This is a genomic window from Actibacterium naphthalenivorans (assembly GCF_014196965.1).
GTDB classification, from domain to species: Bacteria; Pseudomonadota; Alphaproteobacteria; order Rhodobacterales; family Rhodobacteraceae; genus Actibacterium_A; species Actibacterium_A naphthalenivorans.
Genome location: NZ_JACIEQ010000005.1, coordinates 1 through 55057, shown reverse-complemented (window position 1 = coordinate 55057; position 55057 = coordinate 1). Strand labels below are relative to the sequence as shown.

The window sequence follows — 55057 nt, the reverse complement described above, 5'->3', positions numbered from 1 at the left end:
TGCGCCATGGCCCAGGGGCTTTCCAGCCCCTCTGTCGGCACGGTGAAATCCGAGGTGACGGCCGGTTTCCCCTCGATATCCACGAGCGGCCAGTTCGGCAGGTTTTCGGCCCAGGGGCCGAACAGCAGCCCGGCCTCTTTCATCGCCGCGAAATTGGCGCCGTTGATCCAGATCAGATCGACCGCGCCGCCTGCATCCTTTCCGGCGGTCTTTTCGGCCAGAACCCGGCTGACGGCATCGGCGGTATCGGAAAGTTTCACATGCTCCACGACAACCCCGTGACGCTGTTGCACCTGATCGCCGGCCCAGCGGATGAAATCATTGGTCGCCGTCGATCCGCCCCAGGCGTTCCAGTAAACGGTCTGGCCCCTTGCGTCCTGCAGGACGGCATCCCAGTCAGCGGGGTCGGGATCGGCTGCCGCGCCCTGCGCGAAGACGGCGAGGGCGAAGGCGGAAAAAAGGCGGTTCATCAAGGGCGTCTCCGGTATCGTGGCCACACAGGTATGGCCAAGACGCGATCACGCCGCCACACAAAAAACTGTGTGAACCGCGCCGGATTTCGTAACAATTGGCATGGGTTGCGCCGCCAGACATGCGCCGGCGCCGAGAATGTGGGCGGGCAGGGCCTTGCAGCCACCCGGGCGCGGGCCTAAGACTCTGTCAGGTTTCTCGGGCTTAGGATGCCCAAATCAACAGGCAGGCCGATATGAACGATCCATATGACATCTACATGAATACCCTTGTTCCCATGGTGGTCGAGCAGACCTCGCGCGGGGAACGGGCCTATGACATTTTCTCGCGCCTGCTCAAAGAGCGGATCATCTTCGTATCCGGCCCGGTGCATGACGGCATGTCGTCGCTTATCGTGGCGCAGCTTCTGCATCTGGAGGCTGAAAACCCGGCCAAGGAAATCTCGATGTACATCAACAGCCCCGGTGGTGTGGTAACCAGCGGCCTGTCGATCTATGACACGATGCAGTATATCAAGCCCAAGGTTTCCACGCTGGTGATCGGGCAGGCGGCCTCGATGGGGTCGCTGCTTCTGGCGGCGGGCGAAAACGGGATGCGTTTCTCTCTGCCCAACAGCCGGATCATGGTGCATCAGCCGTCGGGCGGCTATCAGGGCCAGGCGACGGATATCATGATCCATGCGCAGGAAACCCAGAAGCTGAAGGACCGGCTGAACCAGATCTACGTCAAGCATACCGGCCAGAAACTGAAAACGGTCGTGGATGCGCTGGAGCGGGACAATTTCATGTCGCCGGAAGACGCCAAGGACTGGGGTCTGATCGACGAGATCGTCGAAAACCGCGCCAAGGGCGAGCCCGAAGCCGAATAGGCAGGGTGCAACATAGGGGCGCAGTGCCGAATTTGGCGTTGTGCCCGGAAAATCTCTGGCCTAGGCTATCGGGAATATCGAAAGCCCAGGCCACTCCGCGGAACCGCCGCACAGACGATCAAGCCTCAGAGGATGAACATGGCGAACAACTCCGGCAGCGACTCCAAGAACACGCTTTACTGCTCGTTCTGCGGCAAAAGCCAGCATGAGGTGCGCAAACTTATTGCCGGTCCGACTGTATTCATCTGCGACGAATGCGTCGAATTGTGCATGGATATCATCCGCGAAGAGACCAAGGCCGCTGGTCTGAAATCTTCGGACGGGGTGCCGACACCCAAGGAAATCTGCGAGGTGCTGGATGATTACGTGATCGGCCAGTCCCATGCAAAGCGGGTGCTTTCGGTGGCGGTTCACAACCACTACAAGCGGCTGAATCACGCGGCCAAATCGGGTGGCGATATCGAGCTGGCCAAATCCAACATCCTGCTGATCGGCCCCACCGGCTGCGGCAAAACGCTGCTGGCGCAGACGCTGGCGCGGATTCTGGATGTGCCCTTTACCATGGCCGATGCCACCACGCTTACCGAAGCGGGCTATGTGGGCGAGGATGTGGAAAACATCATTCTCAAGCTGTTGCAGGCGTCGGAATACAATGTGGAGCGTGCGCAGCGCGGCATCGTCTATATCGACGAGGTCGACAAGATCACCCGCAAATCCGACAATCCCAGCATTACCCGCGATGTGTCGGGCGAAGGCGTGCAGCAGGCCCTGCTGAAGATCATGGAAGGCACCGTGGCTTCTGTTCCGCCGCAGGGCGGGCGCAAGCATCCGCAGCAGGAATTCCTGCAGGTGGATACCACGAACATCCTGTTCATCTGCGGCGGTGCCTTCGCGGGGCTCGAAAAGATCATCGCGCAACGTGGCAAGGGCTCTGCCATCGGCTTCGGCGCCGATGTGAAAGAGAATGACAGCCGCGGCGTGGGCGAGATGTTCGGCGAGCTGGAGCCGGAGGATCTGCTGAAATTCGGGCTGATCCCGGAATTCGTCGGCCGCCTGCCGGTGATCGCCACGCTGACCGATCTGGACGAAGACGCGCTGGTGACAATCCTGACCCAGCCCAAGAACGCGCTGGTCAAGCAGTATCAGCGCCTGTTCGAGCTGGAAGACACCCAGCTGACCTTCACCGAAGATGCGCTGAGCGCTATCGCCAAGCGCGCCATCGAGCGCAAGACAGGGGCCCGCGGCCTGCGTTCGATCATGGAAGACATCCTTCTGAACACGATGTTCGACCTGCCGGGGATGGACGATGTTGAAGAAGTGGTGGTGAACGAAGAGGCCGTAACCTCTGATGCCGCGCCGCTGATGATCTATGCCGATCACAAGAAAGAGGGCGCCAGCGCGGGCTAGGATACCGCGCTGCCGAAGAGACAGGAAAGCGGGCCCTCGTGCCCGCTTTTTCATTTGCGGATCATGGCGCGGCCCTTGCCCCTAGACCTCGCCGGTGACATGGTCCATATGTTCCAGAGCGACTGCCGGAGGGTTTCATGGGCATCTTCAACACTGTTCTTCGACTCTTCACCTGGTGGAACGGCCAGACGCTGGGCACCCAGCTTTTCACCATGCGCAAGGGCGTGAAGGTGGGCGAAGACGCACAGGGCAACCAGTTTTACGAAACCCGCGACGGCAAGCGGCGCTGGGTGATCTACAACGGCGAGGTCGAGGCCAGCCGCATCAGCCCCGATTGGCACGGCTGGCTGCATCACACGTTCGACGAGCGCCCGGGCGACGCCCCGCTGGTTCACAAACCCTGGGAAAAGCCGCATCACGAAAACCTGACCGGCACTGCGCTGGCCTATGCGCCCGCCGGTTCCATTCGCCGCACGATCCCTGCCGCCCGCAGTGATTACGAAGCATGGCAGCCGGAATAGAGCAGATGTCCGAAAACAAGATAGAAGTACTGGTCGGGGCCGTCGTTCTTGCAGTGGCGGCGGGGTTTCTGGCCTATATGATGAATGCAACGGGGATCGGCGGTTCCACCACCGGAAGCTATGAGCTGCGCGCCTCTTTCCGGTCGGTCGAGGGGATCGCCGTCGGTACCGACGTCAAGATGGCCGGGGTCAAGGTGGGCACGATCACGTCGCTCGCGCTCAATCCGCAAACCTTCCGGGCCGACGCGCGCTTTACGGTAAAGGATGGCATCGTGCTGCCCGACGACAGCGCGATCCTGATCTCGTCGGAGGGATTGCTGGGCGGCAACTATATCGAGATCGTGCCGGGCGGCTCGCCCGTCGATCTGGAGCCGGGCGAAGAGATCGAGGATACCCAGGGCTCCGTCAGCCTGATCTCGTTGCTGATGAAATTCGTGACTTCCTCGGGTTCGAGCGAGGAGACGCCGCAGTGAGGCTCGCGCTTGCGCTAAGCCTTCTGGCAATACCCGCATTGGCGCAGGATCTCATGGAAACCGCGCCGGGCGGTGTGGTCCGTGTGCTCGACCGGGTGTCGGGGGCGGTTTCGGATATCGAACTGGCCAACGGGCAGACCGCCACATACGGACGGATCGAAATCTCGCTGGGCGAATGCCGCTTTCCGGCCGACAACCCCTCCAGCGACGCTTACGCCTTGTTGACGATCCGCAACACGGGGGCCGACGCGCCGGTGTTCGAAGGCTGGATGATCGCCTCCAGCCCGGCGCTCAGCGCGCTGGATCATCCGCGCTACGATGTCTGGGTGTTGCGCTGCACGAGCAACTGAGCGTCAGGCGTGGCTGGCGCGTTGAAGTCGGCGGTCTGGTGCAGAGCCCTGTTCAGCAGCATGTGATATTCGGCCCGGCTGATTTCGATCGCCCCGAGGCTTTTCAGGTGCGGGGTCAGGAACTGTGTGTCGAACAGGCTGAACCCGCCTTGGCGCAGCCGGTCCACCAGATAAGCCAGCGCGATTTTCGAGGCGTCGGTGCGGCGTGAAAACATGCTTTCGCCAAAGAACGCCCCGCCCAGCGTAACACCGTAAACCCCGCCCGACAGCGCGCCGTCCTGCCACACTTCGAGCGACTGCGCAAAGCCGGCGCGGTGAAGCTGGGTGTAGAGGTCGAAGATGATGTCGTTGATCCAGGTCTCGTCACGCTCGGCACAGCCGCACAGAACGCCGGCGAAATCGGTATTTGTTCGAATACTGTATTCTTCTTTGAGAATTCTGCGGCGGAGCGATCTGGAAATGTGGAAATTGTCCAAGGGGAAGATCCCCCTCCGGCGGGGATCGACCCAGAAAACCTCTGGGTCGTCCCGGCTTTCGGCCATGGGGAACACGCCTGCGGCATAGGCGTTCAGCAAGACTTCGGGGGTCAGGTTCTGACGGCCCATCCGGTCAGGTGTTCAGGTTGCTTTCCAGCCACCGCTCCAGCCAGTGGATGTCATAGTTGCCGCTTTGGATGTCGGGCTCCTGCAGCAGGGCGTGGAACAGCGGCACGGTGGTGTCCACCCCGTCGACGATCAGCTCGCCCAGGGCGCGGGCAAGACGGGCCAGCGCCTCTTGGCGGTCGCGGCCATGCACGATCAGCTTGCCGATCAGGCTGTCGTAATAGGGGGGGATCGAATAGCCATCGTACAGCGCCGAATCCATCCGCACGCCAAGCCCGCCGGGGGCGTGGAAGGCGGTGATCTTGCCGGGGCAGGGCGCGAAATTCGGCAGTTTTTCCGCGTTGATCCGCACCTCGATGGCATGGCCGTTCAGCGCAAGCTCGGCTTGCGTGAAAGACAGCGGCAGGCCTTCGGCCACGCGGATCTGTTCGCGCACCAGATCGACGCCAAAGATCGCCTCCGTCACCGGGTGCTCCACCTGCAGGCGGGTGTTCATCTCGATGAAATAGAACTCGCCGTTCTCATACAGGAATTCGATCGTGCCAGCGCCGATATAGTCGATGCTGGCCACGGCGTCGGCGCAGGTCTTGCCGATACGGGCGCGGGTTTCGGCGTCGATGGCGGGGCCGGGGGCCTCTTCGAACACTTTCTGGTGGCGGCGCTGCAGTGAACAGTCACGCTCGCCCAGATGCACGGCGTTGCCCTTGCCGTCGCCGAACACCTGAATTTCGATATGCCGGGGCGCGCCGAGGTATTTCTCGATATAGACCTCGTCGTTGCCAAAGGCGCTTTTGGCTTCTGAACGCGCGGTCTGGAAGGCGGTGTCGAGGTCTTTGGCGGTCTTGGCCAGTTTCATGCCGCGCCCGCCGCCGCCGGCGGTGGCCTTGATGATCACCGGGTAACCGATTTCGGCCGCCACCTTGCGCGCGGTCTCCAGATCCGGCACGCCACCGTCAGAGCCGGGGACGCAAGGTACGCCCAGGGCCTTCATGGTTTCCTTGGCGGTGATCTTGTCACCCATCATGCGGATGTGTTCGGCCGTGGGGCCGATGAAGGCGATGTCGTGATCTTCGACGATCTGCACGAAATTCGCGTTTTCCGACAGGAAGCCATAGCCGGGATGAATCGCGTCGGCGCCCGTGATCTCGCAGGCCGAGACGATGGCCGGGATCGACAGATAGCTCTGGTTGCCGGGCGGCGGGCCGATGCACACGGTTTCGTCGGCCATGCGCACATGCATCGCGTCGGAATCGGCGGTGGAGTGCACCGCGACCGAGCGGATGCCCATCTCGCGGCAGGCGCGGATCACGCGCAGCGCGATCTCCCCCCGGTTGGCGATCAGGATTTTTTCGAACATGCGGCTCTGGCCTTACTCGATGATCATCAGCGGCGCGCCGAACTCGACCGGCGCGCCGTCTTCGACGAAGATACGCTTGACGGTGCCCGCATGCGGCGCCGGAATCTGGTTCATCGTTTTCATGGCTTCGATGATCAGCACGGTCTGCCCTTCGGCGACCTGATCGCCGACCGACACAAAGGGTTTGGCGCCCGGTTCGGGCTGCAGATACGCCGTGCCGACCATGGGCGAGGTGACAGCGCCGGGCAATTGCGCCGGATCTTCGCTCGGCGCCGGGGCGGGGGCTAGGGCCGGGGCGGCGGCCGCCGGTGCCACGGCCACGGGCGCGGCCGCCGGTGCCACGGCCGGGCCGGCGCGCGAAACGCGGACATCCAGGCTGTCGGCTTCGGCATATTCGCGTTTGACCTGAAGCTCCGTCAGGTCGTTTTCACGCAATAGTTCGGCCAGGGCCTGGATAAAGGCCACATCCGCGTCATGGGAATGTTTCGTCATACCATCCTCGATCGGTGTTCCTGCGCCCGCTCCCGGCGGGTCTGCGCCTCGTGTTTGCGCCGCTTATACGCGAGCGATTGGCCAGAGAAAAGCGCCTGTTGCCCATTGATGTTGGGTCTGGCCCACGGGATTGCCCGCCATGCTGCCTGTTTTTCGGGCAGGCGCGGCGGATTTCGGGGCGGATTTGACCAGCGCGACGCTTAAGTCTCGCGTTTAAAATTTACCGTTTGATCAAAATAATCGCCCGTGGCACGGTTTGACAAATGCAGGACTATCAGGGAGATTTCGATTGGCAAACAGTCATCTGACCCCGGGTGTGGCGCCCGGACGTTTGCAGGCCGACGCGTATCGCGACAATTTCGCAGACAAGATGCCGCCGTTCAATGCGCATGAGGCCGCAGTGGCCGCCGACCGGTGCTATTTCTGTCATGACGCACCCTGCGTGACGGCCTGCCCGACCTCCATCGATATCCCGATGTTCATCCGCGAGATCCAGACCGGAACCCCCGAGGCCGCGGCCAAGACGATTTTCGAGCAGAATATCCTGGGCGGCATGTGCGCCCGAGTCTGCCCGACCGAGCAGCTGTGCGAAGAGGTTTGCGTGCGCGAGGTGGCCGAGGGCAAACCGGTGGAGATTGGCCGGCTGCAGCGCTTCGCGACCGATACGCTGATGGCGGCGGGCGTGCATCCGTTCACCCGCGCCGCGCCTACAGGCAAACGCGTTGCCGTGGTCGGGGCCGGGCCGTCGGGGCTTGCCTGCGCGCACCGGCTGGCGATGCGGGGGCATGACGTGGTGCTGTTCGACGCGCGGGCCAAGCCCGGCGGGCTGAACGAATACGGCATCGCGGCCTACAAGACGGTGAATGACTATGCGCAGAAAGAGGTGGCGTGGCTGACGCAGATCGGCGGCATCACCATCGAAACCGGCAAATCGCTGGGGCGCGAACTGTCGCTTGAGGGGCTGAGCGCGCAATATGACGCGGTGTTCCTCGGCATCGGTCTGTCGGGCGTGAACGCGCTGCGGACGGAGGGCGAAGAGAAATCCCATGTGCAGGATGCAGTTGATTTCATCGCGCAACTGCGGCAGGCGGCGACACTTGCCAATATTGAGGTCGGGCGCGACGTGGTGGTGATCGGCGGCGGGATGACGGCGGTTGATGCCGCTGTTCAGTCCAAGCTGCTGGGGGCGGAACATGTGACGATGGTCTATCGCCGCGATCGCGACCACATGAGTGCCAGCGAGCATGAGCAGGATCACGCGGCCTCCAAGGGGGTGCGCATCATCACCGGGGCCGCGCCGGTGAGGTTCATCGGCAATGGCGCCGTCAGGGCGGTGGAGTTTGCCTATACCCAGGAAACCGAGGAAGGGCTGCGCCTGACCGAAGAGACGTTCCGGCTGAAGGCCGATCAGGTGTTCAAGGCGATCGGCCAGACACTGGAGGGCACGCCCGAGGGGCTGCAGCTTTCGGGGCGCAAGATCGCTGTGACAGGCGCGGGCCGGACCAACCTGCCCGGCATCTGGGCCGGGGGCGATTGCGCGACGGGCGGCGACGACCTGACGGTGACGGCGGTGGCCGAAGGCCGCGACGCCGCAGAAGACATTCATGCCAGCCTGATGGGCTGAGAAGAAGGAGAACGCAGATGGCTGATCTCTCGACCGACTTCGTGGGCATCAAATCGCCCAACCCGTTCTGGCTGGCGTCGGCGCCGCCGACGGACAAGGAATATAACGTCCGCCGCGCCTATGAGGCCGGCTGGGGTGGCGTGGTCTGGAAGACCCTGGGCGAAGAGGGCCCGCCGGTGGTCAACGTCAACGGCCCGCGCTATGGCGCGGTCTGGGGCGCGGACCGGCGGTTGCTGGGGCTGAGCAATATCGAACTGATCACCGATCGCCCGCTGGAGGTGAACCTGCGCGAGATCAAATCGGTCAAGCGTGACTATCCCGACCGGGCGCTTGTGGTGTCGCTGATGGTGCCGTGCGAGGAACAGGCCTGGAAGGCCATCCTGCCCCATGTCGAGGAGACCGGCGCCGACGGGATCGAGCTGAACTTCGGCTGCCCGCATGGCATGGCAGAGCGCGGCATGGGCAGCGCCGTGGGCCAGGTGCCCGAATATATCGAGATGGTCACCCGCTGGTGCAAGCAGAACACCCGGATGCCGGTAATCGTGAAGCTGACGCCGAACATCACCAACATCCTCTATCCTGCCGAGGCGGCGAAACGGGGCGGTGCGGATGCTGTGAGCCTGATCAACACGATCAACTCGATCACCGCGGTCAATCTGGATACGATGGCGCCCGAACCGATGATCGACGGCAAGGGCACCCATGGCGGCTATTGCGGCCCGGCGGTCAAGCCGATCGCGCTGAACATGGTGGCGGAGATCGCGCGCAACCCCGAAACCGCCGGCCTGCCGATTTCGGGCATAGGCGGCGTGACAACCTGGCGCGACGCGGCGGAGTTTCTGAGCCTTGGCGCGGGCAATGTGCAGGTCTGCACTGCGGCCATGACCTACGGGTTCCGTGTGGTGCAGGAAATGATCTCCGGCCTGTCTGAGTGGATGGATGAAAAGGGCTATACTTCGGTCGAGCAGGTGGTCGGCCGCGCGGTGCCCAATGTCACCGACTGGCAGTATCTGAACCTGAACTACGTCACCAAGGCGCGCATCGATCAAGAGGCCTGCATCAGCTGCGGCCGCTGTTTCGCGGCCTGCGAAGATACCTCGCATCAGGCGATTTCGATGTCCGAAGACCGGGTGTTCGAGGTGCAGGATGACGAATGCGTGGCCTGCAACCTGTGCGTCAATGTCTGCCCGGTCGAGGGGTGCATCACGATGGAACAGGTGGCACCGGGGCAGGTGGACCCGCGCACCGGCCAGACCGTGACAGAGAAATACGCCAACTGGACGAGCCATCCCAACAACCCGGCGGCGCGCGCCGCCGAATAGCGCTCAGGGTGTCAGAAGCCGGGTGAAGAGGGTTACCAGATAACGCTCGGCTTCTGCGAAGGGCGCTTCGCTGTCCTCGCCCAGCACGGCGTGCACCTGCACGTCGAAATCCGCATAGTGCTGGGTCAGCGACCAGATCGAGAAGATCAGGTGATGCGGGTTCACCGTGATGATGCGGCCTTCGGCGGACCATCGCGCGATGAGCACGGATTTCTCGTCGACGAGGTTTTTCAATTCCCCCTCGAGCGCATCTTTGATGCGTGGTGCGCCTTGCAGGATTTCATTGGCGAACAGCCGGCTTTCGCGCGGAAAATCCCGGCTCATTTCCAGTTTTCGGCGGACATAGGCCAGGATTTCCTCAACCGGCTCGCCCGTGGGATCCATGGCGCGCAGCGGGTCGAGCCACGTATCCAGAAGGCCGGCCAGAAGCGTTGCGTGGATCGCCTCTTTCGAGGGGAAATAATACAAAAGGTTGGGTTTCGACAGTTCGGCGGCCTGTGCGATCTGGTCCAGCGTGGAGCCCCGGAAACCATATTGGGAAAAAACATCCAGCGCGGCCTCCAGGATGGCCTCTGTATTTTTCTGCTGAATTCGGGTGCGCGGTTTCGGGTGGTTCATATCATTGATCTTTAAGGTCCGCCGGCTGTGCCTGTCCAGTTCCGATTTTTCCGCCATCCCGTTCACATTCCGCCCAAATTTCAGTCGCTTTGCTCTGTCGCCTGGGCGCCGGCGCTGTGCATTCCGGCTTACCTGAATCCGCCGGAAGTGCTACGTCTTGACTGCCCTTAATGCTCTGCTAGCGTGTCTCTGACCAATTGGTCAAACTCTGATTGGTCAGCCGTTGTCGCCACCCCCGGCGCAGAGCGGGGCCACAATTCATGGGAAGCCGCCATGGCGCTTGATCGCAAAACCGTACCGAATGACCTTTCAGCCTTCTGGATGCCCTTCACCGCGAACCGTCAGTTCAAGAAGGCGCCGCGGATGTTCGTCTCCGCCGACGGCATGTTCTACAAAGCCGCCGACGGGCGCGAGGTGCTGGATGGCACCGCCGGTCTGTGGTGCTGCAACGCGGGCCACAACCGCCCCAAGATCGTCGAGGCGATCCGGGCCCAGGCGGGCGAGCTGGACTATGCCCCGGCGTTCCAGATGGGCCACCCCAAGGCGTTCGAGCTGGCCACCGCCCTGCGTGACATGGCGCCCGAGGGGATGGACCATGTGTTCTTCACCAATTCCGGTTCCGAAAGCGTCGAGACCGCGCTGAAGATCGCCATCGCCTATCACCGGGCGCGGGGCGAGGGCGCGCGCACCCGTCTGATCGGGCGCGAGCGGGGCTATCACGGCGTCAACTTCGGGGGCATTTCGGTGGGCGGCATCGTTACCAACCGCAAGGTTTTCGGCAGCCTGCTGACCGGGGTCGATCACCTGCCGCACACCCATCTGCCCGGCGAGAACAGTTTCACCAAGGGCCAGCCCGAACACGGCGCCCATCTGGCCGATGAACTGGAGCGCATCGTCGCGCTGCATGGCGCCGAAACCATCGCCGCCGTGATCGTCGAGCCGATGGCCGGCTCCACCGGCGTGCTGCTGCCGCCCAAGGGCTATCTGGAACGGCTGCGTGCGATCTGCACCAAACACGGCATCCTGCTGATCTTCGACGAGGTGATCACCGGCTTCGGGCGGCTCGGCTCGTCCTTCGCGGCCGAGCATTTCGGCGTGATGCCCGACCTGATGACCACCGCCAAGGGGCTCACCAACGGGGTGATCCCGATGGGGGCGGTGCTGGCCACCGGCGCGATCCACGATGCCTTCATGCAGGGCCCCGAACATATGATCGAGCTGTTCCACGGCTATACCTATTCGGGCAACCCGATGGCCTCTGCCGCCGGGCTGGCGACGCTGGAAACCTACCGCGAAGAGGGGCTGTTCGCGCGCGCCGCCGAGATGGCCCCCTATTGGCAGGAGGCGCTGCATTCGCTGAAGGACGCGCGCCATGTGATCGACATCCGCAACATGGGCCTGATCGGCGCGGTCGAACTGGAGCCGATCGCGGGCGAACCCACCAAGCGGGCGTTTCAGGCGTTTCTTGACGCCTATGAAAAGGGCATCCTGATCCGCACCACGGGCGATATCATCGCCATGTCGCCGCCGCTGATCATTGAAAAGGCGCATGTCGATCAGCTGATCGGAACATTGCGCGACGTGCTCGAGGCACTAGACTGACCTCAGGCCGAAGACGAAACCACAACGGAGAAGCATATGGCAGCCCCCGGTGAAAACCTGAAGATCAACGGCGCCCGTCTTTGGGACAGTCTGATGGAGATGGCCAAGATCGGGCCGGGGGTGGCCGGAGGCAACAACCGCCAGACGCTGACCGACGCCGACGCGGAAGGCCGCGCGCTGTTTCGCAAGTGGTGCGAGGATGCGGGCTGCACCATGGGTGTCGATACGATGGGCAACATGTTCGCCCGCCGCGAAGGCACCGACCCCGACGCGCTGCCGGTTTACATGGGCAGCCATCTGGATACCCAGCCGACCGGCGGAAAATATGACGGTGTGCTGGGTGTTCTGGGCGGGCTGGAGGCGATCCGCAGCCTGAACGATCTGGGCATCAAGACCAAACACCCGATCGTGCTGACCAACTGGACCAACGAAGAGGGCACGCGTTTTGCCCCCGCCATGCTGGCCTCGGGCGTCTTCGCGGGCGTGCATACGCAGGATTGGGCCTACGGGCGCGAGGATGCCGAGGGCAAAACCTTTGGCGATGAACTGGCGCGCATCGGCTGGGTCGGGGATGAAGAGGTCGGCGCGCGCAAGATGCACGCGATGTTCGAGCTGCATATCGAGCAGGGCCCGATCCTGGAGGCCGAAGGCAAGGACATCGGCGTCGTCACCCACGGGCAGGGCCTGTGGTGGCTCGAGGTAACGCTGACCGGCAAGGACGCGCATACCGGCTCGACCCCGATGGACATGCGGGTGAACGCGGGCCTGGGCATGGCCCGGATCACCGAACTGGTGCACAGCATCGCGATGGACAATCAGCCGGACGCGGTGGGCGCGATCGGTCAGGCCAATGTCTATCCGAATTCGCGCAACGTGATCCCCGGCAAGGCAGTGTTCACCATCGACTTTCGCACGCCCGATCAGGGCAAGCTGGACGCGATGAAGGCGCGGCTCGAGGCCGAGGCACCCAAGATCGCTGCCGAACTGGGTCTTGGCATCACCATCGAACCGACCGGCCATTTCGATCCGGTAACCTTCGATCCGGGCTGTGTGGCGGCGGTGCGGAATGCGGCCGAACGGCTGGGCTACAGCCATATGAACATCATCTCGGGCGCGGGGCATGACGCGTGCTGGATCAACAAGGTTGCGCCCACCGCGATGATCATGTGCCCCTGCGTGGACGGGCTGAGCCATAACGAGGCCGAGGAAATCACCCCCGAATGGGCGGCGGCGGGCACGGATGTTCTGTTCCATGCGGTGCTTGAAACAGCGGAGATCGTGGAATGATCCGGCCGGCGGGAAAGACGCTCGCCCTTGTCGCGCTTGCCGCCTGCGCGCCCGAGCCGGAGCCGCTTCCCTATATTTCGGAAAAGGCGCTGGCCGCGTTGCCGCCACGCACCGATCTGCGCACCGTCCAGCGCCGTTACAACGGCTGCTATGTGATCCAGACCGAAGACGAGCTGACCGGCTATCTGAAACAGGTGACCGACGCGAACGGCAATCTTGTCTGCGATGATGTCTAGGGCGCGCCGCGTCCGCAGGAACAGGGGAAACCAACAATGACCAAAGTCATCAAGGGCGGCACGATCGTCACCGCCGACCTGAGCTATGAGGCCGATGTGCTGATCGACGGCGGCGTGATCGTCGAGATCGGGCCCGACCTGAAGGGCGACGAGGTGCTGGACGCCACCGGCTGCTACATCATGCCCGGCGGAATCGATCCCCACACCCATCTGGAGATGCCTTTCATGGGCACCTACAGTTCTGACGATTTCGAAAGCGGCACCCGCGCGGCACTGGCCGGCGGCACCACGATGGTGGTGGATTTCGCGCTGCCGAGCCCCGGCCAGGGGCTGCTGGACGCGCTTCAGATGTGGGACAACAAATCGACCCGCGCCAATTGCGACTATTCCTTTCACATGGCGATCACCTGGTGGGACAAGCAGGTGTTCGACGAGATGGAGGCCGTTGTCAGGGAAAAGGGCATCAACACCTTCAAGCATTTCATGGCCTACAAGGGCAGCTTGATGGTGAATGATGACGAGATGTATTCCTCGTTCAAGCGCTGCGCCGAACTGGGCGCGCTGCCGCTGGTGCATGCCGAGAACGGCGATGTGGTGGCGGAGCTGTCGGCGCAGCTTCTGGCCCAGGGCAATGTCGGGCCAGAGGCCCACGCCTATTCCCGCCCGCCGCAGGTCGAGGGCGAGGCCACCAACCGCGCGATCATGATCGCCGACATGGCCGGCGTGCCGCTCTACGTGGTGCATACCTCTTGCGAGGAAAGCCACGAGGCGATCCGCCGCGCGCGTCAGGCCGGCAAGCGGGTCTATGGCGAGCCGCTGATCCAGCACCTGACGCTCGACGAGGGTGAATATTTCAATCAGGACTGGGACCATGCCGCGCGCCGGGTGATGAGCCCGCCTTTCCGTAACAAGCAGCATCAGGACAGCCTCTGGGCCGGGTTGCAGGCGGGGTCGCTCTCTTGCGTCGCCACCGATCACTGCGCCTTCACCACCGATCAGAAACGCTACGGCGTCGGCGATTTCACCAAGATCCCCAACGGCACCGGCGGGCTCGAAGACCGGCTGCCGATGCTGTGGACCTATGGCGTGGGCACCGGGCGGCTGACGATGAATGAATTCGTCGCCGTAACCTCGACCAATATCGCCAAAATCCTGAACATCTATCCCCGCAAGGGTGCGGTTCTGGTCGGCGCGGATGCCGATCTGGTGGTCTGGGATCCGGAGAAGGAAAAGACCATCACCGCAGGCAGCCAGCAATCGGCGATCGACTACAACGTGTTCGAGGGCAAGCACGTGAAAGGCCTGCCGCGCTTCACGCTCACCCGTGGCAAGGTGGCGGTGCATGACGGCGAGATCCGCACCGAAGAGGGCCACGGCGAGTTCGTGAAACGCGCCCCGAACGCCCCCGTAAACGCGGCGCTTTCCACGTGGAAGGAACTGACCGCGCCGCGCCCGGTGCAGCGGTCGGGTATTCCCGCCAGCGGCGTGTGACGGGTTGAATGAAAAGACATGCGCCCCCGTCTGCGGGGGCGCCAATAACAAGGGAAATACGGTGACAGAACCGGTTATCACTGCGGAAAAGCTGGATCTGACCTTCCAGACCAATGACGGGCCGGTGCAGGCGCTGCGCGACGTCAACCTGACCATCAACAAGGGCGATTTCGTCAGCTTCATCGGCCCGTCGGGCTGCGGCAAGACAACCTTCCTGCGGGTGATCGCAGCGCTGGAGCATCCCACCGGTGGCCACATCACCGTCAACGGCATGACGCCGGACGAGGCCCGGCAAAGCCGCGCCTATGGCTATGTGTTTCAGGCGGCGGGGCTTTATCCGTGGCGGACCATCGCGGGCAATATCAAACTGCCGCTGGAAATCATGGGGTTTCCGAAAGCCGAGCAGGAAGAGCGGGTAAAGAACGTTCTGCAACTGGTTGATCTGGAAGGGTTTGGCAAGAAATACCCTTGGCAGCTATCAGGCGGGATGCAGCAGCGGGCCAGCATCGCGCGGGCGCTGGCCTTTGACGCGGATATCCTGTTGATGGATGAACCTTTCGGCGCGCTGGATGAGATTGTGCGCGACCATCTGAACGAACAGCTTCTGGCGCTGTGGGCGCGGACGCAAAAGACCATCGGCTTTGTCACCCATTCGATCCCCGAGGCGGTCTATCTGTCGACGAAGATCGTGGTGATGAGCCCGCGGCCGGGGCGGATCGCCGATGTGATCGAGAGCCCCTTGCCAAGGGAACGCCCGCTGGAGATCCGGGACACGCCGGAATTCATCGCCGTCGCGCACCGGGTGCGTGAAGGGCTGCGGGCGGGGCATAGCTATGACTGAGGCCGCGCGCTCGTCGCTTCCTTGCGGGCGCGTGCCGCGGGGCAGGGCGAAGGGGCCCGATAAGTGCGCGGGGGGCCGGCCATGAACCGCATTCTTCCGGTGCTGACGGTTGTCGTCGCGCTGATCGTGCTGTGGTATCTGGGCGCGGTCGCGATGAACGCGCAATGGACGCGGGATCAGGCCGCGCGGGCGGGGCAGGAGCTGAGCTTCACCGGGATCGTCGCCGACACCCTGAGCCAGGACCGGCCCAAGCTGCCGGCGCCGCATCAGGTGGCGGCAGAGCTGTGGCAGACCACGGTTCAGAAAAGCATCACCTCGAAACGCAGCCTGGTTTACCATGGCTGGGTCACGCTGTCGGCCACGCTGCTGGGCTTTGCCATCGGCACCGGGGCGGGCATCCTGCTGGCCGTGGGGATCGTGCACAACCGCGCCATGGACATGAGCGTGATGCCCTGGGCGATTGCCAGCCAGACGATTCCGATTCTGGCCATCGCTCCGATGATCATCGTGGTGCTGAACTCGATCGGCATTCAGGGAGTGCTGCCCAAGGCGATCATCAGCGCCTATCTGTCGTTCTTCCCGGTGGTCGTGGGTATGGTGAAGGGGCTGCGCAGCCCCGACGCGATGCAGCTCGACCTGCTCAAGACCTATGGCGCCAGCGGCGGAGAGACCTTTCGCAAGCTGCGCCTGCCCTCGTCGATGCCCTATCTGTTCACCTCGCTGAAGGTCGGAATCGCGGCCAGCCTTGTGGGCGCGATCGTCGGCGAATTGCCAACGGGGGCGGTGCGGGGGCTTGGCGCGCGACTGCTGTCGGGAAGCTATTACGGGCAGACGGTGCAGATCTGGGCGGCGCTGATCGCGGCGGCGGCGCTGGCGGCGGCGCTGGTGGGGGTCGTCGGGCTGATCCAGCGCGCCACGCTCAAGCGGATGGGGATGGAGCGATGAACCTGGTCATTGGCGCGCTGGTGTTCTGGGGGGCGGCCTGGTGGGTGAACCTGCGCATCGCCAACGGGCGCGGGCGCGACACGCGTGCGGCCCGGCTGGCGGTGCCGGTGCTGTTCGGGCTGACGCTGCTGGTGCTGTGGGAAGGGCTGGTGCGCGGGCTGAACGTGCCCGGCGTGATCCTGCCGCCGCCCTCGGCGATCGCGACGCGGTTCGCGGCGTCGCTGCCGATCCTGTGGGTGGATTTCGTGCAGACCTTCGTGAAGGGCGCGCTGTCGGGCTATGTGATCGGATGCGGCGCGGCGGTGGCGACCGCGATCATCATCGACCGGTCGCCGTTCCTGCAGCGCGGGCTGCTGCCGGTGGGCAATTTCATCGCCGCCTTGCCGGTGATCGGCATCGCGCCGATCCTGGTGATGTGGTTCGGGTTCGACTGGCAGTCGAAAGCCGCTGTGGTGGTGGTGATGGTGTTTTTCCCGATGCTGGTCAACACCGTCCAGGGGCTGGCGGCAAGCACGGCGATGCAGCGCGATCTGATGCAGACATATTCGGCCAACTACTGGCAGACATTGCTAAAATTGCGCCTGCCGGCGGCTATGCCCTTTGTTTTCAACGGGCTTAAAATTTCGACAACACTGGCACTGATCGGTGCGATTGTGGCGGAATTTTTCGGCTCTCCGATCAAAGGGATGGGGTTTCGGATTTCGACAGAGGTCGGCCGGCTGAGCCTTGATATGGTCTGGGCGGAAATCGCCGTGGCCGCCCTGGCCGGATCGGCGTTTTACGGCCTTGTGGCGGCGATAGAGAAAGGGGTCACCTTCTGGCACCCCTCGCAAAGAGGCTGAGCATATAAAGATGACAACCTGGAGGCTACAATGAAGACACTGTTTACATCCGCCATCGCCATGCTGGCGCTTGGCGCAGGCGCGGCGCAGGCCGCAGATGACCTGACGCTGCAGCTGAAGTGGGTCACGCAGGCCCAGTTCGCGGGCTATTACGTGGCCCTGGACAAGGGGTTTTACGAGGAAGAAGACCTGGACGTGACGATCAAGCCGGGCGGCCCCGACATCGCGCCGACGCAGGTGGTTGCCGGCGGCGGCGCCGATGTGGTGATCGACTGGATGCCCTCGGCGCTGGCCGCCCGCGAAAAGGGCCTGCCGCTTGTCAATATCGCGCAGCCGTTCAAAAGCTCGGGCATGATGCTGACCTGCCGCAAGGACACCGGCATCACCAGCCCGGCCGATTTTCCCGGCAAGACCCTGGGCGTGTGGTTCTATGGCAATGAATACCCGTTCCTGAGCTGGATGAGCACGCTGGGCCTCTCGACCGAGGGCGGCGACGACGGGGTGACGGTGCTGAAACAGGGATTCAACGTCGACCCGATCCTTCAGGGGCAGGCCGATTGCGTTTCGACCATGACCTATAACGAATATTGGCAGATCATCGACGCCGGGCTTTCGGCGGACGATCTGGTGACGTTCAAATACGAAGATCAGGGCGTGGCGACGCTGGAAGACGGGCTTTATGTGCTGGAAGACAAGCTTGCCGATCCGGCCGAGGTGGACAAGCTGGTCCGCTTCGTGCGCGCCTCGATGAAAGGGTGGAAATATGCCGAGGCCCATCCGGATGAGGCGGCCGAGATCGTGCTGGAGAATGACGAGACCGGCGCGCAGACCGAAATGCACCAGAAGCGCATGATGGGCGAGATCGCCAAGCTGACCGCGGGCAGCAACGGCACGCTGGATCCGGCCGATTACGAGCGCACCGTTGCCACTCTGATGGCGGGCGGATCTGACCCGGTGATCTCGAAAACGCCGGAAGGGGCCTGGACCCATGCGATCACCGATGCGGCGCTGAACTAAGCCGATCGGTGATGGCAACGGAAGGCGCGCCCGGCTTGGCGCGCCTTTTTCGTGGGCGCCGCCGCCGATTGACGGGTGTCAAGGCGGCGGGCAAGGGTGTGTGTAGGATCCGCCTCTGAAACCGGTTCGCGAAGGAGATCGCCGATGACCCGTATTGTCTCATTTGGGAAGGCGGCAGGCCGCCTGATGATCATGGCTGTTGTTTTCGGGCAGCTGAGCGCCTGTGCCGCCGAGATCGAGGAAGAGATCGGCGCCTGCGATCCCGGAGTGGGAGAGATCAGCCACGCAACGAATGTGACCCCGCCAGGCTGTTGACCGGGCGGGGGGCGCGTGCAGGATGCGCCTGCGGCGCATGCCTCCGGCGGGGATATTTTCCGGAAAGATGAAAGGGCTGGCGTTGTCTTGTCGGATCAGCCCCGGTTCATGCGGTTTTCGATCAGATCGTCGACCACGGCGGGGTCGGCCAGGGTGGAGGTGTCGCCCAGGGCGGCGAAATCATCCTCGGCGATCTTGCGCAGGATGCGGCGCATGATCTTGCCCGAGCGGGTTTTCGGCAGGCCCGGCGCCCATTGCAGCAGATCGGGCTTGGCGATGGGGCCGATTTCCGTGCGCACCCAGGTTTCCAGCTCCTTGCGCAGTTCGTCGCTCGGGTCGATCCCGTTCATCAGGGTGACGTAGGCGTAGATGCCCTGGCCCTTGATCGGGTGCGGATAGCCGACCACGGCGGCCTCGGCCACCTTGGCGTGGGCGACCAGTGCGCTTTCGACCTCGGCCGTGCCCATGCGGTGGCCCGACACGTTGATCACGTCGTCGACGCGGCCGGTGATCCAGTAATAGCCATCGGCGTCGCGGCGGCAGCCGTCGCCGGAGAAGTAGTAGCCCTTGTAGTCGGAGAAATAGGTTTTCTCGAACCGCTCATGGTCGCCCCAGACGGTGCGCATCTGGCCCGGCCAACTGTCTTTCAGGCAGAGAACGCCTTCGGCCTCGGTGCTGGTGATCTCGGCCCCGGTGTGCGGATCGAGGACGACGGGCTGCACGCCGAAGAAGGGCGTGGTGGCCGAGCCGGGCTTGGTCGGCGTGGCGCCGGGCAGGGGGGTCAGCAGGTGGCCGCCGGTTTCGGTTTGCCACCATGTATCGACGATCGGGCATTTACCCTTGCCGACGACATCGTTGTACCAGTTCCAGGCTTCGGGGTTGATCGGCTCGCCCACGGTGCCGAGCAGCTTCAGCGTGCCGAGATCGTATTTTTCGACCGGCGCGTTGCCATGGGCCATCAGCGCGCGGATGGCGGTGGGGGCGGTGTAGAACTGATTGACCCTGTGCTTTTCGCAGATCGCCCAGAACCGGCCCGCGTCGGGCCAGGTGGGCACGCCTTCGAACATAAGTGTGGTGGCGCCGTTGGCGAGGGGGCCGTAGACGATATAGCTGTGGCCCGTCACCCAGCCGACATCGGCGGTGCACCAGAAGATATCGCCCTGGTGATAGTCGAAGACGTATTCATGGGTCATCGCGGCATAGGCCAGATAGCCGCCGGTGGTGTGGACCACGCCCTTGGGCTGTCCGGTGGAGCCCGAGGTATAGAGGATGAACAGCGGGTCTTCGGCGCCCATTTCGGCGGGGGCGCAGTATTCGTCGGCCTCCAGCGCCAGTTCGTTATAGTCATAGTCGCGATCGGCGATCCAGGTGGTCTGGCCGCCGGTGCGTTTGACCACGAGGCATTTCACCGTGTCCTTGCAATGCAGCAGGGCGGTGTCGGTGTTGGATTTCAGCGCGGTCTTGCGGCCGCCGCGCGGGGCCTCGTCGGCGGTGATGACCACCTTGGCGTCGCAGCCGTTGATCCGGGCGCCGAGCGCATCGGGAGAGAAGCCGGCGAAGACGATCGAGTGGATGGCGCCGATCCGGGCGCAGGCGAGCATGGCATAGGCCGCCTCGGGGATCATCGGCAGGTAGATCACCACCCGGTCGCCCTTGCGCACGCCCATGTCTTCCAGAATGTTGGCCATCCGGCAGACGCGTTTGTGCAACTGGGTGTAGGTGATGTGCTGCGCCTCTTCGGCCGGATCGTCGGGCTCGAAGATGATCGCGGTCTGGTCGCCACGGGTGGCCAGGTGGCGGTCGATGCAATTGGCGGCGGCGTTCAGGGTGCCGTCTTCGAACCAGTTGATCGAGATGTTGCCGGGGGCATAGCTGACGTTCTTGACCTTGGTATAGGGCTTGATCCAATCCAGCCGCTTGCCGTGTTCGCCCCAGAATGCCGCGGGATCGGCGATGGAGGCGGCGTAGAGTTCGCGGTATTTGGCGGCGTCGATATGGGCTGTTGCGGTGAATTCGGCGCTGGGCGGATAGGTCTTGTCGCTCATGGGTTCCTCCCCGGTATTCGGGACGTCTTCTCAGGTGGGCCCGGCCCCGGCGGGGCCGGTGTCGGGATGCTCAGATGGCCAAATATTCGGCCCGAAGTGTTTCGTTTTCAAGCACTTCGGCGGCGGTGCCGTCGAACACGATCTGGCCGGTGTCAAGGATCACGGCACGGTCGGCCAGCTCCAGCGCCCGAACGGCGTTCTGCTCGACGATAACGGTGGTGATGCCCTGTTCCTTGATGTGGATCAGGGTCTTTTCGATCTCGTCCACGATCACCGGAGCGAGCCCCTCATAGGGTTCGTCCAGCAGCAGCACCTTGATGTCGCGGGCCAGCGCGCGGGCGATCGCCAGCATCTGTTGTTCGCCGCCCGACAGGGTCACGCCCTCTTGCTTGCGGCGCTCGCCCAGACGCGGGAACAGCTCATACAGGCGGTCGATCGACCAGCCGATCGGCGGCGCGATCTGGGCCAGCTGCAGGTTTTCTTCGACGGTCAGGCCGGGGATGATGCGCCGGTCTTCGGGCACCAGCCCGATGCCCGCCATCGAGGCCTGATGCGCGCGCATCATGTGCAGCGGCTGGTGATCGAGCCAGATCTCGCCATGGGTCGCGGCCGGGCTGTCGAGCCGGGCAATCGCGCGCAGGGTCGAGGTTTTGCCGGCGCCGTTGCGGCCCAGAAGCGCCAGGATCTCGCCTTCATGGACGTTGAAGGTGACACCCTGCACGATGTAGCTTTCGCCGTAATAGGCATGCAGATCCCAGACCGAGAGGAAGGCCGGGGCGGTGGCCGCCTGATTGGCGTTCTTGTTGAAGTCGGGTTTGACGTTCATTGCTGTTTCTCCTTGCGGGCCCGGTTCCGGTGCGAGGAACCGTTGCGATCTTTCGGGGAAAAATCGGGGGTGGGACCCATGTCAGGCGGCCTCGCCCAGATAGGCTTCGCGCACTTTGGGATGGCCCTTGATGTTCTCGGGCGTGTCCTCGACCAGCGGTGTGCCCTGGGCCAGGACCGTGATCCTGTCGGCCAGCGAAAACACCACATGCATGTCATGCTCGATGATTGCCATGGTGATGTCGCGCTTTTCCTTGATCTCCTTCAGCAGGTCGATCGTGTTGTTGGTGTCGGCGCGCGCCATGCCGGCGGTGGGTTCGTCGAGCAGCAGCAGCCGGGGCTCCTGCACCAGGCACATGGCCATTTCCAGTCGCCGCTTGTCGCCGCGCGACATCGAGGCCGAGTGCATGTGCCTTTTGCTGACCATGTTGACGTCTTCGAGCATCTGCATGGCCTTATCCATCATCTCCTTTTCGGCGGAGACGGTTTCGAAGGCGTGCAGGCGGAAAGCGCCGTCGCGGCGGGCGAAGCAGGGGATCAGCACGTTTTCCAGCACGGTCAGATCGCCGAAAATCTCGGGGGTCTGGAACACGCGGGAAATGCCCATCTGGTTGATCTCATGCGGTTTGCGCCCCAGCACCGACTGGCCGTCGAACATGACAGAGCCGGTATCGGGGATCAGCTTGCCCACCAGGCAGTTCAGCAGGGTGGATTTGCCCGCGCCGTTCGGCCCGATGATGGCATGCACCGTGTTTTCCTGCACAGAGAGGTTCACGTTGCTCAGGGCCTGAAGGCCGCCGAAGCGTTTGTTGACGCCTTTGACTTCGAGAATACCCATATCACCGTCTCCTTATTCGGCCACGTGAGGCGCTTGTTTGGGGTGGTGCTCGGAGTCATCCCCCGAGGGCTTGTCTTTCTTGCGGAAGAGTTTCGCCAGGCGCTGGCCACCTTCCATCAGCCCGCCGGGCAGGAAGATCACAACGGCCATGAACATCAGGCCCAGCGTCATGTTCCAGCCCTTGCCGACGAAGGGGTGGACGATGAAGACGAGCGTATCCTCCAGCCCATCGGGCAGCGCGGCGAACCAGCCGTGCAGCACGTTGTCGTTGATCTTGGAGAAGATGTTCTCGAAATACTTGATGAAGCCCGCGCCAAGCACTGGCCCCAGAAGCGTGCCGGTCCCGCCGAGGATGGTCATCAGCACCACCTCGCCGCTCGCGGTCCACTGCATGCGGTCAGCGCCGGCCAGCGGGTCCATCGAGGCCATCAGCCCACCGGCAAGGCCGGCATACATGCCCGAGATCACGAAGGCGGCGAGCGTATAGGGGCGCGCATTCAGGCCGGTGTAGTTCAGCCGGGTCTGGTTGGTCTTGACTGCGCGCAGCATGAGCCCGAAGGGCGAGCGGAAGATCCGCATGGCCAGGTAGAACGCCGCCACCAGGATGATCGCGCAGACGTAGTAGCCAGCGTTGAACTGGAACAGCCAGGCCCCCGCATGCATCTCATAGGTCGAGCGCATTTCGATCCCGAACAGGCTGGTGACGGGGATCGAGCCGTCGGCGCCCGTCGAGGCGCCCAGAATGCGCGGATCGTTCAGCGTGAGCTGGAGCCCGGTTTCGCCATTGGTGATCGGCGTCAGCACGGAATAGGCCAGATTGAAGCTCATCTGCGCAAAGGCGAGCGTGAGGATCGAGAAGTAGATGCCCGAGCGGCGCAGCGACACGAAGCCGATCACGAGCGAGAACAGCCCCGCGACGATGATCGACAGGATGATCGCCGGGATCACGTTCATGCTGAGCAGCTTGAACATCCACACCGCCGAATAGGAGCCCACCCCCAGAAAGGCCGCATGGCCGAAGGAGAGGTAGCCGGTGAGGCCGAACAGGATGTTGTAGCCGATGGCGAAGATGCCGAAGATCACGAAGCGCTGCATCAGGTCGGGATAGCCCGCATTGAACTGCGCCATCTCGCTGCCCTCGGGGAAGGGGTTCAGGATGAAGGGTGCGGCAAAGGCCAGCAGTGCCACCACCGCCAGGAGGGTTACGTCTTTCTTTTCGAGACCGAGCATGGTGTTAGTCCTCCATCACGCCTTTACGACCCATCAGGCCGCGCGGGCGGGTCAGCAGAATTATGATTGCGACCACATAGATGATGATCTGGTCGATGCCGGGAAGGAGCGATTTGATCGCGTTCATCGAGGCGAAGCTTTCGAGAATGCCCAGCATGAACCCGGCCAGCACCGCGCCGGGCAGGCTGCCCATGCCGCCAACCACGACCACGACGAAGGACAGCACCAGGAAGTCCATGCCCATGTGGTAGTTGGGAGAGTTGATCGGCGCGTACATCGCGCCGGCGAGCCCCGCCACAGCGGCGGCGATGCCGAACATGATGGTGAATTTCTTGTCGATGTTGATGCCCAGCAGACCCACGGTTTCACGGTCGGCCATGCCGGCGCGCACCACCATACCGAAGGTGGTGAACTGCAGGAAGGCGAAGACCGCGCCGATGATGACGGCCGCGAAGAAGAAATAGACCATCCGCCAGTAGGGATAGATGATCGCGTTCGCCTCCATCCCGATCAGGGCGCCGAAATCGAACGAGCCCTTGAACGCGTCGGGGGCGGGGGTCGGGATCGGGTTGGCGCCGAAGAAATACTTGACGACCTCCTGCAGCACGATGGCCAGGCCGAAGGTGACCAGGATCTGGTCGGCATGGGGGCGCTTGTAGAAATGCTTGATCAGCCCGCGTTCCACCACATAACCGATGCCGATCATCACGGGGATGGCGAAGAGGATGGACAGCGGCACCGCCCAGTCGATCAGCGCGCCGCCGAACTCGGGGCCGAACCAGGATTCGACATAGGCCGTCTTCACCTTCAGCGGGTTGCCGAGGAAATCGACCCGTGTCGGATCCACCGTCTCGAACGACAGCGTCAGAAGCTTGGAAACGGTGACGGCGCAGAAGGCGCCCAGCATGAACAAGGCGCCATGGGCGAAATTGACGACGCCCAGGGTGCCGAAAATCAACGTAAGACCCAGCGCGATCAGCGCATAGGCCGAGCCTTTGTCGAGCCCGTTGAGGGTTTGCAGAAGGATCGCGTCCATCGGTCCCCACCCTTTTCGATTATACAGTGAAAATGCGCCCGTGCGGTATGTTGCCCCGGACAGCGAGGAACCGGCCGCGCCCGCGGGCGCGACCGGCGAGAGTGTCAGCCGCTCATGCGCCCGGGTTGCACTTGCCCAGCGAGCCGCCTGCGAACATCGGGTGATCGGGCGCATATTCGACCTGCGCGCGCGGCGTGATGTCCACGATTTCCAGCAGATCGTACTCGTTGGCCGGGTTCTCTTTGCCCTGCATCACGAGAACGTCCTTGAAGCACTGGTGGTCTTCGGCGCGGTAGAGCGTCGGGCCGTTGCCCAGGCCATCGAACTCGAAACCTTCGAGGGCTTCGACAACGGCGCAGGGATTGAACGAACCGGCGCGCGCAACGGCATCCGCATAGAGGATGGTCTGGGCATAGGAGGTCTGCGCGGCGTTCGACGGCGGAAAGCCGTATTTGGTGCCGAACGATTTCACGAACGCCTTGGTGCCTTCGTCCTGCAGCGTCCAGGACCAGTTGGTCGAGCCCAGGATGCCCTTGATGTTTTCGCCCGCGCCCTTGGCCATCAGCTCTGAATAGAGCGGCACGACGATCTCGAACTGCTTGCCGTTGACCATCTTGTCGCGCAGGCCGAACTGCACCGCGTTGGTCAGCGAGTTCACCATGTTGCCGCCGTAGTGGTTCAGGATCAGCACATCGGCCCCCGAATTCAGGACCGGCGCGATATAGGACGAGAAATCGGTCGCGGCCAGCGGGGTGCGGACCTTCTCGACCGTTTCCCAGCCAAACGCCTCGGTCGCGGCGGCGATCGATTCCTCCTGGGTCCAGCCCCAGGTGTAATCGGCGGTCAGGTGATAGGCGCGGCGGTCAGAGCCATAGCGTTTGGCCAGCACCGGCGCCAGCGCGGCGCCCGACATGTAGGCGTTGAAGAAGTGGCGGAAACCGTTGGCCTTCTTGTCCTTGCCGGTGGTGTCGTTGGAATGGGTCAGCGCGGCCATGAAGATCACGCCCGCTTCCTGGCAAAGGCCCTGAACAGCCACGGCCACGCCCGAGGACGAGCCGCCGGTGATCATGATGGCGCCGTCTTTTTCGATCATCGACTTGGCCGATGCGCGCGCGGCGTCCGATTTGGTCTGGGTGTCGCCGGTGACGAAGTCGACCTTCTTGCCCAGGATGCCGTTGCCCTGCAGCGCCTTGGAACTGAAGGTGTTCAGCATGCCGCCGTCGCCGTCGCCGTTCAGATGCTCTACGGCCAGTTCGTAGGCGCGCAGTTCGTCGGCGCCTTCGTCGGCGTAGGGGCCGGTCTGGGGGACGTTGAAGCCAAATGTCACCGAACCGCCGGTGGGCTCGTTGGTGAAGGCCGATGCGGAAGAGGCTGTGAAAATCGTCGGCAGCGCCAGCCCCGAACCGGCGACGGCACCGGTCTTGAGCACGCCGCGACGTGTGAGGGTCGTCTTGGACATGGAATCCTCCCATTATGTTGAGTGCGGTCCAGCGCCTCCTCTGCGCGGAACGCGGCCCTTTTACAGGGCACCTTCAGTATCGTGGCAAGTTCGAAAACCAAGCAACAACTGCTTTACAACAAAGAACTTTTTTGTAAATTTATGAACAAGTTTCGATGCGTGGTTGTAAATAAATTCTCACGCACCCGCAGAAAGCCCTTGTAACAAACGGAGATTTTCCAGCCATGCGCGGCGGTCTGACCGGAACCAGAATTCGCGAACGCCGCATGATGGCGGGGCTGCGCCAGGCGGAGCTGGCGGCGGCAGTGGGAATTTCGCCCTCATATCTCAATCTGATCGAGCATAACCGGCGCAGAATCGGCGGAAAACTTCTGGTGGATATCGCGCGGCGGCTGGATGTCGAGGCGTCGGCGCTGGCCGAAGGGGCCGAGGTGGCGCTTTTGCAGGGGCTGCGCGAGGCGGCCGCGGGGCATGAGGCGGCTTCGGCCGATCTGCCCCGGATCGAGGAATTCGCCGGGCGGTTTCCGGGCTGGGCGCAGTTGGTCGTCGATCAGGGTCGCCGCCTGGCCGAGCTGGAGCGCACGGTGGAGCTGCTGAGCGACCGGATGGCGCATGACCCGTCGCTGTCGGCCTCGTTGCACGAGGTGCTTTCGGTGGTCACGGCGATCCGCGCCACCGCTGCGATTCTGGCAGAGACCAAGGATATCGATCCGGGGTGGCAGGCGCGCTTTCACCGCAACATTCATGACGACAGCCGCCGCCTGGCCGAGGGCACCAAGGCGCTTGTGACCTATCTCGACGACAGCACCGACGCGCCCGACAGGCAGGGCACACCGCAGGAAGAGGTCGAGGCGTTTCTGAAGGCGCGCGGCTATCATTTTCCGGAACTGGAGGCCGGGCACGCGGATATCGGCGCCCTGATCGCCAGCGGCGCAGAGCTGTCTTCGGCGCCCGCGCGCGAACTGGCGCGGCGGTTTCTGGAGCGCTATGCGCACGATGCGGCCAGCCTGCCGCTGGAGGCGTTTGCGGCGGCGGTGTCGGAGACCGGGCCGGAGCCGGGGCATCTGGCGCATCGGTTCGGTGTTGATCCGCTGATGGTGTTCCGTCGGCTGGCCAGCTTGCCGGAGGCGCGGATGGGCACGCCGGCGGGGCTGGTGCTGTGTGACGGGTCGGGCACGTTGACCTTCCGCAAGCCGCTGGCCGGGTTCGCGCTGCCCCGGTTCGGGGCGGCCTGCCCGCTGTGGCCGCTCTACCGGGCGCTGACCCATCCGATGGACCGGGTGCGCCTGGTGGTCGAGCAGGCGAGCCGCCCGCCGCAGCGGTTCCTGACCTACGCGCTGTGCCAGCCCGTTGGCATGCAGGGCTTTTCCGGGCCGCAGGTCGTCGAGGCGGCGATGCTGATCCTGCCGGCGCCGCGCGGCGCTGAAGATGCCGAGGCAACGCCGATCGGCACGAGCTGCCGCGTCTGCCCGCGCCGCGACTGCGCCGCCCGGCGCGAGCCGTCGATTTTGGCGGATGGGTTTTGACAGGGGCGGGGTTCTTGGCAATAGTTGCGCGATAATAACAACAACCGACAAAGCGGGGGGGGAATAATGGGCCGCGATGTCCTGCTCATCGAGGATGAGCCGAATATAATAGAGGCGATCCGCTTCGTGCTGTCGCGCGATGGCTGGAACGTGCAGACCCATTCGGATGGAAGGGGCGCCTATGACAGGGTGGTCGATCTGCGGCCGGATGTGGTTATTCTGGATGTGATGCTGCCAGAGCGCAGCGGGTTCGACATTTTGCGCGATATCCGCGCGGGCAAGGAAACCGCCGCGCTTCCGGTGCTTGTGCTGACGGCCAAGGGCCAGAGCAAGGACAGGGAGATGGCCGAGAGCCTGGGGGCCAGCCGGTTCATGACCAAGCCGTTTTCGAACAACGAGGTTCTTGCCACCGTGCGGGATCTGGCGGGCCCGTGAAGGCGCCGGCGCGGCCCCTGTTTCTGGAGCGGCGGGGCTATCGCAGCCGCCGGATCATGGATGCCTCACGACTGTTGCCGGTTCTGGGGTTCCTGCTGTTCATGGTGCCGCTGGTGCGGCAGCCTGACGGCAACGGGCCGACGGCCGGCTATCTGGTCTATCTGTTCAGCGTCTGGTTCGTGCTGATCGTGATCGCGGCCATATTGTCGCGGCGCCTGCGCCGGGCGACCGGCGGCGCGCCGGAGGAGCGTCCGTGATCCCGTTCAACATTCTTGTCGCGGTCTGTGTGGTCTATGTGGCGGGGCTGTTTCTGGTGGCCTTCGTGGCAGAGCGCCGCGCCGCGAACGGCCGGTCGAGCTGGCTGCGCTCTCCGCTGGTCTATACGCTGTCGCTGTCGGTCTATTGCACGGCCTGGACGTTTTACGGTGCGGTCGGCTATGCGGCGCGCTCGGGGCTGGAATTTCTGACGATCTATCTGGGCCCGACGCTGGTGCTGGTCGGGTGGTGGTGGGCGCTGCGCAAGCTGGTGCGGATCGGCAAGACCCAGCGCATCACCTCTGTCGCGGATCTGATTTCGTCGCGCTATGGCAAGTCGAACACGCTGGGGGTGATTGTCACGCTGCTGGCGGTGGTTGGCACGACACCCTATATCGCGCTGCAACTTCAATCGGTTACGCTGTCTTTCTCGGTCTTTGCTGAATCCGACACGCTGGGCTGGGCGCCGATGGATCTGAACGCGACCTCGCTTTGGGTGGCGGCGGGGCTGGCGCTGTTCACCGTGCTGTTCGGCACCCGCAATCTGGACGCGAACGAGCAGCATCACGGTGTTGTCACCGCCATCGCGGTCGAGGCGGTGGTGAAGCTCGTGGCGCTGCTGGCGGTGGGCATTTTCGTGGTCTGGGGCGTTGCCGGCGGCGTCGAGGGGATGATGGACAGGATCGCATCCTCGCCCCTCGCGCAGACCCGTTTCGCCGGCGGGCGCTGGGCCGGGCTGACCTTTCTGTCGGCCGCCGCGGTGCTGACGCTGCCCCGCATGTTTCAGGTTCTGGTGGTGGAAAACGCCGATGAGCGCCACCTGGCCACCGCCTCCTGGGCGTTTCCGCTCTATCTGTTCCTGATGAGCCTGTTCGTGGTGCCGATCGCGGTGGTGGGGCTGGCCAGCCAGCCGGCGGGGGCGAACCCGGATCTGTTCGTGCTGACCGTGCCGCTGAGCCTCGGCCAGGAAGGGTTGGCGACGCTGGCTTTTCTGGGCGGGTTCTCTTCGGCGACCTCGATGGTGATCGTGGCGGCGATCGCGCTGTCGACGATGGTGTCGAACCATATCGTCATGCCGCTGTGGCTGAGCTGGCAGAGCGCGGGCGCCACCGTGTCGGGCGATGTGCGCCGGGTTGTGCTGGGGGCGCGGCGGGTGTCGATCGGCGGGGTGCTGGTGCTGGGCTACCTCTACTACCGCCTGACCGGCGGGTCCGAGGCGCTGGCCGCGATCGGCCTGATCTCCTTCGCGGGGGTGGCGCAGGTTCTGCCGGCGCTGCTGGGCGGCATCTTCTGGCGCGGGGCGACCAAGCGGGGGGCGGTGGCGGGCCTTGTCACCGGCTTTGCCATCTGGGCCTATGCGCTGTTTCTGCCCAGCTTCGGCGCCGGCGGGGTGATGAGCGCGGCACTGCTGGCCGACGGGCCGTGGGGCATCGACTGGCTGCGGCCGCAGGGGTTGTTCGGTTTTGCCGGGATGGACCCGCTGATCCATGCGATGTTCTGGTCTTTGCTGCTGAATACCTTCTTCTTCTTCGCCGTGTCGCTGTCGGGCTTTCCGTCACCGCTGGAGCGGTTGCAGGGGGCGCAGTTCGTCAATGTGTTCGAGCATTCCTCGGGCGCGCATGGCTGGGTGCATGGCGCGGCCGAAGCTGAGGATCTGCTGATGATGTCGCAGCGCATTCTTGGCCCCGAAAAGGCCCAGGGCCTGTTTCAGCGAGAGGCCGTGGCCCAGGGCAAGGTCGGCTATCTGCCCGACACCACCCCCGCCTTTCTGGAACGGCTGGAGCGAGAGCTGGCGGGGTCGGTCGGGGCGGCGACCTCACATGCGATGGTGGGACAGATCGTCGGGCGCTCGTCTGTGTCGGTCGAGGATCTGATGGCGGTCGCCGACGAGACCGCGCAGATGATGGAATATTCCAGCCAGCTCGAGGCCAAATCCGAAGAGCTGAGCCGTACCGCGCGGCAGCTGCGCGAGGCCAATGAAAAACTGACCGAGCTGTCGGTTCAGAAGGACGCCTTTCTCAGCCAGATCAGCCACGAGTTGCGTACGCCGATGACCTCGATCCGGGCATTTTCCGAGATTCTGATGGACGGGCGCACGCTGTCGGAGGCCGAGTTCAGCCGGTATTCCTCGATCATCCACGAAGAGGCGATCCGCCTGACCCGGCTTCTGGATGATCTGCTGGATCTGTCGGTTCTGGAAAACGGTCAGGTCAGCCTGAACCGGCAGCCGGGCAACCTGCGCGATCTGATCGACCGGGCGGTGGCCGCGACCGGATCGCTGGACGGCGCCGGACGGCTGAAGATCAACCGCGCCCGCGCGGCCGAGGATCTGGCGCTGCTCACCGATACCGACCGGCTGAGCCAGGTGTTCATCAACATCATCGCCAATGCGCAGAAATACTGTAACGCGGCTGAACCGGAGCTGCGCATCCGGGCGCGGCGGACGGGGCAGGGTATCGTGGTCGATTTCATCGACAATGGCAGCGGCATTCCCAAAAAGAGCCAGAGCATCATTTTCGAGAAATTCTCGCGGCTGAGTGACCGGAACGCGGCGGGCGGGGCCGGGCTGGGCCTGGCGATCTGCAAGGAGATCATGCAGAATCTGGGCGGCGACATCGCCTATCTGCCGGGGCAGGGCGGCGCGGCCTTCCGGGTGCGCCTGCCAATGACAGAAGCGCAAGCCGCCTGACCGGCGGTAACCATTTGTGAACCTGCGTCGGGGCATGATCGCGGCATGTGGCATTTGCAAGGCATGTGATGTTCGACGACAGCCCGCAATCGGTACTCAAGCGCATGGCGGCGGTGCGCGCGCCCGTGGCCGCGGCGCGCCCGGCGATGTTCCCGTCGCGCGCGGTGGAGCTGGCCCTGGCCCGCGCCGCGGAGCAGGAACTGGGGCTCGATCTGTCGGTGGCGGGTGTGACGGAATGCAGCCCCGAACTGTCGGAGATCGAGGCCGAGGCGGGGGAGCACGCCCTGCTGGCCCTGCTGGAAGGGGCAGAGGGCGCAACGGGCATGCTGGTGCTGTCGGCGCCGGTGCTGGGCGCGGTGGTGGCGCAGCGAATGACGGGCCGGGTGCCGGCGCAGGCCACCCCGCCCCGCCCGCCGACACGGATCGACGCGGAAATCGCGCGTGGCCTGATCGACCGGACGCTGGCGGTGCTGGGCGCCTCGCTTGACGGGCAGGCGGCGCTGCGCTGGGCCGTGGGGTTCCGGTATCGGGGCAGCTTGCCGGACAAGCGGCTGATCCGGTTTTCGCTGCCCGAAGGGCGGTTTCACGGGTTCCGTCTGACGCTGCGCCTGGCGGGTGGTGCAGCCGAGGGAACGGTGTTTCTGGCCCTGCCGGAAATCCCTGCACCGGCGGTGGCAGAGCCTGCGGGCGCATCGCCGGAGGCGCGCGCCTGGTCGTCGGCGCTGCAGGACGGGGTGCTGGGCGCCGAGGTCACGCTTGAGGCGGTGTTTGCACGGCTGCGATTGCCGCTGTCACGCGTGATGGGGCTGAAAGTGGGCGAGGTTCTGGCGCTGCCCCGCGCGAGCGTCGATCATGTGCGGCTGGAGGATGCGGGCGGGGCACTGATCGGGGAAGGCAAGCTGGGGCAGTTGCGCGGCGACCGGGCGCTTCGCCTTCCGGCCGTGAGCGGCGCGCCCGAAAAAGGCGCGACCGGGGGCAAACCGGACGCGCCTGAGCTTTCATTGGAAAGACCGGCGGCCGGGACGGCCGCGCCGGGCTGATCAGGCTTCGGCTGGTTCGGCCAGCCGGGCGCGCAGCGGCACCGCGGCCATCATGCCCGCCAGCATCGCCACCACGAACAGCCAGTGGCCGAAGCCGCCATAGCTGAGCGAGGCCAGAGACGGGCCGGGGCAGAGCCCGGCCAGGCCCCAGCCCATGCCGAACAGCACCGAGCCGACCACGAGGTTGCGGCCGATCTTCGGGGCGGGCGGCGTCGGGAACTCTCCGCCCAGGGCCGGGCGGCGGCCTTTGGTCAGCAGCCAGGCCACGGCCATGGGCAGGATGCCCCCGCCCATCACGAAGGCCAGCGTGGGGTCCCAGTCGCCGAACACGTCGAGCCAGCCCTGCACCTTGGCGGTGTCGGTCATGCCCGAGATGAACAGGCCGGCGCCGAACAGCGCGCCCGAGATGAATGCAAACAGGTTGCGCATCAGATCACCCCCAGAACATGGCGGAACAGCACCATCGTGATGCCCCCCGCGCCGATATAGAAAACGGTCGCGGTGATGCCGCGCAGCGACAGCCGCGAAATGCCGCAGACCCCGTGCCCCGAGGTGCAGCCATTGGCCAGCCGCGTGCCGATGCCCACCAGCAGCCCCGCCGCGATGATCACCGCCACGTTGGAGGTGATATGCGTCTCGACCGTGCGGTAGATCGGGTAGATCGGGATCGGGGCCAGAATGACCCCGGCGATGAAGGCCACCCGTTCCCACACCGTACGCATGCCCGACCCATCGACCAGCCCGCCGACAATACCGCTGGCGCCCATGACGCGCCCGTTCACGAGCAGATATACCGCCCCGCCAAGGCCGATCAGCAAACCGCCGACAAAGCCCCAGATCCAATCCTGTTCAATCATTTTCGCGCGCTTCCTTCGGGCCTGTCCGCCCTGTTCTGGTTCAGAGTTTGTTGACGGGCACTTTCAGATAGACGGTGCCGTTGTCTTCGGGTTCGGGCATCTGCCCGGCCCGCATGTTGACCTGCAGCGACGGCACGATCAGCCGGGGCATGCCCAGGGTCGCGTCGCGCTCTGTCCGCATCTTGATGAAGTCGTCCTTGTCATGGCCGCCGCCGACATGGATGTTCTTGGCCTTCTGCTCGCCCACGGTGCTTTCCCACGCATAGACCTCGCGGCCCGGCGCCTTGTAGTCATGGCCGACAAAGATCCGGGTCTGATCGGGCAGGGCGAGGATCTTCTGCACCGAGTCAAACAGGGTCTCGGCCGAGCCGCCGGGGAAATCGCAGCGGGCGGTGCCGAAATCGGGCATGAACAGCGTATCGCCGACAAAGGCGGCATCGCCGATCACATAGGTCAGGCAGGCGGGGGTGTGGCCGGGTGTGTGCAGCACGTCACCGCGCAGCTGGCCGATATGGAAACTGTCGCCTTCCTTGAACAGCTGATCGAACTGGCTGCCGTCGCGCTGAAACCTGGTGCCTTCGTTGAAGACCTTGCCGAAGGTATCCTGCACCACCGTGATCTTTTCGCCGATGCCGATCTTGCCGCCGACACGCTCCTGGATATAGGGCGCGGCCGACAGGTGGTCGGCGTGAACATGGGTTTCCAGAATCCACTCGACCTCGACCCCCTGTTCCCTGACCCAGGCGATCACCGCATCGGCGGAGCGGGTGTCGGTGTGGCCGGAGGCGTAGTCGAAATCCAGAACGCTGTCGATGATCGCGGCCTTCTTGGACATCGGGTCGCGCACGACATAGGAAACGGTGTTTGTGGCCTCGTCGAAAAAGGCTTTCACTTCGGGTGACATCTGGGTTGCTCCTCCTTAAGGGCTTTGTGCAACATATGCGATTTTAGATATATGTTTCAATCCTCGCATTTATGCGCATTTGACGTGCATCAATGAAGACCTCGCGCCACACTGTAACACTCATGCAAATCAAAGACGGGAGGAAACCGCATGGTCGATCTGGCGGCGCGTAAAAAGGTACTTGAAAACAGGTTGTTGGAGCTTGACGCCCGGCTGCACGGAATCGAGGCGGAGCTGGACACGCATCAATCGAAAGACTGGGAAGAGCTGGCCGTCGAGCGCGAGGAGGATGAGGTGCTCGAGGGGATCGGAAGCTCTGGCCTGGCGGAAATTGATCGGATTCGCGCGGCTCTGGCGCGAATTGAAGACGGAAGTTACGGATTTTGTGTAAAATGCGGCGAAGAGATCGCGGCAAAGCGGCTTGATATTCTGCCCGCGACGCCATTTTGCAGCCGTTGTGCGACCTGACTTGGCTAACACTGACTTGGCAAAAATCTTTTCTGAACAGGAGGAAGACATGGCCTTTGAAGAACTTAAAGCGGGGATCGCCCTGATTCTCGAGGAAATCGAAAAGCGTCCGGACGACCGGCACGTCCTGCAGGAAGAGCTGCGCGAGAAGATTTCCGAGATGCGCTCGCTCGGGATGGAGGTGCCCAAGGACCTTCTGCGGCTCGAAGAGCAGCTCGAACAGGATGACGCCGACGACATGTATGACAACATGCCTGTCTGAGCGTGATCCGCTCATCAACCTGTTGCGATTTGTATCGGCCCATATACTAATGGTGCCAAGGACGGGTGTGTGACGGCGAGACCGGCCGTCGCATCAAGCCCGTGTGCCGGTGCGGATTCAGGGGTGTGGGCGATGAGGCAACTTGTAAGGCTTGAAAATGACGCGGACGGCATCGCCCGCATCATCATGGATAACCCGCCCGTCAACGCGCTGAGCCACCTTCTGCGGATCGGCATAGCCGCCGCGCTCGAGAAAGCCGCCGCCGATCCTGCGGTAAAGGCCATTCTTCTGACGGCGGCGGGCCGGACCTTTCCGGCGGGCCTGTCGGTCAGCGAACTAGAACACGCGCCCAAAGACCCCTCTCTTTCAGAACTGTGCGACCGGATCGAGATGTGCGCCAAGCCGGTCATCGCGGCGATCAACGGCACCGCGTTGGGCGGCGGCTATGAGCTGGCGCTGGCGGCGCATTACCGGATCGCGGCCCCGGGCGCGCATGTGGGGCTGCCCGAGATTTCGCTGGGCCTGTTGCCGGGGGCGGGGGGCACACAGCGCCTGCCGCGGCTGGTCGGGCCGAAGGTCGCGCTGGAAATGATGCTGGTGGGCCGCCCGGTTGCCGCCGAAGAGGCCGCACGGCTGGGCCTGATCGACAGGGTCGCGGCGGGCGATCTGCTGCCGGCGGCGCAGGCCTTCGCGCAGGAGGTGGCCGGGGCCGCCCCGCGCCGAAGCCGGGATCAGCGCACAGGGATCGCCGATGCGGCCGGGTATCAGGCCACGATCCGGCAGTTCCGCTCGAAGGCGGCGCAAAACCCTATTCCGGCGGCGGGGCGTATCATCGATGCGGTCGAGGCGGCGCAGCTGCTGCCGTTCGAGGCCGGGCTGGCCTTCGAGGCGGCGGCGTTCGAGGATTGCGTGAAAGACCCGAGCGCGCGCGCGCTGCGGCACGTTTTCATGGCCGAACGGAACAACGGCACATTGCCGGAGGCCGAAGGGGCGAAACCGCGCGGCATCGTGCGTGTGGCCATTATCGGAACCGGGCCGTCGATGACGAGCTGGGCCGTGTGCTGTCTGGATGGCGGCTTGCAGGTCTCGCTGCACACACCCGGCGCGGCGGACAGGGTGGCGGCCGAGGCGCAGATCGCCGAGATTTATGACCAGGCGGTCGCCAAGGGGCGGCTGGCCGACGGGCTGCGTGGCGAACGGATCGCGCGGCTTGCGGCGGACGCGGGGCGCGAGGCCATCGGGCAGGCCGATCTTGTCATTCTGGCGCCGGCCGGCGATGCCGCGGCGGCCGAGGCAGAGATGCGCCCCGGCGCGGTTTTGGCGTTGGCCGTGGGGCCGGGGCAGGCGCCGGATTTCACCGGGCTGCAACGACCGGGCGATGCGCTGGGGTTTCAGGCGCAGGGGGCGGCGCATACCTCCAGGCTGGTGGAGGTGCTGACCGGCGCGGACGCCGCGCCCGATGTGCTGGCAACGGCCACGCGGCTGATGGCGCGGCTGGGCAAGATCGGCGTTTTCAGCCCAGCCGAAGAAGGCGGCATCGGCGGCGCGATCTGGGGCGGGATGATCTGGGCGGTCGAAGAGATGATGGCCAAGGGCGCCGCGCCGGCCGTGATCGAAAAGGCGTTGCGCGGCTACGGATTCACACTGATGCCGGGCGATGTTCTGTCGGGCCCCGCGGGAACCTGGACACGCGATTTTTCCGAGGCAGAGATTTGTCAGCGCTGTCTGGCGGCGATGGCCAATGTGGGCGCTTTGCTGGTGCAGGCGGGCGCGGCGCGGCGTCCGGCGGATGTCGATCTTGTGGCGATCCACGGCTACGGCTTTCCGCGCTGGCGCGGCGGGCCGATGATGGTGGCGGATCTGACCGGCCTGATGACGGTGATGCAGACGCTGAAGGTGCTGGCCGGAGAAGATCCCGATTTCTGGGCCCCGGCCGGGCTGTTCGCCGATCTGATCAAGAACGGCCGGAAACTCGCGGATCTGAACGGCTGAGGCCGGTCAGCCCAGGGTGATGCCCAGAATCACCATCATCAGCCCGAGGGCCGACACCAGAAGCGCACCCATGTTCAGCGCCACGACCTTTTGCAGCCTTGCGCGCAGTTCCTCTTCGGGCAGACCCGCGCGGCGCGCCCGCAGCGCCAGCACGATGCAGCGGACAAGGCCCGCAAGACCCAAAAGCGAAACCGCCGCCCCCAGCCAGATCAACCAGTCCATGTCCGTTCCTTTGCGCAATTCTGGTGCGGCGCCTAGCGGATCGGGGCGTTTCATGCAAGGCCGGAGGCGGCGGCGCGCGCGATCACAGATAGGGCCGGATGTTGTGCCGGCGCAGGAAGGAAATGTCGCGTTCGGCCTTGCTGAGCCCGATGTCGCGGAGCATGCGGTCATCCAGAGATTCGAGCTGGCGTTGGCAGCGATAGGCCTCGTTCCAGCGCATCAGCGCTGTCAGCGGTGCGAAGCGAAGGCGCAAACGGCGGCGGCGAGGGGCCGCCGGGGCTGTGAGGGTTTTCATCATCACTCTCCTGTTCAGGTGACGCGCCCAGTTTGAACCATGTTGGTAAGACTCGCGTGAACCCCGGCCGCGCCCGGCATGAATCCGCCAGTGAAAGAGCGGTGCGGCGGCACGCGCGGGGCCGGGGGCCGCCAAAGCGGCGTTGCCGGGACTTGCGGCGGCGGGGCGCGGAGGCTATCGGAGGGGAAATCGAGCAGGGAAAGAGGCCACAGATGAACGATACCGTCACCGATGCAACCTATCGCGTCACCGCAGATGAGCTGCGCCAGTTCATCGAGCGGTTCGAGCGGCTGGAGGCCGAGAAGAAAGACATCGCCGATCAGCAGAAAGAGGTGATGGCAGAGGCCAAGGGCCGCGGCTACGACACCAAGGTGATGCGCAAGGTCATCGCCCTGCGCAAACGCGACCGTGACGACATCGCCGAGGAAGAAGCAGTTCTGGAAATGTACAAGGAAGCGCTGGGGATGTGACCCGGCGCGGGGGCCTCAAGGCGCGATGAAGGTCACGTCGGGCATCCGCTCGATGGCGAAGATGTCTTCCTCGTAGCGTTCCGTCATGTCTTCGACCAGCGCCTCGGTCCAGCCGGGCAGGTCGAGCTCCATCTCGACCTCGTCGGGGATGGCGAATTTATCGAGGAATGCGGCCAGAATGCGCCGGCGCTGCACCGCGTTGGCGGGCGGGTGGCTTTGCAGATAGGCCTGCATCCGGGTGGTGCCCGTGGCCGTCATGATCGAGGCCGGGAAATCCAGGCTGCCCTTCATCTCCAGCTCGGGTGAGTGGCCCGAAAGGGCCTGCAGCACCTCGGACCAGATCAGCGGCGTATCTTCGTTGCACCAGACGGTCAGGGGTACGCCGGGATTGGCCTCGGCGATATCGGCGATCACCTCCGACCAGCACAGGCTCGTCGGGTCGGCCCCGCCCATGAATTCGTCAAAGGCGATCTGCTCCACCCGGCCGAAGACAGCCGGGATGAAGGTTGCCGGATTGCGGATCGCGATGAAAAAGCTGTACTCGGCCTCGGGCAGAACCTGCGACAACCATTGCGTTTTCTCGCCCGCGCGGGCGTAGAGCCGGCCATGCTCCAGCACCTTTGCGGGGGCCGAGATAAAGGACTGGTTGGAAAATACCAGCCGCTCTGCCTGATTGTCGTCCAGCACCGCGTCAAGCAGGGACTTCTGCATTTCCGGCGATGCCGGCGCGCCGCGCAGGCTGACCATGGCTTCGCGCAGGAGCGTCCGGTATTTGCCGGGGCCGGGCACATGGATGCCCTCGGCCGCCAGCGCGCCCTTGTTCTTCAGAAGGCATTTCAGCAACCGTTCCTCATCGGTGCTTTGTACCCCTAGATGATAGGCAACCTGCATATGCTCTTTTCTCGATTACATGTTCTTTGCCATGGTTATACGAGGTAATCTGGACAGTAAAATGGCTTTCCTGTAGACCGGACGCATGGTCGAGCGAAACACTCAGATACCTGCCCCGCGGTTTCGCTTCGATCCATGGTCGGCGGGCGCGGTTCTGATTTCCATTCTGGTGCTGGTGCCCATCGTTTCGGTGCTTTGGCTTGCGCTCAACCCGGCCGAGAATGTCTGGCCGCATCTGATCCACACCACGCTGCCGCGCTATCTGGAGAATACCGGCATCCTGATGGGCGCGGTGGCGCTGTTGTCGGCCGCGGTGGGAACGGGGGCGGCCTGGCTGATCACGATGTACCGGTTTCCGCTGTCGCGCTGGCTGGAGTGGCTGCTGCTGCTGCCGCTGGCGATTCCGGCCTATATCGGGGCCTATGCGCTGGTCGATTTTCTGGAATATGCCGGGCCGGTGCAGACCGGCCTGCGCGGGCTGTTCGGCTGGCACAGCGCGCGCGATTACTGGTTTCCCGAAATCCGGTCGCGCGGGGCGGCGGTTTTGGTGCTGTCGGCCGCGCTCTATCCTTATGTCTACCTGCTGACCCGCGCCGCGTTCCGCGAACAATCGGGCGGCTGTTACGAGGTCGCCCGCGCGCTGGGGGCCGGCGCCTGGGGGCGGTTTTTGCGGGTCGGGCTGCCGCTCGCGCGTCCGGCGATCGCGGCCGGATCGGCCATCGTGATGATGGAAACGGTGAATGATTTCGGCGTGGTGGAATATTTCGCGGTGCAGACGCTGACCACCGGCATTTTCAGCGTCTGGCTGGAGGGCGGAAACGCCGGCGGCGCGGCGCAGATCGCCACGGTGATCCTCGTGGTGATCCTGATGCTGATGGGGCTGGAAAAGGCCAGCCGGCGGAAGATGAAATTCTTCAACCCGTCACGGCACAGCCGCCCGGTTGCGCAGATCCGGCTTGTCGGGCTGCGGGGTGTGCTGGCGATGCTGCTGTGCATCCTGCCCTTCGCCTTCGGCTTTCTGCTGCCGGTCGGGGTGATCACGTCGCATGCGATCGGGGCATCCGACGGGTGGCTCGCGCCGGGGCTGACGCGCGCGCTGGTGAATACGCTTTGGGTCGGCGGCGCGTCCGCGGGCCTGACGGTGCTGGCGGCGCTGTTTCTGGTGTACGGCGTCCGGCTGAGTGAACGCGCGCTGCCCAGGCTGCTGCTGCCGGTCACGACCATCGGCTATGCCGCGCCGGGCGCGGTGCTGGCGGTGGGGCTGCTGATCCCGATGGCGGCGGCCGATCACGTTCTGGCCGACACGGTCGAGGGCGTGTTCGGCATCGACATCGGGCTGGTGATGACCGGATCGGCCTTTGCCGTGGTCTATGCCTATTGCGTACGGTTTTTCGCCATCGCCCAGGGGGCGGCGGATTCGGCGATGGGCCGGATCACGCCCAGCCTGCCGATGGCGGCGCGATCGCTGGGCCGGACGGCGCGTGGCACGCTGCTGTCGGTTTATCTGCCGCTGATCCGGGGATCGGTGGGCACGGCGCTGCTGCTGGTGTTCGTCGACTGCATGAAAGAGCTGCCGGCCACGCTGTTGCTGCGCCCCTTCGGGTTCAACACGCTGGCCACACGGGTTTACGAGAAGGCCTCGCTTGAAAATCTGGGCGAGGCGGCGCCCGCGGCGCTTTTGGTGATCGGGGTCGGGCTGATCGCGGTGCTGCTGCTGGCACGCGCCAACCGCTGAGGGGCTTGCGCGACGGGCTCAGGGCCGCTAAATCCCCCCAAGGCGCCCCTATAGCTCAGCTGGTAGAGCAACTGATTTGTAATCAGTAGGTCCGCGGTTCGAGTCCGTGTGGGGGCACCATGTTTTTACACGCAATGCTTTGATTTCATTCAGCAGGGCTACCGCATTCACGCTGTGGCCCGCCAGAGGATTGCGAGTTCCGACGAACATCTTTTGCCCGCGAGAACGAGCCTCTGCCTTTTGAGCCTGAGCTTGGGAGCGGAGTGGGTCGATACTTGGTGCCGGATCGCCCGATCCATATCACTCAGAAAAAAAGCAGTGAACGCTTTTGTTTTCACGACACCTCAAGTAGACGGCATCCGAGCCGCTATTATGGCACCCCAATCAAAGCTTCGAAGGGGCAATAAAGTGAATGTTGTTGAGCTAACCGAGAAACAGAAATCCCGTTTGTCCAGGCTTCTTGTCGAGCCGGTCGAACAAAGAGCGGGGCAGGGCATCAAGAGGTTGCGTTTCTGGGACGGAGCAGCGGTCGAGCCGTTGACACGCCATCTTTCGATGTCCGACACGCTTGTTGCATCGTCGTTGGGTTACATGTCCTACTCTTCTTCCAATCTGGGCAAGGCGGTCATCGGAAGATATTGCAGCATCGCGGGGAATGTCCGCCTGATCGGGGACAACCATCCGACGGATTGGGTGACGACGCATGTTTTTGCATATGCGCCGAGGTACAAGAACATCCTTCGGGAGAATGGCTATCCGGACTGGGATGCTGTCTCGCCGGCAAGATTGAAAAGACCGATGCTCGAGATCGGAAATGACGTCTGGATCGGAAGAGACGCGGTTCTTGGTCGCGGAATCAAGATTGGAAATGGTGCCGTTATCGCCGGAAGCGCGGTTGTCACAAAGGACGTGCCGCCCTATGCGGTCTATGGCGGCGTGCCTGCGCGCCTTATCAGATATCGCTTTCCAGAAGAGACGATCGAGCGCCTGCTGCACACCAAATGGTGGGAGTACAGAATATCCAACTTCGGAAGCATGAAGTTCAACGATGTCGAGAGATTCCTGGATCAGTTCGCCGAACTCAGCGAGACATGGAGCAAAATGCCGGATTTGAGAATGCCGATCACTGATATACTCAGCGGCACAGTCGATATTCCCGAAAAAGATGAGTGGTTGTAGCCTCGCGAACCGATCTACCGTGTTTGCGCCGACCTTCCTTTTCGCGGGTGAAAGGCGGGGCCGCTCCCGCTGATTGCAGTCATCGTTCCTTGCCTGACCGCTGACATTGATAGCGCATCGTGATAGTCAGAGAGTGCCGGCAAAGCGATGCGGCGGCACCGGGAGGAGGAGTGCCGCCGCGGGACGCAGGCGATCCGGAAGAGGAGATCAGATCGCCAGCTACAAAGGATCCTGAACATCGCTTGCATCTTCAGGATATGCCACTGCCGCGGACGGGCAAGGTAAAGCCCGGCCCTGTCGGGGCCGAGAAGGTGAGCGCCTAAATTTAGGGCGGAAATTCGCGTGTTTGCCTGAAATCTGGATCGCCTTATGCGTGTATCCTGCGGCTGTCCTGAAAAACGGCCGTCGCGCGATGGCATGCGGGGGCACGGGGGCGCGGGATGGTGAAAACGCGCCCTCGGCCATGGCTTCGGCGGGTTTATTGGGCGTCTCCGCCGCAATCCGCCCAAAAAGCGCGCAATCAGCGCGCTGCCGTCAGGGCGCAGCGCCTGCGGCATTTACCGGCGCACGGCGTCGGGCATTATGGCGGTGTGCAGGGTGTCTAGGGTTCCGTTCGCAACATCGCGAAGCAGGTCCGAGAGATGCCGCCGGCGCCGGATACGGTGTCGGTACACGGCGGGACAAAATCCCGGGAGAGCACTGCACCGGTTCGGCCGAAGCGTGCTCTCGTTTGTTGTGTTCCGGTCGCGCCATGGATGGATTCCGGCGAAAGGGACATTGCCATGACACGTTTTTCACTTAGCAGAACAGCCGCCATCACGGCATTTGCGCTGGCGCCCGCCTTGGTGTCCGCGCAGGAAAAGGACAGCTTCAAGCTCGCCTGGTCGATCTATGTGGGCTGGATGCCCTGGGGCTATATCGAAGACAGCGGCATCATGGACAAATGGGCCGACAAATACGGCATCGATGTCGAGATCGTGCAGATCAACGACTACATCGAGTCGATCAACCAATATACCGCCGGGGCGTTCGACGGCGTGTCGGCGACCAACATGGATACGCTGTCGATCCCATCGGGCGGCGGCGTCGATACCACGGCGCTGATCGTGGGCGATTATTCCAACGGCAATGACGCGGTGATCCTGAAGGGCGAAGGCGGGCTGGCCGATCTGGCGGGCAAGCCGGTGCATCTGGTCGAGCTGTCGGTGTCGCATTACCTGCTGGCGCGCGGGCTGGACAGCGTGGGCCTGTCGGAATCCGATCTGGACGGGGTGATCAACACCTCCGACGCCGACATGATCGCCGCCTATGCCACTGATGACGTGCAGGCGGTGGTCACGTGGAACCCGCTGGTCTCGGCCATCATGGAAGAGCCGGGCGCCAACATGCTGTTCGACAGTTCCGACATTCCGGGCGAGATCATCGATCTGATGGTGGTCAACACCGAAACCCTGGCGGCCAACCCCGCCTTCGGCAAGGCGGTGACCGGCGCGTGGTACGAGGCGATGGCGATCATGTCATCCGACACGCCCGAGGGCATCGCCGCGCGCGAGGCGATGGCGGCCGCCTCGGGCACCGATCTGGCGGGTTATGACGCGCAGCTTGCCTCGACCGAGATGTTCTATGATCCGGCTGCGGCGGTGGCCTTTGCAAGCGGCGCCGAACTGCCCGAAACCATGGTCAATGTAACCGAGTTCCTGTTCGACAAGGGCATTCTGGGCGAGGGCGCGCCCTCGGCCGATTTCGTGGGTGTGGCCTATCCGGACGGATCGACCACCGGCGACGCCGGCAACGTCAAGTTCCGCTTCGACACGACCTACATGCAGATGGCCGCGGACGGCGCGCTCTGAGACCGCCGGTTTCCATACCCCTGGCCCCCGCGCCGGACCGGCCCGCCCGGCCCGGCGCGCTGCGGCTGATCAACCGGCGGCCGGGGCGGGCGCTGGCCGGGTTTCTGCTGATCCTGCCCTTCGTGCTGGTGCTGATTGCCTATGCGCTCGGGTCAGAGGCGCGGCGGGCGGTCAACCCGGCAGACAAGCTGTTGCCGGCGCCGACGCAGATCGTGGAAACGGCGCAGCGGTTGCTGACCCAGTCCGACAAGCGATCGGGCGACATCCTGTTCTGGAAAGACACCGGCGCCAGCCTGCGGCGGCTGGCGCTTGGCGTGGGCATCGCGGCCACGCTGGGGCTTGGCTTCGGGTTGCTGATCGGGCTGCTGCCGCTGGTGCGCGCGGGGCTGGCGCCCTTTGTGTCGGTTCTGTCGATGATCCCGCCACTGGCGGTGCTGCCGATCCTGTTCATCGTGCTGGGGCTGGGCGAGGTATCCAAGGTGGCGCTGATCGCCATCGGCATAACGCCGTTCCTGATCCGCGATCTTTCACAGCGGGTGGCCGAATTGCCCGCCGAGCAGATCGTGAAGGCGCAGACGCTGGGCGCGACATCGCTGGCCATCGGGCTGCGGGTGGCGCTGCCACAGATCATGCCGCGCCTGTTGCAGGCGGTGCGGCTTTCGCTGGGCTCGGCCTGGCTGTTCCTGATCGCGGCCGAGGCGATCGCCGCCGAAAACGGGCTGGGCTACCGCATCTTCCTGGTGCGCCGCTATCTGGCGATGGATGTGATCCTGACCTATGTGATCTGGATCACCCTGCTGGCGTTCGTGATCGACTGGCTGCTCAAGCGGCTGACGCAGCGGCTGTACCCCTGGGCCGGGGAGGGCGGGCTGTGAGCTATGTCGAGGTGTCGAACGTGTTTCAGTCCTACGGCACGCGCCCGATCCTGGAGCGCGTGTCGGTGACGGTCGAGAAGGGCGAGTTCATCTCGATCGTCGGTGCGTCGGGCTGCGGAAAATCCACCTTTCTGCGTCTGTTGCTGGCGCAGGAACGGCCCACGCGGGGCGAGATCCGCATCGACGGCGCGCCGCCCGCGCGTGAACCCGACCGCGACCGGGGCGTGGTGTTTCAGCGCTATTCGGTGTTTCCGCACATGACGGTGCGCGACAATCTCGTGGCCGCCGAGGCGCTTGGCGCCAATGCCGCCGGCTATCTGTTCGGGCAGGCCAGCCGCGACGCGCGGGCGCGCGCGGATCTGGCGCTGGAACGGATCGGGCTGGCCCATGTGGCGGCGCAATACCCCGCCGCGCTGTCGGGCGGGATGCAACAGCGGCTGGCGATTGCCCAGGCGCTGGCGGCGAAACCGAAGATCCTGCTGCTTGACGAACCCTTCGGCGCGCTGGATCCCGGCACCCGGCTGAAGATGCACGATTTCCTGCGTGACATGCGGGCCGAAACCGGCATGACCGTGTTCATGGTCACCCATGATCTGTCCGAGGGGTTCAAGCTGGGCGACCGGGTTCTGGTCTTCGACAAGATCCGCTGGGACCCGCAAAACCCCGAGGCTTACGGCGCCACCATTACTTACGATTTCGACGCAAGGGTGGCCCTGCCGCCGCCCGCCATGCTTGAGGAGAAGACCCATGTTCACTGACGTTCCGCGCCGCACACGCTCTCACCACCCGGCGGATCACCGGCGGGGCGGGCGGCGGTTTCATCACCCGGACCTGTCGAAGCTGCAGGGCTGGAAGTCGATGCAGGCCGAGGCCGACATTCCCGGCGACGAGTGGGAGAAGGAAAAGCAATGGGCGCTGCGTATGGGCCTGACCGGCGCCGACAGCATCGAGGACAAGTCGATCCCCACTTTCGCGCGGGGCGAGCTGCCGCATTACGCGGGCATCAACACCTTCCTGAAGGCCCCCTATGCCGAGGATGTATCGGAGGTCGGCCTGTATGACGCCACCGTGCTGGGCGCGCCGTTCGATGGCGGCACCACCTATCGCGCCGGCACCCGCTTCGGGCCGCAGGGCATCCGCAAGATCAGCGCGCTTTACACGCCCTACAACTATGAAATGGCCATCGACCTGCGCGAACAGATGAGCCTGTGCGACGCGGGTGATATCTTCACCATTCCCGCCAATATCGAAAAGACCTTCGATCAGATCAGCCGCGCCTGCGCGCATGTGTTTTCCAGCGGGTCGATGCCGATCATTCTGGGGGGCGATCATTCGATTGGTTATCCCACGGTGCGCGGCATCGCGGAATGCACGTCGAAAAAGATCGGAATAGTGCATTTCGACCGCCACGCCGATATTCAGGAAAAGGACCTGGACGAACGCATGCACACCACCCCGTGGTTCCACGCCACCAACCTGCCGAACGTGCCCGCCAAGAACCTTGTGCAGGTGGGTATCGGCGGCTGGCAGGTCCCGCGCGAGGCGGTGGGGGTGGCGCGCGAGCGGCAGACCAACATCATCACCATGTCGGATATGGAGCGGATGGGCGTGGACAAGACCGCCGAGATGGCGCTGGAAATGGCGTGGGACGGGGTGGACATGGTTTACATGTCCTTCGACATCGACAGCGTCGATTGCGGTTTCGTGCCCGGTACCGGCTGGCCCGAACCGGGCGGCTTCCTGCCGCGAGAGGCGCTGGCGCTGGCGTCCAAGGTCGCGGCCGAAGGCATCTGCGGAATGGAACTGGTCGAGGTGTCGCCGCCCTATGACACGTCGGACATCACCGCGCTGCTGGGCACGCGGGTGATCGTCGATGTGCTGGGCTCGATGGTGTCGGCGGGCACGCTGGGCAAGCACAAGCGCCATATCGACAAGCCGGTGACGCTGCCGATGGGCGACTATTCCGAGGCGACCCATGGCCGCCGCTGGTCGACCCCCGCGAAAAGGAAGTGACCGATGCCGCCTGATCACCCGCACCATCACGACCATGAGCATCCCCATCACCACGGGCCGGGCCACAACCACGCCCACCCCGACCATCTGCACAGCCACATGGAACCGGGCGACGCGGCGGCGGATCTTCAGATTCTGACCACCCAGTTCATCGACGGCTTCACCGCGGCGAAAGACAAGCAGGCCTATCTGAAGATCGCCGGCGTGCCGCTGGAAATCGGCGGCGGGGATACCCCTGCGCTGAAACTGGTGGATGTGGAGTTGCGGACCGAATGGCAGGTCGGCACCGCCTCGCCCTCGTTCGGATCGCGTGAGCTGAGCTATCTGCCCTTCCCGGGCGAGATGATCACCGAGCGTACCAACATGGGCTTTGTCTATGTGTCGATGGCCGAAAAGCGCGTGGTCGATCTGCGCGCATTCCTGCGCGGCAGGCTGGACCGCTAGAAGCCACCGCGTGCATCGCTCCCTTGCGGGCGCTCTTCGCGCGAAGGCGCCTGCAAGGGGTGAGCGGTGGCCCGGACGGCAGACCGGGCCGGATGCTTTCGCGCCGTGGGTCAGGCCGCGGCGTGCTGGGCCTCTTTCATCACCGAGGCCAGAAGGCCATAGGTTTCGGCCCAAGCGGCCTCGGCCTCGGGGGTGAAATCCTCGCCCAGCCCCTGGCTCAGCGCGAACAGCAACGCCGCCCCGACCGAATCGTAATGCGCATCGGTGACGTTATAGCCGTTGTGGCGCGCGCCGAGATCCTGCACGGCGGGCACGATCGCCTCGAGGTTGGTCAGGCCATTCACCGCAATGCCGATCATCTGCATCAGCTTTTTCTTCTGATCGGTCATCACCTCGGGGAAGAGGGCGCGGGTGTCGGGCGCGATCAGGAACAGCCGGTCATAGAAAATGTCGGCCGCGGCATCGGAGATGGGCGCGACCTTCTTGAAGGTGGATTGCACGATTTCGATTTGTTCTGGGGTCATGTCGGTTCTCATTCCGTTGGGGTTTGTGTTTCGGCGAAGGCTAGGGCCGCATCGGCCCCGCCGCTGGCCCACACCATGAAGGCAACCGCCGCGGCAACCTCGGCGTCGGTCAGATCGGGGTTGCCGCCACGGGCGGGCATTTCGGTATATTTCGGGCCGGTGAAGCCGTTGATCGCGTGATCGACAAGCACCGGCATGCCCTGGGCGATACGGGCGGCCCAGGCGCGGGTCGCGGTGATCTTGGGCGCGCCGGTGGCCTTGTTGCCACCGTGGCAGTTCTGGCACAGCCCGCCCCAGATCGCCCGCCCCTGCACCAGCAGCGGCTCGGCGGGAACCGGCAGCATGTCAACCTTCACGAACCCCGGCAGGCCACGGTCCGACAGCACATCCGCCAGTTCCGGCCCGGCAGCAGCCGGGGCGGGCGCAAGCGCCAGCCCCAGCAGAATGTGCAACCCGCGCGCGCCGCGCATCAGCCGTCGATCGGGATGCGGATGACCACACCGCCCATCACATCCCCACCCTCGAAATCGGTGCGCGGCGAATCCTTGTGGTCGTTGTGGCAAGAGGTGCAGGCGGCGGCCACGGCCACGTCGGCATAGACGGCGGTGAAATAGGTGGTGCCGCCAAGCTCTTCCTCACCATAGAAATTCTCGCCCGGGTTCTCGGCGACGAAGGTCAGGCCCTCTTCCTCCAGCGGGGTGGCGGGGGCGTTCTGCTTGTTGATCGGCCAGAGCGACAGCAGCGAATAGCTGAAGGCATCGGTTTCCTCGGCCACCATCTCGGCGCCGAAGCGGAACATCTGGGCGGGCAGAACCAGCGCCTTGTCGTCGATGAAATGCTCCGAAGCCTTGATCACGCCTTCCTCGTTGGCAAGGCGGTTGACGATCATCCGGGTATAGACGGTGCGGTCGGAATTCATCACCAGATGCAGCAGATCCGACACGGTCTGATAGCCCATCCCTTCGGCCATCGCCTGCGGCGCGGCGCCCAGCGTTAGTGCCGCACCCAGCATGGCGGCTTTGATTTTTCCCGTTTTGGCGTTCATAACATAGTCTCCTGTTCCTTCGGGTTGCAGGGGCGTGGACCGCCGGGTCATTGGTTGGTGCCTTGTTCCGGCGGTTCCACGCGGTTTACCGCCCAGTCGATGCTTTCGACGTGGCGATCCGGTTGGCCCGAGAAGTTGTTGGCGATCAGCGCCGGGTCGGCCAGCGCGTCAATCGCGAAACCCAGCCCGTGGCACTCGGCGCAGACAGGGCGGATCATCTTCTCGTTCGGGCGAAGCGTGTCGTTCTGGTTGTGGTTGGTGGTGATGGCCTTCGCGCTTTTGGTCTTGGGCATATGGCAGGTGGCGCAGGTGACGCCGCTGCCGGGGGGCAGGTCGCCGGCCAGTTCGGCCTGCCACAGCAGGTGGTGCGGGCTGCCCTCATAGGCGCGGCTGTGGTCGTCATCATGGCAACTGACGCAGGCGCCGACGGCGGCAAAGCCCAGATCCTGGCGGTGCGGGGCGTGGCAGGTGCTGCAGGTCAGCGTCTCGCCATGTGCTTCGGGTTTCAGTGGCACGCGGCCCTCGGCCACGCTCATCGCGGCGGGCGGCGCGGGATCGGTGAGGTAGGCGTCAAGCGCGCTGACCAAAGCTTCCGGCGGTTTCTTCCAGCCCAGCTTTTTCAAGGCCGATTTCGCGCTGCGCGGTTCAGCGATTTCGGGATGGCGGCGGGTGCCGTGGCGGCCAAGGGCAAAGGTTTTCGCCTCGCCCTTGTGGCAGGTGGCGCAGACGGTTTCGGCCGGTGTGTCGGTCCAGGCGGCGGCGATCTGCGCGTCGGTTTCGGCACCGGCGGCGTGGCATCCGGCACAGCCGACATCGGCACCGGCGTGGGCCGAGGCGGCCCAGTCATGCGCGGCGGTTTCCGAGCGCGCGGCGTCAGCCGCGCTGACGCCGGCCAGATAGGCCTCGATCGCGGCCGGATCGGGGGCAGGGCGGGTGCGGGCCAGCGCCTCGACCGGGTGAACCGGTGTCTCGGCCAGCCAGGGTTGGCCCGCGTGCTTGACCAGGAAATCTTCGTAAAGCGCGCGGTTGTCGTGATAGTTGTGGCACCCCGACCCGGCGCAGGTGTCGAATGTCAGCTCCGCATGGCTTTCACGGTCTTTGCGGATATCCTGCTGTCCTTCGGAATGGCAGGCGATGCAGTAATCACCCTGAAGGGTCAGCATCATCGGCAGGGTCGTTTCGGGCTGATGCTCGGCATGGCACGAGATGCAGAACCGCCCGTCAATCTTTTCCCAATAGGCGGCCATGCGCGGGTTGGTGAATTTCTTCAGCGGGTGGCTGTCATCGGCCGCTTTCAGATCTTCCTTGTGGCAGGTGACGCAGGTTTTGTTGATGTCCTTGCGCAGCTTGGCGGCAGAGGCGAAGGGCGCCGAGGTGTGGCAGGTTTCGCAGGCGATTTCGAGCTGGTGATGCGCCCCTGCCGTCTGGCCGGGCAGCAGCACGGTGCGATCGCCCGCAATATAGAGCCGGGCCAGCGCCGATCCCGCGATGAGAACCGTGGCCAGCGCCCAGAGGATCCAGAGAAAGCGGTTGCGTGTCATCATCCCCCCTCAGAACGCATAGACAGTCAGGACATGCACGAGCAGCAGCACCGGCAACGGCCAGACCGCCACGATATGCACCCAGGTCGGCAGGCGGCGGGCGGGTTTGCGGGCGGTGCCGATGCGGCGCGCGCGCAGCGCGTGATCACCGCCCGTGGTCAGGCCCGACAGTGCGCCGAAGATCACCGTGGCGGTGAAGGCCGTGAACAGCGCGAGGTTCAGGTTGGCGCCGGGGCGCAGGCCGGTATGCAGAAACAGCCCGGCGGCGGCCAGCAGGCCGATGCCCAGATGCACCAGCCGCCACAGATCGAAGCTGCCCAGCCTGTCCATCACGCGCAGACGCTTGCGCAGCCCGATCAGCAGCGCGGCGACGGTCAGCCCCAGCAGGATATAGCCGGTCCATTGCTTGACGATATTGTCGCGCCACAGCCACTGGGCCAGGCTCTCGGTGGTGAACTGATCGGGAAAAGGCACGCGCGGCGCGGCGCTCAACACCAGGGCGGCCAGGGCGGCGAGGGCCGAAAGCGCCAGGATCGGGCGGAAAAGGCGCACGGGCTTGGGCGGCCCGCCGGCGTTCACCAGCTCTTCCAGAAGCGGTTTGCAGGTGCCGCAGACGCTGCCGGCGCCAGTGGCAAGGCTGAGCGCATCGGCGGATGTCGCGCCGGCGGCCATACTATCACGCAGCCGACCGCAGGTGACGCCGGTGCAATTGCAAACCGTGGCCGAGGCGGGCAGCTCGGTGACCGAAAGCGCCTCTTCCGGCCACAGCAACCCGGTGCGGCGAAAGCGGTAGAGCATCCAGGGATAGACAGTCGCGCCGTCCTGCACCCCGTTCTGCGCCTGGCTGGCCTGAGGCCATGCGCCGATGGCGATCGCGCCCGCCAGCTTTCCGTTGCGGATGAAGATGCGGCGGTACTGCCCGTCGCCCCGCCAGACATGGCTGCGCACGCCGGGGGCGACCTCGAGCTGTTCGATCTGCCCGGCGGAAAATACCTCGGCGCCGATGACCTTCAGCTTGGTCGCGGGGACAGAGCCGCCATAGGCGGCAGACTCGCCTGCGATCACGGCGGCGGCGGTGTCGGCCTGTTCGTAGCCCGGCCCGACAAGCCCGTAGACAAGCCCCGCATGTTCGGCGCATTCGCCCACCGCGAAGATATCCGGATCTGCGGTCTGCATCCGGTCGTTCACGACGATGCCGCGCCCGATGGGCAGGCCGGCGTCCAGCGCCAGCCCGGTGTTGGCCCGCACCCCGGTACAGACGATCACGGTGTCGCAGGGCAGAACCTCGCCGCTGGCCAGATGCACGGTCTCGACCTTGCCGGCGCCTTCGATCCGCTTCACGGCCACGCCGGTGTGGACGCTGACCCCGAGCGCCTTGATCTTGTCGGCCAGAAGCACGCCCGCCTCGGTGTCGAGCTGGCGCGGCATCACCCGGCCCTCATGCTCGATCACGGTCACATGCGCCTGCCGCTTGCGCATCCCGCGCGCGGCCTCCAGCCCCAGAAGCCCGCCGCCGATGACGATGACGCGGCGCGCCGAAAAGCTGCGCGCCAACAGCGCCGAGGCGTCCGCGGCGGTGCGGAAGGTATAGACGCCGGGCAGGTCATGGCCGGGGATGGCGGGTACGAAGGCGTGCGAGCCGGTGGCGATGACGAGTTTGGAATAGGGCCACAGCGTGCCATCGGCACCCCGTACCCGCCGGTTGTCACGGTCGATCTTGACGACGGGAATGCCGGTGCGGCAGGTCAGCCGCCCGCTGCCCTCATTCGCTCTCGGAGTTTCAATCTCGCCGAACTGAACGTCGCCGGCCAGCAGCGGTGTCAGTTTCACGCGGTTGTACGGCTGAAAGGATTCGGCGGCCAGCACGGTGACGGTGCGGCCGTGCCGCGCGATCTCATTGGCCGCCCGCATCCCCACGGGCCCGCCGCCGATGACGATCACCGGATCGTTCGATTTTGCCGGAATGTCCGGGACGCTTTGCGGCGCACTTTCTGCCAAGCCTTACTCCACATACAAAAAGCCCATCCTCCGGCCAGATGACCGGATGAATGAGCGCCATTGCTCTTTTTGAAGCGGGTATTCGAAACGCCGTCGTTCCGAATTGCTCGGCGTCGTTGCCGTACACGGCGCTATCTTAAGAAGTCGGCCGGGCCGGAACGAAGAAGAAATCGTGAAAACTTCGCTGAAAGAACATGAAAGGCGGCCTGAGCGCAGGCAATGCTGAAAATTCCCTCATTTTTCAGGATGAGCCTGAAAAATTATGCAAGGAGATGATGTCCGGTTCGCAGGGCAGGGGGCGATGACTCTGCTCCCGCCCAGCCGATAGACCTCGCCGTTTTCAGCCCGGTTGATGAAGCGGGCCTTCACGTTATCATCCCTGTCGGTGATCAGGAGGCACCCGAAATTCTCTTCCTCGACCATCACGCCGCCGTCGGGCAGAAGCGCGAACAGGCCTTCCGACATCGTCTTGATCTCTTCGGCCTCGAACAGGGCGCTGAACAGGGTTCGGGTGTGGTCGGCGGTGAAGTCATGGAAATGATGTTGTTGGAGCCCGCAATCCGTGCCCCCGATCCCTTGTCAAAGACGTTGTTGTTGAAAGCCGCGATGGTGTGGTCATCCACGATGTCGACGTCATGCTGTGACGACCATGGCCCTTCGCGCAGCCAAAGAACCCGGTTTGTCGAGGGGCGGTACAGCATCACGGTAGAGATATGGCGCATGCTGACGAACAGGTCGCCCTGTTGCCAACAGGGGCCGTCGCCTGGCAACCCTCGCCCGGGCGGCGCATGGCCTCGACGGCGTATTTCTGGCGAAATCTTCGGAACAGGGCTGAAAATATTGAAGTTTCTTCGATTTCTTGCAACAACCGGGTCACAACGTCCGCGCGTCCGGTTTCGGCGCGGTTTTTCAGGGTTCGGATTTGGTGCTTGGTTTAAGAGAAACGAACTTTGCCGGCGGCCCGGGCCGCTGCATTCCTTTTTCGGCCCGCTGCATATCCTTGTCACAGGAGGCGGCCACGTTGGCGGCGTTTGTACAATCTATAGTCTTGGGAGAATCTGAATGGCGCTGACCACCGTTGCGACCCGGCCGATCGAAGGGCAAAAGCCCGGCACCTCTGGCCTGCGCAAGAAGACGCGGGTGTTCATGGAGCCGCATTACCTGGAGAACTTCATTCAGGCGGTGTGGAACGGGATCGGCGGCGTCAGCGGCAAGACCCTGATTCTGGGCGGGGACGGGCGCTATTTCAACGATCGCGCGGCGCAGGTGATCCTGCGCATGGCGGCGGCGGGCGGCGCGGCGAAGATGATCGTGGGGCAGGGCGCGCTTTTGTCGACGCCGGCGGCCTCCAACCTGATCCGGCTGCGCGGCGCGGATGGCGGGCTGATCATGTCGGCCAGCCACAACCCCGGCGGGCCCGACGAGGATTTCGGGGTGAAATACAACATCGCCAATGGTGGCCCCGCGCCCGAGGATGTTACCGCGCGCATCTTCGCCGCCACCCGGCAGATCGACGCCTACCATATTCTCGAGGCGCAGGACGTGGATCTTTCGGCGGTCGGCACCGCAACGCTGGGCGGGATGACGGTTGAAGTGGTCGATCCCGTAGCCGACTATCAGGCGCTGATGGAGAAGCTGTTCGATTTCGAGGCGATCCGCAGGCTTTTCGCCTCGGGGTTCACGCTGCGTTTCGATGCGATGCACGCGGTGACCGGCCCCTACGCCACCGCCATTCTGGAGGAGGCGCTGGGTGCGCCGGCGGGCAGTGTGGTCAACGGTACTCCGTCGCCCGATTTCGGCGGCGGCCACCCGGACCCGAACCCGATCTGGGCCAAGCCGCTGATGGATCTTATGATGGGCGACAGCGCGCCCGATTTCGGTGCCGCCTCCGACGGGGATGGCGACCGCAACATGATCGTCGGGCGGGGGTGCTACGTTACGCCTTCCGACAGCCTGGCGGTACTGGCCGCGAACGCGCATCTGGCGCCGGGCTATGCCGGCGGGCTGAAGGGGGTGGCGCGCTCGATGCCCACCTCGGGCGCGGCAGACCGCGTGGCGGCCGCGCTCGGGATCGAATGCTACGAGACGCCGACGGGCTGGAAATTCTTCGGCAACCTGCTGGACGCGGGCCGCGCCACGATTTGCGGCGAAGAAAGCGCGGGAACCGGATCGGATCATGTGCGCGAGAAGGACGGGCTTTGGGCGGTTTTGCTGTGGCTGAACATTCTGGCGGTGAAGCGCCAGTCCGTGGCGCAGATCATGGCCGATCACTGGGCGGAATACGGGCGCAACTACTATTCGCGCCACGACTATGAAGGGATCGACACCGAGGCCGCCGCCGGGCTGATGGATGCGCTGCGGGGCAGGCTTGCGGCGCTTCCGGGGGAAGCCATCGGCGACCTCAAGGTGATCAGCGCCGACGAGTTCGCCTATGACGATCCGGTCGATGGCTCGCGTTCCGAAGGGCAGGGGATCCGCATCGGGTTCGACGGCGGCGCGCGCATCGTGTTCCGCCTGTCCGGCACCGGCACCCAGGGCGCCACTCTGCGGGTCTATCTGGAGCGGTACGAGACCGATCCGGCGCAGATGGCGCTTGATCCGCAGACGGCGCTGGCCCCGGTGATCGCGGCGGCAGACGCGCTGGCGGGCATCGGCTCCCGCACAGGGCGTGATGTGCCGGATGTCATCACCTGACGGGCATGCATGGAAAACGGGATGAACACGCGATGAACGACAGCGGGCCGGCGCACAAGAAGCGGCTTTCCACAGCACAGCGCCTGCTGCGCCTGATCGGCTCGGTGATCGACCCGCGCGCGTATCTGCACGCGCTGAAGCTGATCAACTATTACAACTATTCCCATGTGGCGCCGCTGCGGCGCATGAAACTGGGGAGCGGTGCCCGGATCAGCCCGAACGCCGTTTTCTCCAACCCCGAGCGTATCGAGGCCGGGCGCAGCATGATCCTGGGTGCGCGCTGCCACCTGTGGGCGGGGCCGCGGACCGGCCGCATCGTGATCGGCGACAATGTTCTGTTCGGCCCCGATGTGATGGTGACGGCGGCGGGGTACCGGTTCAACGATGGCGCGCCGGTGACTGCCCAGGCGATGGACGAGGCCGATGTGGTGATCGGCAATGACGTCTGGCTGGCCACGCGGGTGATCATCCTGCCCGGTGCGAGAATCGGAGATGGCGCGATTATCGGGGCAGGAGCCATCGTAACGGGGGCGATTCCGCCCTTCAGCATCGCCGTCGGGGCGCCCGCGCGGGTGATCGGCACGCGCCAACAGCAGTAAACAAAGGGAATTCAGAGGCGCGGCGCCGTTAAATTCGGCGTTCTGCAAAAAATCTGTAATGAATTTGTAAAAAGGGGTTGCGGGTGTTTGCTGTAATCCGTAAATACCCCTTCACCGGCGGCGCAGAGATGCACGGCGGT

At 64.3% G+C, this 55057-nt stretch carries 58 protein-coding genes, 1 tRNA gene and 1 riboswitch (1 of these 60 cut by a window edge); of the genes, 35 read left to right on the top strand and 24 right to left on the bottom strand.

What is annotated here, in order from left to right; all coding sequences use genetic code 11:
- Nucleotides 1-470 carry the 5' portion of an ABC transporter substrate-binding protein gene (locus tag GGR17_RS15650; RefSeq protein ID WP_054539525.1) on the bottom strand. It extends 736 nt beyond the left edge of the window, so 470 of the gene's 1206 nt are visible here — the first part of the coding sequence; the start codon lies at nt 468-470; its stop codon lies beyond the left edge, outside the window.
- A gap of 236 nt (nt 471-706) precedes the next feature.
- Between GGR17_RS15650 and GGR17_RS15645 the strand changes: the two genes are divergently transcribed.
- From GGR17_RS15645 to GGR17_RS15625, 5 genes are all read left to right on the top strand, one after another.
- Nucleotides 707-1339, top strand: coding sequence for an ATP-dependent Clp protease proteolytic subunit (locus tag GGR17_RS15645; RefSeq protein WP_037211304.1), 633 nt, complete (start codon nt 707-709; stop codon nt 1337-1339).
- Between the two features lie 138 nt (nt 1340-1477).
- On the top strand, nt 1478-2746 hold the full coding sequence (gene clpX, locus GGR17_RS15640; protein ID WP_054539524.1) for an ATP-dependent Clp protease ATP-binding subunit ClpX: 1269 nt from the start codon (nt 1478-1480) through the stop codon (nt 2744-2746).
- Between the two features lie 137 nt (nt 2747-2883).
- Nucleotides 2884-3267, top strand: a complete 384-nt coding sequence (locus GGR17_RS15635) for an NADH:ubiquinone oxidoreductase subunit NDUFA12 (protein WP_037211306.1) — start codon at nt 2884-2886, stop codon at nt 3265-3267.
- A 5-nt stretch (nt 3268-3272) separates the two neighbouring features.
- Nucleotides 3273-3740, top strand: coding sequence for an outer membrane lipid asymmetry maintenance protein MlaD (gene mlaD, locus GGR17_RS15630; RefSeq protein ID WP_054539523.1), 468 nt, complete (start codon nt 3273-3275; stop codon nt 3738-3740).
- The gene (locus GGR17_RS15625; protein WP_054539522.1) at nt 3737-4090 is read left to right on the top strand and encodes a DUF2155 domain-containing protein; all 354 of its coding nucleotides are present in this window, start codon (nt 3737-3739) and stop codon (nt 4088-4090) included. The genes mlaD and GGR17_RS15625 overlap by 4 nt, the downstream gene beginning before the upstream one ends.
- Here the strand turns inward: GGR17_RS15625 and aat are convergent.
- Genes aat through accB form a run of 3 tightly spaced genes read right to left on the bottom strand, consistent with a single transcriptional unit; the run spans nt 4054 to nt 6541 of the window.
- Nucleotides 4054-4695 (bottom strand): leucyl/phenylalanyl-tRNA--protein transferase, encoded by a 642-nt coding sequence (gene aat / locus GGR17_RS15620; RefSeq protein WP_054539521.1) that lies wholly within the window; start codon nt 4693-4695, stop codon nt 4054-4056. The two genes, GGR17_RS15625 and aat, sit on opposite strands and share 37 nt — an antisense overlap.
- A gap of 4 nt (nt 4696-4699) precedes the next feature.
- Nucleotides 4700-6049, bottom strand: a complete 1350-nt coding sequence (gene accC, locus GGR17_RS15615) for an acetyl-CoA carboxylase biotin carboxylase subunit (RefSeq protein WP_054539520.1) — start codon at nt 6047-6049, stop codon at nt 4700-4702.
- A 12-nt stretch (nt 6050-6061) separates the two neighbouring features.
- On the bottom strand, nt 6062-6541 hold the full coding sequence (gene accB, locus GGR17_RS15610; RefSeq protein ID WP_054539519.1) for an acetyl-CoA carboxylase biotin carboxyl carrier protein: 480 nt from the start codon (nt 6539-6541) through the stop codon (nt 6062-6064).
- Nucleotides 6542-6830: 289 nt separating this feature from the next.
- Between accB and GGR17_RS15605 the strand changes: the two genes are divergently transcribed.
- The gene (locus tag GGR17_RS15605; protein WP_054539518.1) at nt 6831-8165 is read left to right on the top strand and encodes an NAD(P)-dependent oxidoreductase; all 1335 of its coding nucleotides are present in this window, start codon (nt 6831-6833) and stop codon (nt 8163-8165) included.
- Nucleotides 8166-8182: 17 nt separating this feature from the next.
- A complete protein-coding gene (gene preA, locus GGR17_RS15600) occupies nt 8183-9487 on the top strand; it encodes an NAD-dependent dihydropyrimidine dehydrogenase subunit PreA (protein WP_054539517.1) in 1305 nt (434 codons plus the stop codon).
- Nucleotides 9488-9490: 3 nt separating this feature from the next.
- Here the strand turns inward: preA and GGR17_RS15595 are convergent, their stop codons facing one another.
- A complete protein-coding gene (locus GGR17_RS15595) occupies nt 9491-10105 on the bottom strand; it encodes a TetR family transcriptional regulator C-terminal domain-containing protein (protein ID WP_054540436.1) in 615 nt (204 codons plus the stop codon).
- 273 nt (nt 10106-10378) lie between these two features.
- Here GGR17_RS15595 and GGR17_RS15590 point away from each other — a divergent pair, with 273 nt between their 5' ends.
- From GGR17_RS15590 to GGR17_RS15550, 9 genes are all read left to right on the top strand, one after another.
- Nucleotides 10379-11707: an aspartate aminotransferase family protein gene (locus GGR17_RS15590; protein WP_054539516.1), complete on the top strand. Its 1329-nt coding sequence runs from the start codon at nt 10379-10381 to the stop codon at nt 11705-11707.
- Nucleotides 11708-11743: 36 nt separating this feature from the next.
- On the top strand, nt 11744-12994 hold the full coding sequence (locus tag GGR17_RS15585) for a Zn-dependent hydrolase (RefSeq protein WP_054539515.1): 1251 nt from the start codon (nt 11744-11746) through the stop codon (nt 12992-12994).
- On the top strand, nt 12991-13230 hold the full coding sequence (locus tag GGR17_RS15580) for a hypothetical protein (RefSeq protein ID WP_037210113.1): 240 nt from the start codon (nt 12991-12993) through the stop codon (nt 13228-13230). The genes GGR17_RS15585 and GGR17_RS15580 overlap by 4 nt, the downstream gene beginning before the upstream one ends.
- 36 nt (nt 13231-13266) lie before the next feature.
- Nucleotides 13267-14721: a dihydropyrimidinase gene (gene hydA, locus GGR17_RS15575; protein ID WP_037210111.1), complete on the top strand. Its 1455-nt coding sequence runs from the start codon at nt 13267-13269 to the stop codon at nt 14719-14721.
- 61 nt (nt 14722-14782) lie between these two features.
- Entirely contained in the window at nt 14783-15562 is a 780-nt protein-coding gene (locus GGR17_RS15570; RefSeq protein ID WP_054539514.1) for an ABC transporter ATP-binding protein, read from the top strand.
- Between the two features lie 81 nt (nt 15563-15643).
- The gene (locus tag GGR17_RS15565) at nt 15644-16507 is read left to right on the top strand and encodes an ABC transporter permease (RefSeq protein WP_054539513.1); all 864 of its coding nucleotides are present in this window, start codon (nt 15644-15646) and stop codon (nt 16505-16507) included.
- The gene (locus GGR17_RS15560; protein WP_054539512.1) at nt 16504-17349 is read left to right on the top strand and encodes an ABC transporter permease; all 846 of its coding nucleotides are present in this window, start codon (nt 16504-16506) and stop codon (nt 17347-17349) included. The genes GGR17_RS15565 and GGR17_RS15560 overlap by 4 nt, the downstream gene beginning before the upstream one ends.
- A gap of 30 nt (nt 17350-17379) precedes the next feature.
- Nucleotides 17380-18366 (top strand): ABC transporter substrate-binding protein, encoded by a 987-nt coding sequence (locus GGR17_RS15555; protein ID WP_054539511.1) that lies wholly within the window; start codon nt 17380-17382, stop codon nt 18364-18366.
- Nucleotides 18367-18510: 144 nt separating this feature from the next.
- Complete coding sequence (locus GGR17_RS15550) at nt 18511-18681, top strand: hypothetical protein (protein ID WP_157445587.1); 171 nt, start codon at nt 18511-18513, stop codon at nt 18679-18681.
- Nucleotides 18682-18776: 95 nt separating this feature from the next.
- Here the strand turns inward: GGR17_RS15550 and acs are convergent, their stop codons facing one another.
- The 6 genes from acs to GGR17_RS15520 form a co-directional block, all read right to left on the bottom strand.
- Nucleotides 18777-20726, bottom strand: a complete 1950-nt coding sequence (gene acs, locus GGR17_RS15545) for an acetate--CoA ligase (RefSeq protein WP_054539510.1) — start codon at nt 20724-20726, stop codon at nt 18777-18779.
- 70 nt (nt 20727-20796) lie between these two features.
- Entirely contained in the window at nt 20797-21552 is a 756-nt protein-coding gene (locus tag GGR17_RS15540) for an ABC transporter ATP-binding protein (protein WP_037210101.1), read from the bottom strand.
- Between the two features lie 81 nt (nt 21553-21633).
- Nucleotides 21634-22389 carry an ABC transporter ATP-binding protein gene (locus tag GGR17_RS15535; protein WP_037210100.1) on the bottom strand — a complete coding sequence of 252 codons (756 nt, stop codon included), beginning with the start codon at nt 22387-22389 and terminating at the stop codon, nt 21634-21636.
- A gap of 12 nt (nt 22390-22401) precedes the next feature.
- Nucleotides 22402-23619 (bottom strand): branched-chain amino acid ABC transporter permease, encoded by a 1218-nt coding sequence (locus GGR17_RS15530; RefSeq protein ID WP_054539509.1) that lies wholly within the window; start codon nt 23617-23619, stop codon nt 22402-22404.
- Nucleotides 23620-23623: 4 nt separating this feature from the next.
- Complete coding sequence (locus GGR17_RS15525; RefSeq protein WP_054539508.1) at nt 23624-24655, bottom strand: branched-chain amino acid ABC transporter permease; 1032 nt, start codon at nt 24653-24655, stop codon at nt 23624-23626.
- A 112-nt stretch (nt 24656-24767) separates the two neighbouring features.
- Nucleotides 24768-26114 (bottom strand): substrate-binding protein, encoded by a 1347-nt coding sequence (locus GGR17_RS15520; RefSeq protein ID WP_054539507.1) that lies wholly within the window; start codon nt 26112-26114, stop codon nt 24768-24770.
- A gap of 224 nt (nt 26115-26338) precedes the next feature.
- On the opposite strand from GGR17_RS15520, the gene GGR17_RS15515 reads away from it, so the two are divergent.
- The 5 genes from GGR17_RS15515 (at nt 26339) to GGR17_RS15495 (ending at nt 32059) form a co-directional block, all read left to right on the top strand.
- Nucleotides 26339-27640 (top strand): helix-turn-helix transcriptional regulator, encoded by a 1302-nt coding sequence (locus GGR17_RS15515; RefSeq protein ID WP_054539506.1) that lies wholly within the window; start codon nt 26339-26341, stop codon nt 27638-27640.
- A 66-nt stretch (nt 27641-27706) separates the two neighbouring features.
- The gene (locus GGR17_RS15510) at nt 27707-28075 is read left to right on the top strand and encodes a response regulator transcription factor (protein ID WP_037210081.1); all 369 of its coding nucleotides are present in this window, start codon (nt 27707-27709) and stop codon (nt 28073-28075) included.
- Nucleotides 28072-28332 (top strand): hypothetical protein, encoded by a 261-nt coding sequence (locus tag GGR17_RS15505; protein WP_255353433.1) that lies wholly within the window; start codon nt 28072-28074, stop codon nt 28330-28332. Before GGR17_RS15510 ends, GGR17_RS15505 begins: the two co-directional genes overlap by 4 nt.
- A complete protein-coding gene (locus tag GGR17_RS15500; RefSeq protein ID WP_054540434.1) occupies nt 28332-31019 on the top strand; it encodes an ATP-binding protein in 2688 nt (895 codons plus the stop codon). The genes GGR17_RS15505 and GGR17_RS15500 overlap by 1 nt, the downstream gene beginning before the upstream one ends.
- A gap of 47 nt (nt 31020-31066) precedes the next feature.
- On the top strand, nt 31067-32059 hold the full coding sequence (locus GGR17_RS15495; protein WP_162231829.1) for a FliM/FliN family flagellar motor switch protein: 993 nt from the start codon (nt 31067-31069) through the stop codon (nt 32057-32059).
- Here GGR17_RS15495 and GGR17_RS15490 read toward each other — a convergent pair whose 3' ends face one another.
- Genes GGR17_RS15490 through GGR17_RS15480 form a run of 3 tightly spaced genes read right to left on the bottom strand, consistent with a single transcriptional unit; the run spans nt 32060 to nt 33820 of the window.
- Nucleotides 32060-32488, bottom strand: coding sequence for a YeeE/YedE family protein (locus GGR17_RS15490; RefSeq protein ID WP_037210333.1), 429 nt, complete (start codon nt 32486-32488; stop codon nt 32060-32062). It lies immediately after the preceding gene.
- Nucleotides 32488-32913, bottom strand: a complete 426-nt coding sequence (locus tag GGR17_RS15485; RefSeq protein WP_037210339.1) for a YeeE/YedE family protein — start codon at nt 32911-32913, stop codon at nt 32488-32490. Before GGR17_RS15485 ends, GGR17_RS15490 begins: the two co-directional genes overlap by 1 nt.
- A gap of 43 nt (nt 32914-32956) precedes the next feature.
- Complete coding sequence (locus GGR17_RS15480) at nt 32957-33820, bottom strand: MBL fold metallo-hydrolase (RefSeq protein ID WP_037210332.1); 864 nt, start codon at nt 33818-33820, stop codon at nt 32957-32959.
- Between the two features lie 150 nt (nt 33821-33970).
- On the opposite strand from GGR17_RS15480, the gene GGR17_RS15475 reads away from it, so the two are divergent.
- From GGR17_RS15475 to GGR17_RS15465, 3 genes are all read left to right on the top strand, one after another.
- A complete protein-coding gene (locus GGR17_RS15475) occupies nt 33971-34288 on the top strand; it encodes a TraR/DksA family transcriptional regulator (RefSeq protein ID WP_037210330.1) in 318 nt (105 codons plus the stop codon).
- A 49-nt stretch (nt 34289-34337) separates the two neighbouring features.
- Nucleotides 34338-34550, top strand: coding sequence for a PH domain-containing protein (locus GGR17_RS15470; protein ID WP_054539504.1), 213 nt, complete (start codon nt 34338-34340; stop codon nt 34548-34550).
- 132 nt (nt 34551-34682) lie between these two features.
- Nucleotides 34683-36542, top strand: a complete 1860-nt coding sequence (locus GGR17_RS15465; RefSeq protein WP_054539503.1) for an enoyl-CoA hydratase-related protein — start codon at nt 34683-34685, stop codon at nt 36540-36542.
- A 6-nt stretch (nt 36543-36548) separates the two neighbouring features.
- Here the strand turns inward: GGR17_RS15465 and GGR17_RS15460 are convergent, their stop codons facing one another.
- Both GGR17_RS15460 and GGR17_RS15455 read right to left on the bottom strand, forming a co-directional pair.
- Nucleotides 36549-36764 carry a hypothetical protein gene (locus GGR17_RS15460; protein WP_054539502.1) on the bottom strand — a complete coding sequence of 72 codons (216 nt, stop codon included), beginning with the start codon at nt 36762-36764 and terminating at the stop codon, nt 36549-36551.
- Between the two features lie 82 nt (nt 36765-36846).
- Nucleotides 36847-37059 carry a DUF1127 domain-containing protein gene (locus GGR17_RS15455; RefSeq protein WP_157445585.1) on the bottom strand — a complete coding sequence of 71 codons (213 nt, stop codon included), beginning with the start codon at nt 37057-37059 and terminating at the stop codon, nt 36847-36849.
- A 212-nt stretch (nt 37060-37271) separates the two neighbouring features.
- Between GGR17_RS15455 and GGR17_RS15450 the strand changes: the two genes are divergently transcribed.
- Complete coding sequence (locus GGR17_RS15450; RefSeq protein ID WP_037210317.1) at nt 37272-37529, top strand: DUF2312 domain-containing protein; 258 nt, start codon at nt 37272-37274, stop codon at nt 37527-37529.
- Nucleotides 37530-37544: 15 nt separating this feature from the next.
- On the opposite strand, the gene GGR17_RS15445 is transcribed toward GGR17_RS15450, so the two are convergent.
- Nucleotides 37545-38420, bottom strand: a complete 876-nt coding sequence (locus GGR17_RS15445) for a hypothetical protein (RefSeq protein ID WP_054539500.1) — start codon at nt 38418-38420, stop codon at nt 37545-37547.
- Nucleotides 38421-38505: 85 nt separating this feature from the next.
- Here GGR17_RS15445 and GGR17_RS15440 point away from each other — a divergent pair, with 85 nt between their 5' ends.
- From GGR17_RS15440 to GGR17_RS15405, 8 genes are all read left to right on the top strand, one after another.
- Nucleotides 38506-40155, top strand: a complete 1650-nt coding sequence (locus GGR17_RS15440) for an ABC transporter permease (protein ID WP_054539499.1) — start codon at nt 38506-38508, stop codon at nt 40153-40155.
- Nucleotides 40156-40199: 44 nt separating this feature from the next.
- A tRNA-Thr gene (locus GGR17_RS15435) sits at nt 40200-40275 on the top strand.
- A 288-nt stretch (nt 40276-40563) separates the two neighbouring features.
- On the top strand, nt 40564-41334 hold the full coding sequence (locus GGR17_RS15430) for a CatB-related O-acetyltransferase (RefSeq protein WP_054539498.1): 771 nt from the start codon (nt 40564-40566) through the stop codon (nt 41332-41334).
- A gap of 590 nt (nt 41335-41924) precedes the next feature.
- Nucleotides 41925-42031, top strand: a riboswitch (guanidine-I (ykkC/yxkD leader).
- Between the two features lie 85 nt (nt 42032-42116).
- On the top strand, nt 42117-43184 hold the full coding sequence (locus tag GGR17_RS15425) for a putative urea ABC transporter substrate-binding protein (protein ID WP_054539497.1): 1068 nt from the start codon (nt 42117-42119) through the stop codon (nt 43182-43184).
- Nucleotides 43185-43306: 122 nt separating this feature from the next.
- A complete protein-coding gene (locus GGR17_RS15420; RefSeq protein WP_328705650.1) occupies nt 43307-44059 on the top strand; it encodes an ABC transporter permease in 753 nt (250 codons plus the stop codon).
- Entirely contained in the window at nt 44056-44817 is a 762-nt protein-coding gene (locus GGR17_RS15415; protein ID WP_054539495.1) for an ABC transporter ATP-binding protein, read from the top strand. Before GGR17_RS15420 ends, GGR17_RS15415 begins: the two co-directional genes overlap by 4 nt.
- The gene (locus GGR17_RS15410) at nt 44807-46072 is read left to right on the top strand and encodes an agmatinase family protein (protein ID WP_054539494.1); all 1266 of its coding nucleotides are present in this window, start codon (nt 44807-44809) and stop codon (nt 46070-46072) included. The genes GGR17_RS15415 and GGR17_RS15410 overlap by 11 nt, the downstream gene beginning before the upstream one ends.
- 3 nt (nt 46073-46075) lie before the next feature.
- On the top strand, nt 46076-46516 hold the full coding sequence (locus GGR17_RS15405; RefSeq protein WP_054539493.1) for a hypothetical protein: 441 nt from the start codon (nt 46076-46078) through the stop codon (nt 46514-46516).
- 110 nt (nt 46517-46626) lie between these two features.
- Here the strand turns inward: GGR17_RS15405 and GGR17_RS15400 are convergent, their stop codons facing one another.
- From GGR17_RS15400 to GGR17_RS20640, 7 genes are all read right to left on the bottom strand, one after another.
- Nucleotides 46627-47040 carry a globin family protein gene (locus GGR17_RS15400; RefSeq protein ID WP_037210294.1) on the bottom strand — a complete coding sequence of 138 codons (414 nt, stop codon included), beginning with the start codon at nt 47038-47040 and terminating at the stop codon, nt 46627-46629.
- An 8-nt stretch (nt 47041-47048) separates the two neighbouring features.
- Nucleotides 47049-47510, bottom strand: a complete 462-nt coding sequence (locus GGR17_RS15395; protein ID WP_054539492.1) for a c-type cytochrome — start codon at nt 47508-47510, stop codon at nt 47049-47051.
- Nucleotides 47510-48085, bottom strand: a complete 576-nt coding sequence (locus GGR17_RS15390; protein WP_207642712.1) for a Tll0287-like domain-containing protein — start codon at nt 48083-48085, stop codon at nt 47510-47512. The genes GGR17_RS15395 and GGR17_RS15390 overlap by 1 nt, the downstream gene beginning before the upstream one ends.
- A 47-nt stretch (nt 48086-48132) precedes the next feature.
- Nucleotides 48133-49626, bottom strand: a complete 1494-nt coding sequence (locus GGR17_RS15385; RefSeq protein ID WP_162231828.1) for a cytochrome c3 family protein — start codon at nt 49624-49626, stop codon at nt 48133-48135.
- Between the two features lie 9 nt (nt 49627-49635).
- On the bottom strand, nt 49636-51624 hold the full coding sequence (locus GGR17_RS15380) for an FAD-dependent oxidoreductase (RefSeq protein WP_054539490.1): 1989 nt from the start codon (nt 51622-51624) through the stop codon (nt 49636-49638).
- A 234-nt stretch (nt 51625-51858) separates the two neighbouring features.
- Nucleotides 51859-52089 carry a hypothetical protein gene (locus tag GGR17_RS15375; protein WP_054539489.1) on the bottom strand — a complete coding sequence of 77 codons (231 nt, stop codon included), beginning with the start codon at nt 52087-52089 and terminating at the stop codon, nt 51859-51861.
- Nucleotides 52047-52631: an arylsulfotransferase family protein gene (locus tag GGR17_RS20640; RefSeq protein ID WP_369817405.1), complete on the bottom strand. Its 585-nt coding sequence runs from the start codon at nt 52629-52631 to the stop codon at nt 52047-52049. The genes GGR17_RS15375 and GGR17_RS20640 overlap by 43 nt, the downstream gene beginning before the upstream one ends.
- 55 nt (nt 52632-52686) lie before the next feature.
- Between GGR17_RS20640 and GGR17_RS15365 the strand changes: the two genes are divergently transcribed.
- Together GGR17_RS15365 and GGR17_RS20560 are read left to right on the top strand one after the other, a co-directional pair.
- Entirely contained in the window at nt 52687-54318 is a 1632-nt protein-coding gene (locus GGR17_RS15365; RefSeq protein WP_054539488.1) for an alpha-D-glucose phosphate-specific phosphoglucomutase, read from the top strand.
- Nucleotides 54319-54350: 32 nt separating this feature from the next.
- Nucleotides 54351-54917 carry an acyltransferase gene (locus tag GGR17_RS20560; protein ID WP_037210282.1) on the top strand — a complete coding sequence of 189 codons (567 nt, stop codon included), beginning with the start codon at nt 54351-54353 and terminating at the stop codon, nt 54915-54917.
- The last annotated feature ends 140 nt before the right edge of the window (nt 54918-55057 follow it).

Excerpts from the sequence above, each read along its gene's own strand:
- GGR17_RS15645 (WP_037211304.1), top strand. The coding sequence starts at position 707 with ATGAACGATCCATATGACATCTACATGAATACCCTTGTTCCCATGGTG.
- clpX (WP_054539524.1), top strand. The coding sequence starts at position 1,478 with ATGGCGAACAACTCCGGCAGCGACTCCAAGAACACGCTTTACTGCTCG.
- GGR17_RS15635 (WP_037211306.1), top strand. The coding sequence starts at position 2,884 with ATGGGCATCTTCAACACTGTTCTTCGACTCTTCACCTGGTGGAACGGC.
- mlaD (WP_054539523.1), top strand. The coding sequence starts at position 3,273 with ATGTCCGAAAACAAGATAGAAGTACTGGTCGGGGCCGTCGTTCTTGCA.
- aat (WP_054539521.1), bottom strand. The coding sequence starts at position 4,695 with ATGGGCCGTCAGAACCTGACCCCCGAAGTCTTGCTGAACGCCTATGCC.
- accC (WP_054539520.1), bottom strand. The coding sequence starts at position 6,049 with ATGTTCGAAAAAATCCTGATCGCCAACCGGGGGGAGATCGCGCTGCGC.
- accB (WP_054539519.1), bottom strand. The coding sequence starts at position 6,541 with ATGACGAAACATTCCCATGACGCGGATGTGGCCTTTATCCAGGCCCTG.
- preA (WP_054539517.1), top strand. The coding sequence starts at position 8,183 with ATGGCTGATCTCTCGACCGACTTCGTGGGCATCAAATCGCCCAACCCG.
- GGR17_RS15595 (WP_054540436.1), bottom strand. The coding sequence starts at position 10,105 with ATGAACCACCCGAAACCGCGCACCCGAATTCAGCAGAAAAATACAGAG.
- GGR17_RS15590 (WP_054539516.1), top strand. The coding sequence starts at position 10,379 with ATGGCGCTTGATCGCAAAACCGTACCGAATGACCTTTCAGCCTTCTGG.
- GGR17_RS15585 (WP_054539515.1), top strand. The coding sequence starts at position 11,744 with ATGGCAGCCCCCGGTGAAAACCTGAAGATCAACGGCGCCCGTCTTTGG.
- GGR17_RS15580 (WP_037210113.1), top strand. The coding sequence starts at position 12,991 with ATGATCCGGCCGGCGGGAAAGACGCTCGCCCTTGTCGCGCTTGCCGCC.
- hydA (WP_037210111.1), top strand. The coding sequence starts at position 13,267 with ATGACCAAAGTCATCAAGGGCGGCACGATCGTCACCGCCGACCTGAGC.
- GGR17_RS15565 (WP_054539513.1), top strand. The coding sequence starts at position 15,644 with ATGAACCGCATTCTTCCGGTGCTGACGGTTGTCGTCGCGCTGATCGTG.
- GGR17_RS15560 (WP_054539512.1), top strand. The coding sequence starts at position 16,504 with ATGAACCTGGTCATTGGCGCGCTGGTGTTCTGGGGGGCGGCCTGGTGG.
- GGR17_RS15555 (WP_054539511.1), top strand. The coding sequence starts at position 17,380 with ATGAAGACACTGTTTACATCCGCCATCGCCATGCTGGCGCTTGGCGCA.
- GGR17_RS15550 (WP_157445587.1), top strand. The coding sequence starts at position 18,511 with ATGACCCGTATTGTCTCATTTGGGAAGGCGGCAGGCCGCCTGATGATC.
- acs (WP_054539510.1), bottom strand. The coding sequence starts at position 20,726 with ATGAGCGACAAGACCTATCCGCCCAGCGCCGAATTCACCGCAACAGCC.
- GGR17_RS15540 (WP_037210101.1), bottom strand. The coding sequence starts at position 21,552 with ATGAACGTCAAACCCGACTTCAACAAGAACGCCAATCAGGCGGCCACC.
- GGR17_RS15535 (WP_037210100.1), bottom strand. The coding sequence starts at position 22,389 with ATGGGTATTCTCGAAGTCAAAGGCGTCAACAAACGCTTCGGCGGCCTT.
- GGR17_RS15530 (WP_054539509.1), bottom strand. The coding sequence starts at position 23,619 with ATGCTCGGTCTCGAAAAGAAAGACGTAACCCTCCTGGCGGTGGTGGCA.
- GGR17_RS15525 (WP_054539508.1), bottom strand. The coding sequence starts at position 24,655 with ATGGACGCGATCCTTCTGCAAACCCTCAACGGGCTCGACAAAGGCTCG.
- GGR17_RS15520 (WP_054539507.1), bottom strand. The coding sequence starts at position 26,114 with ATGTCCAAGACGACCCTCACACGTCGCGGCGTGCTCAAGACCGGTGCC.
- GGR17_RS15515 (WP_054539506.1), top strand. The coding sequence starts at position 26,339 with ATGCGCGGCGGTCTGACCGGAACCAGAATTCGCGAACGCCGCATGATG.
- GGR17_RS15510 (WP_037210081.1), top strand. The coding sequence starts at position 27,707 with ATGGGCCGCGATGTCCTGCTCATCGAGGATGAGCCGAATATAATAGAG.
- GGR17_RS15490 (WP_037210333.1), bottom strand. The coding sequence starts at position 32,488 with ATGCGCAACCTGTTTGCATTCATCTCGGGCGCGCTGTTCGGCGCCGGC.
- GGR17_RS15480 (WP_037210332.1), bottom strand. The coding sequence starts at position 33,820 with ATGTCACCCGAAGTGAAAGCCTTTTTCGACGAGGCCACAAACACCGTT.
- GGR17_RS15475 (WP_037210330.1), top strand. The coding sequence starts at position 33,971 with ATGGTCGATCTGGCGGCGCGTAAAAAGGTACTTGAAAACAGGTTGTTG.
- GGR17_RS15470 (WP_054539504.1), top strand. The coding sequence starts at position 34,338 with ATGGCCTTTGAAGAACTTAAAGCGGGGATCGCCCTGATTCTCGAGGAA.
- GGR17_RS15465 (WP_054539503.1), top strand. The coding sequence starts at position 34,683 with ATGAGGCAACTTGTAAGGCTTGAAAATGACGCGGACGGCATCGCCCGC.
- GGR17_RS15460 (WP_054539502.1), bottom strand. The coding sequence starts at position 36,764 with ATGGACTGGTTGATCTGGCTGGGGGCGGCGGTTTCGCTTTTGGGTCTT.
- GGR17_RS15455 (WP_157445585.1), bottom strand. The coding sequence starts at position 37,059 with ATGAAAACCCTCACAGCCCCGGCGGCCCCTCGCCGCCGCCGTTTGCGC.
- GGR17_RS15450 (WP_037210317.1), top strand. The coding sequence starts at position 37,272 with ATGAACGATACCGTCACCGATGCAACCTATCGCGTCACCGCAGATGAG.
- GGR17_RS15445 (WP_054539500.1), bottom strand. The coding sequence starts at position 38,420 with ATGCAGGTTGCCTATCATCTAGGGGTACAAAGCACCGATGAGGAACGG.
- GGR17_RS15440 (WP_054539499.1), top strand. The coding sequence starts at position 38,506 with ATGGTCGAGCGAAACACTCAGATACCTGCCCCGCGGTTTCGCTTCGAT.
- GGR17_RS15425 (WP_054539497.1), top strand. The coding sequence starts at position 42,117 with ATGACACGTTTTTCACTTAGCAGAACAGCCGCCATCACGGCATTTGCG.
- GGR17_RS15410 (WP_054539494.1), top strand. The coding sequence starts at position 44,807 with ATGTTCACTGACGTTCCGCGCCGCACACGCTCTCACCACCCGGCGGAT.
- GGR17_RS15405 (WP_054539493.1), top strand. The coding sequence starts at position 46,076 with ATGCCGCCTGATCACCCGCACCATCACGACCATGAGCATCCCCATCAC.
- GGR17_RS15400 (WP_037210294.1), bottom strand. The coding sequence starts at position 47,040 with ATGACCCCAGAACAAATCGAAATCGTGCAATCCACCTTCAAGAAGGTC.
- GGR17_RS15395 (WP_054539492.1), bottom strand. The coding sequence starts at position 47,510 with ATGCGCGGCGCGCGCGGGTTGCACATTCTGCTGGGGCTGGCGCTTGCG.
- GGR17_RS15390 (WP_207642712.1), bottom strand. The coding sequence starts at position 48,085 with ATGAACGCCAAAACGGGAAAAATCAAAGCCGCCATGCTGGGTGCGGCA.
- GGR17_RS15385 (WP_162231828.1), bottom strand. The coding sequence starts at position 49,626 with ATGACACGCAACCGCTTTCTCTGGATCCTCTGGGCGCTGGCCACGGTT.
- GGR17_RS15375 (WP_054539489.1), bottom strand. The coding sequence starts at position 52,089 with ATGTCGGAAGGCCTGTTCGCGCTTCTGCCCGACGGCGGCGTGATGGTC.
- GGR17_RS15365 (WP_054539488.1), top strand. The coding sequence starts at position 52,687 with ATGGCGCTGACCACCGTTGCGACCCGGCCGATCGAAGGGCAAAAGCCC.
- GGR17_RS20560 (WP_037210282.1), top strand. The coding sequence starts at position 54,351 with ATGAACGACAGCGGGCCGGCGCACAAGAAGCGGCTTTCCACAGCACAG.